Source organism: Cypionkella sp. TWP1-2-1b2 (genome assembly GCF_049896245.1).
Taxonomy (GTDB): Bacteria; Pseudomonadota; Alphaproteobacteria; order Rhodobacterales; family Rhodobacteraceae; genus Cypionkella.
The window spans coordinates 1-54,177 of sequence record NZ_JAFCTX010000020.1 but is presented as its reverse complement, the minus strand read 5'-3'; the positions used below and the strand labels follow the sequence as shown (position 1 = coordinate 54,177).

Sequence of the window (54,177 nt, the reverse complement as noted above, 5' to 3'; positions counted from 1 at the left end):
AAGACCTTGCGATTGAAGTCGTCGAGCTTCTCGTCGAGGATGCCGACAAACCAGACGTTCTTGGCCCGCGTGTGCTGCAGATGCGTGAGCCAGGCGATCATCTCGCGACCGTGCAGCCCGTAAGCGCCGCGCACATCCGGCTTGCCGGTCTTTTCCGACAGCGCCTCAGGCTGGCCCTTGCACCATTGAAAGCACAGCCGCCCGGCGACGGTGATCGAGTCGACGAAGATGGTGTCGTACCGGTCGAGGGCGGCCTGATCTCCGAACTTCTGGCAGACGGCGGCGTGGTGCGCCGGGCTGTAGGGTTGCTCGTCCCGCAGGCTGGGGTTCGCCCCGCCGATGAACACCGCGAAGTCCCGGCATTCTGCCCATGTGCGCGGCCGGATGCTGTCGCCGGGCCAGCCTTCGATGGCGAGATCGCCCGCTTCCAGATCCATGAACAGCGTGCGGGCGGGGTCGAGCGTCCACAGAAGGCTGGTTTTGCCGATGCCGGACTTGCCGAAGATGCAGCCCTTGATACCGCGCGGTTCGGCCAGCCGCTGGTCGGCGGTGATGATGGGCAGGGTCACTGCGCACCCCCTTGCGGGAGGATCTCGACCTTCAGAGTCCCGGTCCGCACCGTGCGCGCGGGCTCGAAGCCCTGACGGATGGCATCGGGCCAAGCGACATAGTTGCGCTCTGGCACCTTGAAGCTGATCTCGACATACTCAGCAGGATCATCCCCGGCGGCGCGAATACGCTCGACCATGGCGGCCAGGCGGTCTTGATCCCAATCCACCCTCTTCGGCAGATCGGCGACGATGGTAAAATCACCCTCATCAAAGCGCACCGTGCCGGTGTCCTTGCCAGAGGCGCTGCGCACCTCGGCGGCGCGGGTGGCAAACCGGACTTCCAGCGCGGTGCTGAAGCGGGCCGTCACGGCCTTCATCTGCTTCGCAGCCACGTCGATTTCGCGCTGCATGGCGGCCAGCAGGTCCACCGGAAGCAGGGCGATCTCACCCACGGGCAGATTGATCAGCTCATCGATACTGGGCGTGTTGTCGGGGAATGGCATCTTGGTCTCCGTATTGGGGGATGGGGATCAGGCGGCCTCGAGCAGGCGCACCGAGAGAGACGCACCGGCCTGGCGGGGCTTGCGCCGGGCGACGGCGATGTAGGCGAACTGGTCCGGCCCGATCCGGGCCTGCACGAGATGGACGAGGTCCTGTTCGGCAGCGCGCAGGGCGGCATCGGCGGTCCGACGCAGGGCTGAGCGGCGTTCGGGCGAAAGAGGCGAGGCCGAGCCAAAGGTATCGACGGCAAGAAAGCCGCGATGGTAGACCAGCATCTCACCGGGTTCGGCCTGCGCGATCCAGGCCGAAAGCCCGATCTCATCGAGCGCCGGACCGGCTGCACCGAAGATCGACACGACGCCGGTTGCGCGGAGGACGGAATGACGGGCCATCATGCGGCGCCCCGCTCGGCGGTGCTGCGGCGCTGGCGGGCCTGCTCATAGGCCAGCACATCCTCGAGGCGGTAGACCACGCGACCGCCGATTTTCAGAAAGGCCGGGCCATCGCCGGTCCAGCGCCAGCGTTCAAGGGTGCGCGCCGAAATCGTCCAGCGCGCGGCAAGTTCAGTCTGGTTCAGGCAGGTTCTCGTCTGCATCGTTCCTCTCCCGGTGTTCTGTTGGGAGGAAGATGCACGGTCCCATGCGGGGATGTCGTCGGGATCAGAGTGGGATACGGCGGGGGATTGACCGAGGGATTGCAATCATGGGGTGAATCACGCGGCGGGGGATCGCCATCCTCCCCCATCCCCCTGCGCATCCCACGGCGAGGATCTTACGGGGCCGCCTGGGAAGTCTGGACTCAGAGTCCGGCGAGTCGATAGGCCCCGCGACCGTTCGACTCGATCAGCAGTGGCCAGTCCTTCTTCGACTTGAAGATGTCGGACATCTTGAGGCTGCGCGACCCCGCCTCCCCCAACACAGCCTTGCCGCTCTGCCACGGCTCACCCCGCCGTGCTGCCGCGTGCAGGATGCGCACCACCTGCGCCTGGATCGGCCCAAGCTGGAACTCATGGCCGTTACAGCGGACGTGATGGTAATCGGCGGAGGCGTGAAAAGCGTTGGCCTGCTTCACGCCAGCCGCACCACGGAATCCGGATTTCGCTTCGAAACGGTCGCGTTCCTCGCGGCTTAGCACGAGATCAGGCTTGCGGATCGTGAGGGTCTCGCGCGATCCAAAGAAGCAGGCATAGTCCGCCTTCGTGGTACGGAACCGGGTGACGCTGGCCTCGCCGATACGGAAAAGCTGGAAAACATCCTGGACATGCAGATCGAGGAGCCCATTGAACGAGGAGCGCTCAGAGGGGATCGAGTAGCATCGACCGTCGTCAGTTTCTTCAAAGTCACCGAACTCGATCGGCAGGTTGAGGATCCGGATCGACAGTCGCAACTGGTCATTCTCGGCCAGATAGGCGACGTCGGCCTCTGGCAGTGACCACCGGCCAAGCACCTCCGCCAGGGTAAAATATGCCTTTTCGATCTCCATCCTGGCCCCCGATTCCGATGCAAAGTGTTTGGCTTTTGTTCTAGCCGCTTGACGATCCCAATTCAATCCTGTCTTATCCTATCTTATCCACATGGCGCTGGGGACAACATGAGAGAGAACCACACCTTGGCCGACCGTCTGCGGGCCCGCTCCGATCAGCTTGGCCTGGCACCGGCCCATGTCGCAGAAATGGCGGGGGTCAACCGCTCCTTCGTCTATGACATCCTGCGCGGGCGATCTTCGCGCCCCGGTATCGACCGGCTTGCTGATATCGCCCGGGTGCTGAAGGTCGACCGCGACTGGCTGATCCACGGCATCGGCGAGGTCGAGGGCCCCTCCCCCTTCCACGAGAACCCCGACGATGCCTTCGTGGCGATTGCCCATGCCACGCCTCGCCCCTCGATGGGCGGCGGCGCGGTGGTGACCGAAGATGGCGACACGCCCGGCCGCGCCTACCACTTCCGCCAGTCGTGGATCCGCCACAAGCTGAAGGCCAGCCCCGCGCAGCTCAGGATCATGCATGTGGAAGGCGATAGTATGGCCCCGACCCTGCTCGGCGGCGACGCGGTGCTGGTCGACATGACGCGCCAACTGCCCAACCCGCCCGGCATCTTCGTGCTGGACGACGGCATGGGCCTCGTGGCCAAGCGGCTCGAGCATATCCCAAACAGCGACCCGCCCGCCGTCCGGGTGATCTCGGACAACAAGCTCTATCCCGAGTATGAACGCACCGCTGAAGAGATCCGCATCATTGGCCGCATCCGCTGGTTCGCCAGAGAGATCTGACGATGGGCGTTGTCAGGATCGGCGCCGCTTCGACCGAAGGACAGCAGCCCTTCCTGCCTGGCTTCCTACGCTCCGATCCAACCGCGGAAATGAAAAAACGCCCGCGAGATTTCTCTCCGGGCGCAACTCTGCGATGATTTGACCATGCGTCAAGAGGGGCAGGGTTGTCAATCGACAACACGGCGAGGGACATGCGCGCCTTGGATCGGAAAACTGGCTGAAGATCAGCACATCACAACCACCGATAGTTCCGTCCACGAGCCGCTTCGCATGATCAAACAGAAATCAGATCGCCCAGAGAACGCCAAACCACTCCTTCTCCAGCGTTGAAAGATGACAACGGTGACGGATGGCTTTCACGCTCCGCTGCTCTATCTGGGGGATATGGAAAACAGCCCCAAAACCTCGGTCCTCTTCAACGCAAACTGCCCGGTCTGTAACTTCGAGATACAGCACTACGCGCAATACGCAGTTGCCAATGACTTGCCGATCCGGTTCGACGATCTGAACTCGGGCGCGCGGGACCAATGGGGCCTGGATGCCGATACCGCCGCTCGGCGCCTTTATGTGCTGCATGAGGGCAGGCTGACATCAGGGATTCCGGCGTTTCTGGTGCTATGGGCACAAATGCCGAGGTATCGCTTGTTGGCACGGGTCGTAGGGTTGCCGGGTATCCGGCAGGTCGCATCGGCCGCCTATGACTATGTCCTTGCCCCGGTGATTTATCGGTGGCACCTGCGTCGGCTGCGTCAGCAAACCGCCCGGGTTCCGCACTGACAGGAGAGGCACCTTGCCCCAGGATGATGATGGCGCTGCGGTGCCCACAGGGCGCGCGGCGCGGTTTTTGCGGTTCGGGGGCATGGCTACAGGCATTGCAGGCAGTGTTGCGGCAGGAGGTCTGCGCGCGCTGGCCAGCGGCAAACGGCCCGATATGGCACAACTGCTGCTGACACCGGCCAATACCTTGCGCCTCACCGACGGGCTGTCGCACCTGCGGGGAGCGGCGCTGAAGCTGGGGCAGATGCTGTCGATGGATACCGGGCTGGTGCTGCCGGGCGAGTTGACGGCAATTCTGGGCCGAATGCGCGATGACGCCCGCCACATGCCGCCGAAACAGCTGCAGACCGTGCTGAACGGGGAATGGGGCACCGGCTGGTATGGCCGCTTTTCGCGGTTCGACGTGCGCCCCTTTGCCGCCGCATCGATCGGGCAGGTGCACCGGGCGGTGACGCGCGACGGTCAGGACCTTGCGATCAAGGTGCAGTATCCCGGCGTGCGGGCCAGCATCGACAGCGATGTCGACAACGTGGCCACGCTGATGCGTCTGCCCGGCCTGTTGCCGCGCGGCATGGATATCAGCCCCCTTTTGGCCGAGGCGAAGCGCCAGTTGCACGCCGAGGCCGATTATATGGCCGAGGCACAACACCTGGCGCGGTTCGCATCCTTGCTAAACGGGTCTGACATCTTTGCCCTGCCCGCGCTGCATCCGGAACTTTGCACGCTGCAGGTAATTGCGATGGGCTTCATGGACAGCACCCCGCTGGACACTTTGGTCGATGCACCGCAGGGCCTGCGCGACCGGGTTGCCACAGCCCTGATCGGCCTTGTCTTGCGGGAGCTGTTCCAGTTCGGCGCCATGCAGACCGACCCCAACCTTGCCAACTACCGCTATGAGCCTGCGACTGGGCGTATCGTGCTGTTGGATTTCGGTGCCGTGCAACCCATCGCCCCGGACCTTGCCGACGATTTCCGCGCGCTGGCACGGGTGGCGCTGGACGGTGGAGATGTCCAGACGCGCGAGGCCATGCTGCGCACCGGCTATTTCGGCCCATCTACTGCGCCGCACCATCAAGACCTGATCCAGGCAATGTTCACCACCGCGATGGCGCCGCTGCGGCAAGACGGCCCGTTTGACTTTGGCAGCAGTGATCTGTTGGAACGCCTCCGCGACATGGGCCTTGCCATCGGCAACGACCGCGAGCTTGCACATGTCCCCCCCGCCGCCACGCTGTTCTTGCACCGCAAGATCGGCGGCATGTATCTGATGGCCGCAAAGCTGCGGGCGCGCATCGCCTTGCGCCCGATGGTTGAGGCTTATTGCGGCAATACCGCAACGCACTCTTGAAACGCCAATGGCAGACATCAGCTTTTTTCTTTCGCAAAACAAGATGAGCCCAATGACAGACTGGACCGCGACCCGCGCCGAGGGTGACAAGATCCTCGTAGCCTTTACCCCCCGGATGGGGCGGCGCTATGCCAATGGCCGCAATACCGATCATGGGTCTGGGACGCACAAAGCAGTGTCGGTGCTGTCACCCTATATCCGGCGCAGGCTGGTGCTGGAATCCGATGCCGTGGCGGCGGCCATCGCCGCCCATGGTCTGAAAGATGCCGAGAAATTCGTGCAAGAGGTGATCTGGCGCGGCTACTTCAAAGGCTGGCTCGAGCGCCGCCCGCAGGTCTGGGACAGTTACCGTACCGGGCTGAACGCAGACCTCGCAGGTCTTGACCGTGACCGCCGTCTGCGCCGCGACGTGGATCGCGCCATGAATGGGCAAACGGGACTGGCCTGTTTCGATGCATGGGCGACCGAACTGGTCGAAACCGGCTATCTGCACAACCACGCGCGAATGTGGTTCGCCTCGATCTGGATCTTTACGCTGGGGCTGCCCTGGCGGCTGGGCGCGGATTTCTTTTTCCGCCACCTGCTTGATGGCGATGCCGCGTCGAACACGCTGGGTTGGCGCTGGGTGGCGGGGCTGCACACGCGGGGCAAACCCTATCCGGCCGACGCGCAAAACATCGCCACCTTCACCGCAGGGCGTTTCACCCCGCGCCAAAGCGATCTGGCCGAGGTGACACAAGGGCTTGAGGCATCAGAGCCTGATGGCCTGCCGACCGTGATGCCGCTGCGCGCGATCACCATGCCGCAACCCGGTCGCCCGACCGCCCTGCTGATCACCGATGAAGATTGCCGGGTCGAAGATTTCAATCTGGCTGCTTACGACATCCGCACGGCGGGCACGCTGTCAGCAAGCCACCTGCGCTCCCCCTTGCCGGTGTCCAATCGGGTCCGGCAGTTTGAGGCAGGCGCGTTGGCCGATGCCGCCAATCGGTCCGGCTTTGCCACGACTGCAATGCGTGCAGACGATCCGGCAAGTCTGGCCAAATGGGCCACGAGCGCGGGGGCCACGCAAATTGCCACGCCCTACATCACGCGCGGCCCGTTGCGCGACTGGCTGGGTGAGGCAGCCCCGACCTTGGCCAAGGCGGGTATCACCCTGTGCGAATGGCGGCGTGATTGGGACACGGCGATCTGGCCCCACGCCACCGCCGGGTTCTTCAAGGTCAGGCAGAATATCCCCCACATTCTCGAAAAAGCATTGTCCGCATGACCCTGCCCCGCATTATCTTGGCCGACCCCCGCATTGCCCGGCTGATTACCCTGATCCGCGCCGCCCTGCGCCCTCCTGCCGGTGCCGGTCGGATCGCTCTCGCGCTTGGCCTTGGGGTGCTGTGCCATACGCTGTTTGCAGCGGGTGTGCTGGCAATGATCGTGGCGATGTTCTTTGGCCTGAGCGAAAGTCTGGGCGCCGTGCCATGGCCATGGGCGGCGCTGGCCAATGCCGCCCTGATCGTGCAGTTTCCGCTGGCCCATTCGCTGCTTTTGACCGGCCCCGGCGGGCGCTTGCTGGCCCGGCTGATCCCCGGACTGCATGGCCAGACGCTCGCCACAACCACCTATGCCATCATCGCTTCGGCCCAGCTTCTGGCGCTGTTCGCACTATGGACGCCGTCGGGCATCGTCTGGTGGCGCGCCGAGGGGGCGGTGTTCTGGGCAATCACCGCTGCCTACGGCGCAAGCTGGCTGATCCTGTTGAAAGCCAGCTTTGACGCTGGAGCCGAGGTTCAGTCCGGTGCGCTTGGCTGGATGTCGCTTATGGGGCGCATCCGGCCTGTGTTTCCCGATATGCCGACCCAAGGGCTGTTCCGCGTGATCCGCCAGCCGATCTATGTAGCCTTCGCCCTGACGCTTTGGACAGTACCGGTCTGGACCCCGGATCAGTTGGTTCTGGCCGTCAGCTTCACCGCCTATTGCCTGCTTGCACCGCGCCTGAAGGAACGCCGCTTTGCCCAGCGCTACGGTGACCGCTTCGCGCGGTATCGCGCTGACGTGCCTTATGCCCTGCCCCGCTTGCCGAAGGACCGCCCCGATGCGCAATGACCTGACGATCTACGACCGTGTCGCCGACCGCTGGTGGTCGGACGACATTCGCTGGGTTCGCACGTTGAAGAACCTGGTGCCGGGGCGGCTGGCCTGGTTCAACCGCCAGATCGACTGGGCCGGCAAAACCGTTCTAGACCTTGGCTGCGCCGGGGGCTTCATGGCCGAGGCCCTTGCGCTACGGGGCGCTGACGTCACCGGCATCGACCCCGCCGCCGAAGCGATCGACGCCGCCCGCGCCCATGCCCGCCAAGGTGGCCTGCGCATCGGGTATGATGTGGGTGTGGGTGAAGCTCTGCCCTACGACGGCGCATGCTTTGACGCTGTAGTGTGCGTCGATGTGCTGGAGCATGTGGCCGATCTGAACAAGGTGCTGGCCGAGGTCGCACGCATCCTGCGTCCCGGCGGGTTGTTCCTGTTCGACACCATCAACCGCAACCCGCTTGCCCGGCTGGCCACCATTACCGTAGCCGAGGATGTGTTGCGCCTGCTGCCGCGCGGCACGCATGACCCGGCGATGTTCATCAAGCCCGCCGAACTTCGCGCAGCGATGCAGGGTGCGGGGCTGCTGCCGGGCCCTATTACCGGCCTTGGCCCGCGTGGCATCAATCGCCGGTTTGATCTGACCTTTGGCCCACTGCCCCTGACCGCCATCCTTTACATGGGCATTGCGCGAAAACCCCTTGACACTGGAGCCGCCAAATGACCGACCTGCTCCGCGAAAACGTCCAGTCCTACCCGCGCCCCCCGGCGCTGGAACCGGTGCAGCAGCGCATCATCCTTCGGCTTGGCGGCGCGCTTGTCGCGGACACCACGCGCGCCCTGCGGGTGCTGGAGACGCACCACGCGCCAACCTATTACCTGCCCCTGCCGGATATCCACGCCACCCTGCGCCCGGTGCAGGGCAGCAGCTTTTGCGAATGGAAGGGGGTTGCCCGGTATTTCGACGTGGTAGCGGGGTCGCAAACAGCGCCGCGCGCCGCCTGGGCCTATGACCAACCCACCGCCAGTTTCGCAGCCATCGCTGGCTATATCGCTTTTTATGCAGCCCTGATGGATGAAGTTTGGGTGGGTGATCTGCGCGTTATCCCGCAACCGGGCAACTTTTATGGTGGCTGGGTCACGCCAAATCTGGACGGGCAGATCAAGGGTGCGCCCGGAACGCAGCACTGGTAACATGCGCAGTGAAAGATCGGCCTGGAGGCCATGATGTCATCACGCGGTTTGATCCCACTCTTGATGGCGGCAGCCTTGATATGTGCGGCCCTGCCGCCCGTTATGGCCCAAACGCCGCCCGCGCAAAGCGAGATGATCGAGGATTTCAAGATGCAGCCTGAAACCCGCTGGCGGTTCTTCACCGATCAGGTGATGGGGGGCGTGTCTACCGGAGGCGTCGACTTTGCCAAAGAGGACGGCCACGCCTTTGCGCGGATGACGGGTCGCGTCAGCACGGCCAACAGGGGTGGGTTCATCCAGATGCGGCTGGACCTTGCCAACCCGCCGCCCGAAGGGACAACCGGGGTGCGGCTGATGGTGCGCGGCAACGACCAGCGCTATTTCGTGCACCTGCGTACTGGTGGGACGCTGTTGCCGTGGCAATACTATCAGGCCGGGTTCGACGTGACCGAAAGGTGGGCCGAAGTGCGCCTGCCATTGGAATCCTTCGGCGCTTCTGGCGCGTTGTTGCGCAGCGTGCCCCGGCCCGGCAATCTAGCATCTGTCGCCATTGTGGCCTATGGCCGCGACCACGATGCCCGGATCGATGTCCGCGAGGTGAGGTTTTACTGATCCGGACGAAGAAGGCACCGTTTCATCCCCACATGGCGCCAACCCCCATGCAGACGTTCCAATGCACGGGTTCCCTTACGTCAGACTCATTGTAAGGAACCGTGTCATCGCCAAACCTGCCAAGCCGATATGGACCAACGTAATGGCAACCGACAGTCCGTGCAGCCACTTGAAACGGGCTTTTGCGCCCTCGTCTGTCGCCCGGTTGATGACGGGCATCAACATCTGTCGGGCGGGAAGCGTTGTCACCGCGATCAGCGCCAGAAGCCCGGCGGCGGCCGCGTCGTGGGCCCAGACGAGCCCCGCCGCTGCGGCGGCGCTTAGCATCACAAACATGTAGAAATGAGGGAAGGCCCGACGGATCGTTGGGCCCGCGACATTGGCGGGTAGCGCCGTGAACAAGAAGGCGGCAAAACCGAAGGAGTACAGAACCATGCCGCCGAAGAGGAGCGAGGTCGCAAGAAGAGCGGGTACAAGCATCACGAGGTCTCAATGTTATGGGCGCAGCCCGGGTTAAGAGTTGTCACCAACTGCGGATTGCGGAAAGAAACGTCGTACCTCGGTCCATTTGGCACACACGTCAGTCTGCAACCGCATGGCAGGGCGCGGTCCGACTGGGCCGAGACACTGTCTGATGGGAGAGGCTGCCGGACACCACGTGCCCAACGAACATGCCCTTCTTACACAGGACTTCGTTTCGCCAGGATCCGCTGCAGAGTCCGCCGATGCATCGTCAACCTGCGTGCCGTTTCCGAAACGTTGCGATCACACAACTCATAGATGCGTTGAATATGTTCCCACCGAACCCTGTCGGCAGACATTGGATTTTCGGGGGCCGGGGGCCGCGTATTTGTCCGGGACAAGAGGGCGTTTGTCACGTCGTCGGCATCTGCGGGCTTCGCAAGATAGTCGGTGGCACCGATCTTTACGGCCGCCACCGCCGTTGCAATTGCTCCATACCCGGTCAACATCACGATGCGACAGTCCGGGCGACGCTCTCGCAGAGCCTCGACGACATCGAGGCCGCTCCCATCCTCAAGCCGAAGGTCGACAACCGCATAGGCGGGCGGGCGGGACAGGGCGATATCACGCCCAGCTGCCACGGACTGCGCGGTCTCAGGCAAAAACCCACGCTTTTCCATTGCCCGTGCAAGACGCTTCACGAATGCCTCATCGTCATCGACCAGAAGCAACGTCCGATCGGCTTGACTTTCTATCGTGGGCAAATCCAACATTTTCATTCATCCTCTTACTGACCTTAGAGGTAGCGTGAGACGCGATGCGGTCAAACATCACCGGGTCGACCCAAGGGAGAAGGCCGGACACTGTGCAAGTTCGTGAGAGCTTACCCAAACGGGAAGAACGCTGCGCGGGGAGCTTCCAAGAATCTGGTTTTGAGAGATGGCTTCCGACCGTTGGATGGTGCCTTCATTATCGCCCCAATCTGTGCCTAACTTGATCCATCCGGCTGGAACCGCGGCGCTTCAACGCTATCTCCTCACATGAGTACAAAATAAGCGTGGCCTGCGGTTATGCCTTGTCAGCCAGAGAAGGAACCAATTCCATGATTACAAACGTAAAAACCTTCATCATCCACGCGTGGAACTTTGTGTTTGACCACAACGTAAGCCCGCTGCGGCATATTCCTGATGTCAGCGTCCGGCACTATGTGCTGCAGGTGTTGGGCTTGATGTGGGCAGTCAGTTTTTCAGTCGCGATCGGAAGTTATACGTTTCTCGCTGCAAGCATCCTTGGACACTCCGTTCTCATAGCAGCAGCGGCCGTCACCGTGGCAACTTTTACAGTTGCTGCAAAGCGACCTAAATTATTCATGCGCGGTGCAGGGCGTCGCTCTGATGGCGAACATGATTGATTTTTACTACTTAGCGATCACAAGTTGAAATTGAAGATGGTTAGCGCAGGCCCTTTAGAAAAGAGCTTTGGGCAAGGTATTTCAACAATACCCGATGGAGAACTCTTCGAAATTCTGGCGAAAGATTCGATTGCCACACGGAAGCGGGGTAATACAACATGCGGATATTGATCATTGGTGCCAGCAAAGGCATTGGTCTGGAAACAACACGTCAAGCGCTCGCCGCAGGATATGACGTGCGCGCTTTGGCACGATCCGCAACATCAATAAACCTGTCTGATGCGAAATTGGAAAAGGTGCAGGGTGACGCCTTGAATCAGCAAGATGTAGAGGCTGCACTTGCCGGAGTTGATGCGGTCATCGTAACGCTCGGCGTCGGTTTGGGCGATTTGTTCAAGCCGGTGCATCTGTTCTCTGAGGCGACGCGTGTTCTGATAGCGGCCATGAAAGACAAGGGCGTCAATCGCCTGATTTGCATCACAGGCTTTGGAGCCGGGGATAGCCAAGCAAGTATTGCCCCGTTGCAAAGAATTCCCTTCAAGATTGTGTTTGGTCGCGCCTATGACGACAAGAGCCGTCAGGAGAAGCTCATCAACGAAAGCGGTCTTGATTGGACGATTGCGCGGCCGGGCGTGCTTTTGAATGGTCCACGAACAGGGCGCTACAAGGTCCTTCGCGAACCATCTGAATGGCGGAACGGGATCATCGCCCGCGCGAATGTCGCGGATTTCCTCGTCAAGCAAATCGAGGATCGCAGCTTCATCGGCGCAGCACCTGTTCTGGTCAACTGATCAGGGTCGTTCGACGGCGGTCAGGCAAACAAGTCATGCGCCAGCTCCAGCGCATCTATCAACACGTCAACCTCGGCACTTGTGTTGTACACGGCGAACGAGGCGCGGCAGGTGGCATTCAACCCCAAGTGCGCCATCAACGGCCCGGCGCAGTGCTGGCCTGCACGCACCGCGACCCCCTTCTTGTCGAGGATGGTCGATATGTCATGCGGATGCGCCGCGCACTGCATCGAGAAAGAGAAAATCGGGGCTTTGTCGGGCGTGGTGCCTTGCACCGTGATCCAGTTCAATCCGTCAAGCCGCGTGCGGGCATAGTCGCGCAGCCGGTTCTCGCGCGCGGCGATGTTGGCCATCCCGAGCCCCATCATATACTCCAAAGCCACGCCCAGACCGATGGTCTGCACGATGCCGGGGGTGCCAGCCTCGAATTTCATCGGCGCATCGTTGTAGACAACGCTGTCGCGCGTGACCTCGCGGATCATGTCGCCGCCGCCCATAAAGGGGCGCATCTCGGCCATCCGGTCTTTGCGGACATAGATCGCGCCGGAACCCGAAGGGCCGTACAATTTGTGGCCAGTCACCGCGTAAAAATCGCAGCCGATTTCCTGGACGTTGATCGGCAGGTGGACAGCCGCCTGGCTGCCATCAATCAGAACCGGCACGCCGCGCGACCGTGCACCCGCACAAATCGCCGCCACGTCCACGACGGTGCCCAGAACATTGGAGCAGTGCGTGACGGCGATCAGCCTGGTCCGCGGCGTGATCGCCTCCAACACCTTTACCGGGTCCAACGCGCCCGTCCTGTCGACCTCGATCCATTTGATCACCACACCGTGGCGTTCGCGCAGGAAATGCCACGGTACGATATTGGCATGGTGTTCCATGATGCTGAGAATGATCTCATCGCCTGCCTGCATGCGGGGCATAGCCCAGCCATAGGCGACCATGTTGATGCCTTCGGTCGCACCCGAGTTGAAGACGATCTCATCCTCGCTGGCCGCGCCCAGAAAGCGCGCAACGATGGCGCGCACGCGTTCGTAATTGTCGGTCGCCAGATTGGAAAGGTAATGCAGACCGCGATGCACATTGGCGTATTCCTGCGAATAGGCGGTGCAGATGGCATCAATAACGACTTGCGGCTTCTGGGCCGAAGCGCCGTTGTCCAGATAAACCAATGGCTTGCCATTGACCTGCCGAGACAGAATAGGAAAGTCGCGGCGGATCATTTCCACATCAAGCATTGCTGCAATTCCTTTGAATTTCTGTGATCAGCGACTCCGCCTTGATCGCTGGGGTCGCCCGATCGCATTCAGACAACCCCACCTGCGCACTCAGCTCAGGAATGTGCGCCTTTGGCGATCTGGTTGGCGAAGTGATGGTTGGTGTCGCGGTGATGTGCCTCATCTGCGCGCACGACGATCACCACATCGCGCAGCCGCGCAGTTGACGGCAAGTTCCAGTACTTGAGCGCAATCTGCGGTGCCGGTACGTTTTCAACCCGACCGGAGTCGATCTCTTCGAGGTAATGGGTGTAGCTGATCACCGCCTCTTCATAGAGGTAACCGACCACCCGATGAGCCGTCTTGGGGGCCAGCAGGTACAGGAAGAAATACAGGTTATAGAACACGGCCTGCGCCACCATGATGAGCGTCCGCTCCAACCGACTTGGCTGCGCAATCTGGATGAACGTCATCAGGTGCATGCGCTCGTTGTCCGCCTCTTCGATCAATTCCTTGATCCAGCCCTGATCGTCGCGAATGTGCCGGATCGCGCGAAGGTGCTGCAGTAGGCCGCCAACCATCCCCGGAACTGCGGCGACGGTTTCAAGCACCACGGCGCGGTGCCCATAGCGTTTTGCGAAGAACCGATCCGCGAAAACTCGCATCGTCTTGACCACACCGAGTGCAATTCGATCATTCATGCCGACCGGCGCGTGGTGGATGTTCAGGGTGTCAGGTGTGAAGTCGTGACTGTGTTTCATGGCGTTTCATTTCATTTCTGCGTAACATTAATATAGGCGGTCTCACCTCGGTTTCATCTTCAAAGGATGTGGCAAAACAGCCCTTGGTTCGGTGTGGCGATCGAACACGACGGCTTTCGCCATCTCTGATATCGGGTGCGCCGTGCTTGCCGCATGGCAGCGGGCTTCTATAGTTTTGTGATGTCCAAGCGAACGTCACCAGCTGATGCAGGAAAGATAACGGTTGCCGCCGATCTAGAAGAGCTTGTGCAGGACAAGCGGGAGGGTTGGCGCGCGTCCGGTGCGAAGGCCCGAAGACGCCAGAGGCGCTACAAAGCCCTGCTGACACAGCAGCTTCTGAAGCTGGGCCCAACCGCTGCGGGCGAGGCAGCACTGGATGATGACGCGTAAGTATGATTTCCGTGTGAGTGACGCGGCCTTGTCCGGCCGTTCCTGCACCCCGAACAGAAAACGGAGGCTTGGCCTTGCCATCACAGAGTTACGTCGAACTGAAAGACCTGCAGATCGCCGTGCGGATCGGGACTTACGGTCCGGATGATGTTGTACCAGATGCGCATCTGCTGGATCTGACCCTGACGATTGCGCCGCATCTGGTGATGGTTCCGCGGGATGAGATGGCGCTCGTTTTCGACTATGATCCGCTGATCCGGCACATCGACACGCTGGCGCGTGCCCACCACTATGAGACGCAAGAGCGGCTGGTGACATGCATCGTCGAAGCCTGCGCCGGGTATCCCCAGATCGAGGCGTTGGACATCTGCCTGCGCAAGCGGCCGGTTCTGTCCGGGACCGGCACGCTTGGAGTGCGTTTGATCGTTGATGGCGAAGCGATGGCCGCGCTGCGCAACGCCATAGCCTGAAGCGTGCAGTCGCTGTGAAAGCCGCCGTTTCAAGCGTTGCGAATCTTAGGGTGCAAGCCACATCCCCGCCCAATCATCGTCGCGATCAAACCGGGCGCGGCGATGGTGCGGGCCAAGATGCAAGGCGTCTACAGTTGCCACCGCGAGCCGCAAGATGACAAAGAACGCCGGGTCGGCGGCTTTCGTGTAATCCAGCGCCTGTGCGATGGGCTGGCCGGGTGCCGGGGTGCTGCCGTAAGACAATCGCGAACCTGCGGGCATGCTCGCCCAGATCGCCGCCACATCCGGACCGGTCAGAAGTGTGACGTGAGCCTCCAGCCGCAGTTGCAGATGTGCCGAGGCGTCCCAGACATGGAGGGCTGTAAAAGGTGTGGCGCGCAGATCTCCGACCTTGGCTGACCGCAGATCGGTATGAATATCCAGCGTGCCTGCCGCCTTGTCGGCCGCGCGCAGAACGACCGTTCTGGCCTGCGGCCTGCCTTCCGGGCTGACAGTTGCCAGTGTCGGGTGCCGGGCCAGGGCATGCCGGTCGTGAACACCGCGGGTCAGGCGTCCCCAGACCTCGGCATATAGTTGCGACAGATCGCAGGCCCAGGGATGGGGGTCAGCCTTCATTTGTAAACCTCGCGCCGGTCGGAAAAGGCGCGCACACGTCTGCGCCAGGCGCGGTAGCTGCCGGATTTCAGGCTTTGTCGCATCAATGCCTTTACCTCGTCTGGCCCCAGCCCGTGCAAAGTGCGGATCTGATCGAAGCTGGCATGATCGCTAAGCGCCATCTCGATGATTTCGCCAAGTGTCGCAGGGTCGAGGATTCTGCTTTTCATAGGCCTGGAGGTGTCTTTGCCGCATCAAGAAGTCAAGCACCCGTGCTATCGGGGCCGTTCATGCAGCATGAGACATCGGCCTTGTTGCGCGGCCGAGTAGCGCTGTGCAGTTTTGTCACCGTTGAACACCTGCTGGAGGGACAGTTGGATTTCACAGCCAAGAAGCCATATCTCGAGTGCGGTCGTAAGCTCGTGTCCCGTCTTTATGGTCCTTGGCATGCGACGCGAAGTGGATTTGGTTCTGCCAACAATACCCGATCGGCCGAAGCCCATCCCATCACCGGAAGACAAGATGCAGCGCAGTTTCGATTTGCCGCCACCGATCCACCTCACACGCGTCGAGCAGTATCTGCATCTGACCCGCACGGTCATGCCCGCACTCGCGCAAACCAGCAAACGGCACTGGCCGGTTCGAAACGATCACTGCTTTCAGCGGATCGTACTCGACACAATTTGCAGCGGGGTGTGGTACGACCACATCGCCCGCCCAGCGTACAAGCACCTTAGCCAAGCGCAGGCCGCGGAGGCAGTGCAGCTTTGCGATCAGATAATCGCGGAAAGGACCGACCTGAACGTGCTGAACCAGCAGTCGCTGGCATGGCGGGGCAAAGGCAGGACGGCTGGTGGCTCCTGAAACATGACGCTGCGACTTGCGTCGACAAGCACTTGTTCGGCTGCTTCACCCTCCTTGTTCGCGACGATTACCTATCTTGCGGCAGGCAGCAAAAAGTCTTTCCGCCGCCCGACAGATCAACCAGTTGCATTGATCCAATGCAGCGCTACCTTCTGATCGAGGAAGGGCGCTTTGTAAAGTTTGAGCCCGGCTTCGTCTCTTCGCACTCGGACCATTGCATGCGCGGATCTCATCGATTGTGAGCCCATCGACAATTGTCTTTTTGCGTTTTCTTCAAAATAGGAAGCCATTCTAATGTCAAACACCCTTCACGACATCGTCGACACCGCCGTCGCCGCAGGCACGTTCAAAACTTTGGTTGCGGCTGTGACCGCTGCTGACCTTGGTGCCACACTGAAAGGCGAAGGCCCCTTCACTGTCTTCGCGCCCAACGACGATGCTTTCGCCAAACTGCCAGCCGGCACGGTCGAAGAACTGGTAAAGCCTGAGAATAAAGCCAAGCTGACCGCGATCCTGACCTACCACGTGATGGCAGGCAAAGTCATGGCGGCGGATATCGCAGGCAAAAAGCTCGAGCCCGCCACCGTCAACGGTCAGGCACTTCACGTCGACGCAACCACGGGCGTGACCGTCAACGGTGCCACAGTCGTTGCGGCAGACATCGACTGCACCAACGGCGTGATCCACGTCATCGATGCCGTACTGATGCCAACTGATTGATTGTGCGAAAAACAAGTTGATCGTTGCCCGGCGCTCGCGCCGGGCATCTTTCGTCGCAGTGTCAGACCGACTGTCGGTGAATCAGTTTCATAACCTTCTGAAAACAAGCCCCGTTTTGAAAAAGAGTGAATGTCTGGAACATTACGCATAACGTTATCGCGGTTCAGCTTATGTGTTTCCAACTCAAAACAAACCGACCATTAGTCAGGCATAGTGCGCAAACTTGGGCGTGTCCTCAATCAAACCGGGTTCTGTGCGCCAGCAAAGAACATCAAACGTCCATCGCTATCATAAATCGGACGGATGCGCAGCCGGTTAAGAAATTCCGATCCATCTTTGCGGTAATTAAGGATATCGATGGTGAAACGCGTCTCCGCCTTCAGGCCCTGCCGGATCGCTTCGATGGCATGGGGATTGGTATCTGGGCCCTGAAGGAAACGACAGTTTCGCCCAAGGGCTTCATCAAGTCTATAACCGGTCTGTTCCTCGAACTCGTCGCTCACGAAGATCATCGGGTTGTCCGGAAGAGATGGGTCCGAAAAAACCACGCTCATTTCCACCTCGTCTCCCTCCAAGAGGGACCTGAGGAAAGTCTCATCAAGATCTTGTTTGGACACCGAATACTTCTCCTCGTGGGGCAAAACTGCGGTAAACCAGCCTTCGTTGGCCTCCGCAATGTTGGTGCTTTGAAGTATAGCTTAGTGCATGACAGATTGAGGGGCCACGGTCATCGCTGGATGCCGCGTCCTCCTTGGGCTGGAGAGGTGCCTAAGCCGGTGAGCGTTCGCACAGAAGAACCTTTTTCGAGGCACTCCGTAAGCCGCCGACTGTCGCGGTCGGAAAAGGAATTCGAAGTAATATGAGGGACTTCGCGCCCTCTTGCTTCCACAGTGCTTCCACGGGTTTTGCAAACGCAAACGCCGTCTCGAAGGACGGCTCTTAAGCGTTTGATAACGCGTAATTTTTTGGTTGCGGGAACAGGATTTGAACCTGTGACCTTCAGGTTATGAGCCGTAATTCGCCAAAACTTGAGAAATGAGCGAATTCAGACTCTTACCTGATAAGCCTCTGATGTCAGGGCCTTTGTTGGACTGGATTGGCATAGTTTCACCGGGTTCCGACGGAACAAGACAGGCACAGAACTGCATTCAGGTGTTGACCAGGCGTTGACAAGAGCTGCGCACAGGATCCTTGAATGATCATCAGTTCGGTCGCAAAACACTGTGGTCGCCGTCCTAGCGCATCGACGTAGAGGGCGAAGAGCGGACATTCTCAGTTGCGGCGGTGCTGACGCTCGGGCCCGCGAAAGCTGCCTATGGCTCGACACTTCACCTGTCTGCTGCACTCAGATCCCCAGCGCGCGTTTTCGGGCCACCGACCAACGCGTGATAAGGTGGTCGGTCATCAACCCCATAAAGGCGACGGCGAAACCCAGCACCAAGCCTTTGCCCACATCTGTCGAGGACAAAGCGCGCTGCATTTCCTGCCCCAAATCCTGCGTGCCGATGAAGGCAGCGATGATCACCATGAACAGCGAAAACATTACCGATTGGTTGGCGCCCACCAGCATGGTTGGCAGCGCCATCGGCAGACGCACGTGCCACAGCACTTGGGCCCGCGTCGCCCCACTCATATCTGCGGCCTCAATCATTTCCGGCGGCACGTTGCGCAAGCCTTCAATGGTGTAGCGCACCAATGGAACGGCGGCAAAGACAACCACAGCGGCGACCACCGCCACGTCATTGACACCAAACAGCATGATCACCGGAATCAAGTAAATGAAGCTGGGGAAGGTTTGGGCGGTATCGCAGACCAACAGGATGCGCCCGGCGCGGGTTGGGGTGCGTGCGCCCCAAATCGCCAAAGGAATGCCTAAAATCCCCGCAATCACCACTGAGATACAGACCATGTACACCGTAATCATCGCGCGGTCCCACCAGCCCGATGCGGCGATCAGGCCAAAATAGGCGACGCAGATCAGCGCGGATCGAAGGCCTCCGATTGCCCAACCCACGGCGGAGAGCAGCAGCAGAACGGCTGTGAATGGCAGCCAAAGGTAAGCATCGCGCATCGGGATCAACACCCAAGTGATCAAGAACCAGCGCAGCCAAAGCGTGACCGGGGTGATCAGCCGGATCACCTGATCCATCAACGCATCTATCGGCCCTGCGACCGACAGCGCCTGCTTGCGCTCGACTTCCAGAAAATATGGGGAAAAATGCGCTAGCCCAAAGCCCAAGGCGCAGAGTGCCAGCCAGATCACCAACAGCCGATTGCGTATGAGCCAAGATGGGCTTGCTGCCTCATGCACGGGCAGACGCAGCGCCCAAGCCTTGGTCAACCGATCCAGCGTCACCGCCAGCAAAACGATGGTCACACCGATTTCGACCGACAGGCCGATTTTCAGCGATTGCAGCAGTTGCAACAATTTCTGCCCCAACCCCGGCATGCCGATGAAACTGGCAAGCACCACCATCGCCAGACATTGCATGATGACCTGATTGACCCCGATCAAAATCTCGGACCGTGCGGTGGGGATGCGCGCCCGCGTCAACAACTGCCAACGGGTGGCGCCCGACATTTTGCCAGCCTCGATCACCTCTTCCGGGACTTTCTTCAGCCCCAATAGCGTCATGCGGATCATCGGTGGCACCGAGAAGATGATCGTGACAATCGCGCCCGCTTTTGGGCCCACCCCGATGAACACCACGACCGGGATCATATAAGCAAAGTGCGGCATGGATTGCGCGATGCTGAGGATCGGGTTCAGCACCCGCTCGAACCGAGGCGAGCGCCAAGCCATCACGCCCAGCACAAGACCCAACGTCACCGAAAACGGGGCGGCCACAACGATGACCGACAGGGTTTCCATCGCCCATTTCCATTGCCCCATCAGCGCGATCCAGACAAACGTGCCGCCGCTGATCATCCCCAAGCGCCAACCTTTCAGCGCAAAGCCTGCCATAAAGGCCGAGACAGCAATGACGCTCCACGGGATCGGGCCAAGGTTCGGCCATCGGCTTTTGCCGTAAAGCAGGTTGGCAGTGACGTTCAGCAACCATTCCACCACATCCGAAAAAGCCCGCGTCACCGCCATCAGGCCCAGATCGTTTTGCAGGAAAGCGAAGACCGCGTTGATCCAATCGGCGAAGGGCAACACCAGCCATTCGGGGGGGCGGATCATGCCTTGCGGCAGAACAGTCTTGAACAGCATCAGCCCTACGGCCAGCGCCAACAGCAGTTTGGCGGTGCCTGCATAGCGCGCAGACCGCTCCATCAATGTGCATCCCCGAGCAGCACATCCAGCGCCGTTTGCCGCAAGACTGATCCGATCACTGCGCCCTTATCGTTGATCACGGGAATCTCGACGCGTGGGTCAGAAATCAGTTGCCGGGCCAGATCGCGAATGGTGCGATGTGCGGCCACGGGTTCGCCTGTGGCGGGTGCGGTCAGCGGGGCGACAAGACTGCCGATATGCACCACGCGGGCGCGGTCAATCTCGGAGGTGAATTTTGCCACGTATTCGGTGGCCGGATGCAGCACGATCTGGTCGGGGGTGTCGCATTGCTCGACGCGGCCATCTTTCATGATCGCAATACGGTCTGCCAGACGCAAAGCTTCGTCAAAATCATGGGTGATGAAGATGATCGTCTTATTCATCATGCCCTTCAATCGCAGAAATTCATCCTGCATCTCGCGTCGGATCAACGGGTCAAGTGCCGAAAACGGCTCGTCCAGAAACCAGATATCCGGCTCGACCGCCAAGGACCGCGCGATGCCAACGCGCTGCTGTTGACCGCCAGAAAGCTCGCGCGGGAAGTAATCTTCGCGGCCTTTCAGGCCAACCAGCTCCAGCATTTCACGGGCACGGGCGTAGCGGGTGCTGCGATCCTGTCCGCGCATTTCCAAGGGGAAGGCGACGTTTTCCAGAACGGAGCGATGCGGCAGCAGACCAAAGCTTTGAAACACCATCCCCATCTTACGGCGGCGCAGGTCGATCAACTCGGGTTCAGACAGGGTTGCAATGTCGCGGCCTTCCACCGTCACCGAACCGCTGGTAATCTCGATCAACCGCGACAGACAGCGCACCAGCGTGGATTTTCCCGAGCCCGACAGGCCCATCACGACCAGCATTTCCCCGCGCCGGAACTCCAGATTAACATCGCGCACCGCATGGACGTAGCCTGCCGATGACAAACCGGGATCGGCCTTCAGTTGCGCCAGATGCTGCGCCGGGTTTGGCCCGAAAATCTTTGAGACATTGCGACAGGTGATAACGCTTTCCGTCATGCGGTAACCTCGATCTTAAGCAAAGGATCGGCCCATCCCGCAGTCGCTGGATGGGCCAAGAAATACGACTGTTCGGCTTAGTTCAGCCAAGCTTTCCAAACGTCCGGATTTGCATCCATCCAAGCCTCCGCCGCGTCTTCAGGCTCCATGCCGTCAATATCAACCAGTTTGGCCATCTCGGCGATCTGCGGGTTGGTCAGGCTGACTTTGGCCAGTGTGGCATAGGCTGCTGGCCACTTATCTTTCATGCCATCCCAAGCGGCGATCTTCATATAGCCGTTGGCAGGGTTGCCGCAGTCGAAGGTCTTGTCGGGGAAAAGCCCGACCGAGGGGTCTTCGTTGCAGCCCGGCACCCATTCGGGGAAGTTCACGAATTCGCCCGGCCAGACGGCTTCGGCGAAGTTCGGGGTCCAGTTGAACACCACGATCGGCGTTTTGGTCTTTTCGGCAGCACCAATTTCCGCCCAAATCGCGGCGGCAGAGCCTGCGTTGACCACGGCGAAATTCATTGCCAAAGCATCAACCTTTTCCTGGTCATGCTTCAACCAATCCACCGGGCCGCCCAGAAAACGGCCCTTCTCGCCGGTTTCCGGGGTTTTGAACAAGGCCGCACATTCGTTCAGGGCCTTCCAATCGGGCAGACCGGGGCACGCTTCTTTGGTCCAAGCAGGATACCACCAATCCTCGCGCGTGACGGCATTGTGGGCCCCCGCCGCATGAATGCCGCCCTTGGCCACAGCGGCATCAAAAGACGCGCCAAACGCGCCTTCCCAGACTTCCATTTCCAGCGACGCGTCGCCCAGACGGATGGATTCGTAAACCGCCTGACTGTCGGTTGTGACATATTCCACGCTGTTGCCCATTGAGGTGAAGACATCACCGACGACGTGGCTCATCACAATCTGGCTAGACCAGTTGTGCAGCGGAATCATGATCGGATCAGTCGAATCTGCGGCCCAAACGGCAGGTGCCAGCAAAACCAGTGCCGTTGCTCCGGCAAGCAGTGTTTTCATAGATTTCATGGTGCAATCCCTGTTGGATATCCGCGCCTGCGCGCAGTGTTTAGCGGGAAGTTTACGGCCTTCCCTGCGACTCAAGGCTAGGGATGGGTTGTGAACGCGTCAGACCTTCACGATGAACGGACTCGCATTGTTTGTAAAAAATTGTTAACAGAGGGAAACACACGAGACGGAAAAACCGATGGCGTCCAGACCAGCGCATATTGTCATTGTCGAAGACGAGCCGGTGACTCGCAGCACGTTGGCCAGCTATCTGGGATCATTCGGCTATCGCATCTCGGAATGTGACACGGCGGAGAAGGCCGAGAAAATCCTCGCGCAGAACACTGCTGATCTGCTGATTGCCGATATCAATTTGCAGGGCAAAGACGGGTTAGAGATCACCCGCGAACTGCGGGCGCGTTCGGAAATCGGCATCATCCTGTTGTCAGGCCGCACCGATGATGTGGACCGCATCGTTGGCCTGGAGCTTGGTGCGGATGATTATGTCTGCAAACCCTTTAATCGACGCGAATTGCTGGCGCGGGTGAAAAACCTGTTGCGGCGCACCACAGCTACGCGGGCGATGACGCGGCGGGTGTTTCAGTTCAACGGCTTTACCTTTGACGTCGCCTCCCGGCAGGTGACGGATGGCACTGGCCAGTCGATTGTGCTGACGCGGGCGGAATACGAGTTGCTGCGGGTCTTCGTGACCAATCCGGGCGCAGTGATGGACCGGGATCGTCTGATTATGGCGATCACCCATAGGCAAGATGGCACCAACACCCGGACGATCGATGTGCTGGTGCAACGCTTGCGGGCGAAATTCGGCGATGATCCGAAAGCCCCGCGCATCTTTACCACTTCGCATGGCGAAGGCTACGTGTTCACTGCGCAGCTTGGTTGAGACTGCGGTCAAGCACCGCAAGGGCTGTTTCGATAGCCAGACGGCTTTCCTCGGCCACCTTAGTCAACTGTTGAAGGTAGGTCTCAAGCTGAGCGGATGGGCCAAGCCTGGCCGAACCCTCGATCTGATCCAAATGCGCAGCCAAAGCGGGCAGGTCAAAATTGCCCGTAGCCCCTTTCAGATGATGCGCCGCCTGCGCCAAAGCCGTCCAATCGCTGAACCTTGCGGCGGCGGCGATAGCCGCCAGCCTCTTCGGCAAGCTTTCCAGGAACATCCGCGCCAGCCCGCAGGCGCGTTCAGTCCCCATATCGGATGCCAGATCGAACAGAACATGCCTTTGTGAAATGACATCAAGCAGTGCCGCTGACAGCGCGTAGAACGACAAAGGTTTCGGCAAGATCACCGACATTCCGGCCCGCAGATTCTCCAGCCGATCCGCCTCCTGCACATGCGCCGAGACGCCGATGATCGGCAGCGCTGCAATGCGCCGATCCGCGATTGCCCGGATCATCCGCGTCGCTTCGGTGCCAGACAGACCCGGCAAGTTTACATCCATTAAGATCACATCGAACTGAGCACCATGCAGCACCGATAGCGCCGCTTCGGCAGTTCCAACCACGTGCACCTGATGGCCCTTATCCTCCAGATAGGTCTGAATAACCATCTGGTTGATATCGTTATCCTCTACCACCAAAGCGTGCAGTCTTCGGGTATCAGGTTGAACCGACACCTCCACGATATCAACCGGCAAATCCGCAACCTTACCGGGGCGAAAGCCTGCTGCCAGAGTGAACACAGTGCCCGCACCGGGGACGCTTTGCACCGTCAGCGTTGCCCCCATCGCATCGGCAAACCGCCGACAGATCGCAAGCCCCAGCCCCTTGCCGCCATATTGCCGCGCGGTCTGCGCGTCCTCTTGCTCGAACACGCCAAAAATTCGCTCTTGAGAAGCTGCGGCAATGCCTTTCCCCGTGTCACTGACGGCAAAGATCAAGGTAGAGCCGCCCGCATGTTGCTGCGACGTAACGCTCAACTCGACCTCGCCCTGCTCAGTAAACTTCACTGCGTTGGAAACCAAGTTGAACAGGATCTGCCGCAGTTTACCCATATCGCCCAACACCGCTGCTGGCAAAGCGGCGGGCACGTCCATCGTCAGCACCAGCCCTTTTTCCTGCGCGCTCGGCGTCATCAATCCCACAATATCGCGCAACAGATCAGCCGGTGCAAACGTCACTTCAGCCAAGGTCGCGGCCCCGGCTTCTATCTTGGAATAATCGAGGATGTCGTTCAAAATCACCATCAACCCTTCGCCCGAGGCATGTGCCGCCCGCAACTGCCCCTGTTGTCTCGGCGATAACCCGTCGCGCCCCAGACTGCGCAACATCCCCAACACGCCATTCATCGGCGTGCGGATCTCATGGCTCATCATGGCAAGGAATTCTGACTTGGCGCGGTCGGCGGCCTCAGCACGGTTGCGCGCCTCGGCATGGGCGCTGACCTCGCCGCGCAGTTGCTTGGTTTGCTCGGCGACCAGCAGTTGCAGCTCAAGTCGATGGCGGCGTAATTCGGCCAGGTTCTGATCGCGTTCAGCCTCCAGCGCGTGGTTCTCGATGCCTTGCAGGCGGAACACCTCGACGGCGGCTTCCATGTCCGCAATTTCATCCGTGCCCTGCGGGGTGATGCGCCCCACCTCTTCGCCTTCGGCAAGCCGCGTCATCGTTGCAGACAGCGCATCCAGACGGCGGGTGATATTGCCGCGAACATAAATCCAGACGACAGCCAAGGAAATCAACAAAGCCGCAACCGAGCCCCAGACATAAAGCTGCTGCGTGGTGCGGATCGCCGCGCTGGCCTCCGCCCCCGCCAAAACCGCCCGCCCTGTGATCTGATCGGCAAGCGCCTGCGCCTCGCGCTCCAACCGCACCGCCGCCTCACGCACCTCAATTTGCGCCCCCGCGATCAGGCGATTCAGATCAAGGATGCCCTTGGTCAAGCTGAACATGTCCGCCGCATCCGGTGGCGGCGCGGCGCTGGGTCGGATCATCTGCAACAGCGCCAAAGCCCGCTCGGCCCGGATAGGATCATTCACCGCCAGAATACGGCGTGTCACAATGTCGATGCGGGACTGCACCTCTGCCTGAACCTGCGCAAGCTCTGCTGGATCTTGAACCGTTGCAATCCGGTTTAGCAACAACCCAACCTCACCGATATGCGAGCGCATTTCAGACATCTGACCTTGGCGGAACAGATCGACCTCGATCAGCTTATCCAACGTATCCAATCGTTTATCGGTGTCTGGTCCCGCACCTTCCAGATCATAAAGACTAGAGATAACCGCCGAGGTGCCCATTTGCGCATTCGCCACCAGCGTATCGGCAATTTCCAACAACTCGGTCGTGGCGGCCAGACCGGCGTGCAGCCGCGCGCCCTGTGCCGCAATGGCAATGATGCGATCCTGCACCAGACGATCAAGCCCCTCGATACCGCTGCGCACATCGGCCTCGGACTGCTGCAGCCTTGCCGGGATCACATCGCCCGTGCCTTCATAGCGCGCAACCCGCTGTTTCAGCGCATCGGCTTGGGCAAACAAATAGCCCGCACGTTCCAGCCGCGCCGCTTCAGTGGTGACCGCCGCAAGTTCGGGTGCGACCAGGACGATGCGGCTGATTTCTTCCGTAAACCCGCGCACTTCGGAAATCGCTGGGATGGTTTCCTTGATGACATTGGTTTGGTTGCGCGCGACCTTCTGCAACTCGATCCAGCCCAGAACCCCAATCAGAGTCGGCAAGCCCGCGATGACCAAAAAGGCCATCAGCAGCATACGCCCCAGACTGACGCGCGATGGGCTGGACTTGTGCGACATCTTCCGTAACCTTAACCCTGATCTGGCATCAGATTACAGAGGATGGAAGCAAAGGCATGAGATTTTTGCGACATGTCCTGTTTGCGGGGATCGCGGCCCTCGCCAGCCAACCCGCGCGCGCCGAATCTTGGCAACTGCAAGTGCCAACCGTGCCGTTTGAGGACGAGAGCCAAACGCAGCCTCTGCTTTACCATCCGATCGACCGCGCTGCCAAACCGTGGCGGCTTTGCGTGCTCTATCCGCATCTGAAAGACGCCTATTGGCTGAGCGTCAACTACGGCATGGTTGAAGAAGCCAACCGGCTCGGCGTGTCCTTCGATCTTTATGAGGCGGGGGGCTATCCAAACCTCGAGCGCCAGATCGAACAGGTGAAAGCTTGTGGCAAGCGCAATATGGATGCGCTGATCCTTGGGCCAGTGTCTTACAATGGCCTGTCCCCGGCGGTTCTGGACATTGCGCAACAGATGCCCGTTATCGCTGCGGTGAACGACATGGACGATGCAGGCATCTCTGCCAAATCCAGCGTGCCATGGCGGGAAATGGGCGCCGCGGCGGGGCGCGCCATCGCCCAGCGGCATCCAAAGGGCAGCGCGCCGGTCAAGTTGGCATGGTTTCCCGGCCCGAGAGGGGCGGGCTGGGTGCATTTCGTCGAACAAGGCTTTCTCAAAGCTCTTGGTGACAGTTCCGCCCAGATCGTCGCCACCCGCTACGGCGATACTGGCATCGAACAGCAGGTGCTCTTGGTTGAAGACGTGCTCGACCGCGTGCCTGAGGTGAACTACCTCGTCGGCAGTGGACCGATGGCCGAAGCCGCCGTTTCGATCCTGCGCGCCCGCAATTTGACAGACCGGATCGGCGTAGTGTCAACCTATGTCAGCCACGGCGTCTATCGCGGGATCAAGCGGGGGCGCATTCTGGCGGCCCCAACGGATTTCGCCGTGCTGCAAGGCCGCTTGGCGGTCGAACTTGCCGTGCGGGCCATCGAAGGCAATCTGACAATCCGCCATGCCGGACCACGCATCGTCACCCTGACGCCCGAAAACATCGACGCGATCGGCACGCAAGAATCTCTCGCACCAGCCTCGTTCGTCCCGGTGTTCAAAGTAACGAACTGACCCAGCCCTGCCGCATGCCAAGTTGATTAGTTACAACCGTTATCCCAATCGCGAAAGTCGGGCTATGAACTAACATGGCGCCGCCATTACAGCGGATATCGGTGAACCGTCGCTGACTTCGGGCCGACAATCTTCTTCAGGTGTAGCAAGTTCATCGCCTTACCACGAAGATGCTGCGCCTCGCACGAACGTCTTCTTTAGAGAACCTGCGCTGCGGTAGCGAAGTGCCTGTCGAAGGGCCGGTAAGGGCCGCTCGCGTCGTTGCCTTCATCCCTTCGGCGTCACATCCCGCACGCCTGACCGCAACAGTAGCGCCACCTGGTCCGCGGTGAACTTGAACGCCTGCCCGTCGGGGATGCGCTCTGCTGATATCGGGTACTTCGGGCGACGGGGGTCGATGCCCACCACGCGGAAAGACTCACGATCGGTGCTGAATTGGCGCCCGTAGTCTGTTGACGACAGTCCGAAGGCTTCGGCCAGCGCTTCGAACCGCAGCCGCTCTGGATCGAGAGCGGTCCCGTCAGGGAGCGGGATCGACACGCGGAACGTAAGATCGAACCCCCACCGCAGATCGACGCCTGCGATCTCCTTGGCTTCGGCAACCAAGCCATGGCGCGCGGCAACATCCTGGCAAGCCTTCAGCATTTCCTGCGACACTTGTTGGCAGAGTGGGGGTGTCAAGTTTCTGGGTGGCTTGGCAGTGGGCACAATTTTGATCTCTAGGCGTTGGGGACGGGCTGGGCTCTTCAGAAACCGTATTACATGTTCCGACCGGCATCAAATCGCATGCAGAGCCTGAAGACGGATTTTCAGCAGAGCCCGCGGTCAACACGATTCAGACGATGTCCGTTCGCCATTGCGTTTCCTCTGGCACATCGATTGGCGATCCGGAATGGCCACGCCACTTCAATTCCGGTCTCTGCCTGTATTCCGCCCCTCCGACTGTGCTCTGACTTGATAACCGCGCGGGTCTACGCCTGTGTCGGGGGACAAGGAGTCCGGACACATGGTCAACCGACTGAAACTGAATGAGAAAGCCCTGCGCGATGCTGAACCAAAGCCGGGGATCAGCTATCAGGTTTTCGACACCGAGGTGATCGGCTTCGCGGCCCGGATTCAGGCCTCGGGCGCACGAACCTTCACCATCGACTACCGCCATGCGGGGCGGCAGCGGCGCATGAACATCGGGCGCTGGCCGGAGTGGAGCGTGACCGCAGCGCGAGAGCGGGCCAAGGAACTGCGCCGCGCCATCGATGAGGGGCTTGACCCACTGTCGACACGCGAGGAGTTTCGTGGGGCCCCGCGCATCAAAGACATGATCGACCGTTACATCGCCGAGCATCTGCCCAAACTCGCGAAAAACAATGCCGCCGACCAGACCTCGATGCTGAAAAAGATGGTTGAACCGGCCTGGGGCAACAAGTTGGTGACCGAGATCACCAAGTCTGATGTCGCAAAGTTCCTCGATTTTGTGGCCGAGGGCCGCCCGCGCCCCAGCAAGGACAAGCCCAACAACCGCGCGCGCAAACTCCAAGGGCTCAAGCCTACCCCGATCCGGGCCAACCGCACGGGAGAGGTGCTGCGCAAGATGTTCACGCTGGCAATCGAATGGGAATGGCGTGCCGACAATCCCGCACATGGCTTCCACCGGTGCATCGAAGAGGCGCGCGAACGCTTTCTTGGGCCCGACGAGCTGGCCCGGATCGCAGCCGTTCTCGATAGCGCTGAGGATCAGCGCGCAGCGGCAATCATCCGGATGTGCATGCTGACCGGCGCTCGTGTGGGCGAGGTGCGGACGGCGCGGTTTGAGCAGTTCAATCTCGATTATGTCATCTGGTCGAAACCCGCAGCGACTACCAAGCAGCGCAAGATCCACCGAGTCCCGATCTCGCAGGAGGTGGTGACCATCGTCCGTCAGCGCCAACTGGTCGTCCCGAGGGGCAATCCATGGCTGTTTCCCGGTGAGACTATCGGCCAGCCGGTGCGGGAAATTCGCCGGTTCTGGATGAAAGTTCAGAAGGATGCCAAGCTGCCCGATCTGCGCATCCACGACCTGCGCCACACCTTCGCTTCCCTGCTGGTCAGCGGTGGTGCCTCGCTGGAAATGATCGGCAAGCTTCTGGGCCACAGCCAGATGCAGACCACGCAGCGCTACGCCCACCTGATGGATTCGCCTTTGCGGGCGGGGGTCGACACGGTGGCCAACCTCCTGCGCCCACGGCCGCGCCTTGTGCATGACGCGGCGCAGGATAGCGCCGACTTGCCAAAATCGGCCTGATCATCCAACCGGTTCCTCGCCCTTCAGTTTGCGCCAAAGGCCGGTGAGCCGTTTGCGGATCGTACTTTCATCGGGCACTTCCCCCGACCGCGAGTTCTGAACGAACCACTCCTGCACCAAGGCGATCATCGCCGTTTGGGAATCGGGCACTCCCTTGTCAAAGATGTACTTGGTCAACCAGGCATACATTGCATCCCAATCATAACGCGGGTTCGCACCGGTGTTCGACGCTGGTCGGCGTAAAAGGTCGCGGTCTTCTTCAAACTGCTGCAACGGACCTGCCGCCAGCAGCAGATCAGATGATCGGATCGGCAGGCCATCGGGCGGGTCGGTCACCTTCAGCCAGGTTTTGCTACCGGGTGGCTTGACCCGTTTCAACCGGCATTGTTCATCGCTCGGCCCATACCTGCGGAACATCAGCATCAGTTCCGCAATCGGAACCTCGACCAATCCCGCGACGGTCTCGTCGCCGCAGCTGACCGGCGCAATCCCCGCCACCACCTAGAGATGCCCCTCCACAGCCCAGCCAGCGACATCGGCCGGGTGGCAGCCCCATCGCGCAGAAATCTCGTAAATCGAATAGAAAGCGATAGGCGGCAAAGGCATCAACGAACTCCAATCTGACATGCGAAATCTCACGGCCAAAGCCGTCAGACGCGGGTTAAAAAGCCCGCTGTGCCATGCAGGCGGGCGCGACTCAGTACAGAGCATGTCGTCGAGTAAAACTGCCTGTAAGCCAGCGCTTCACCTCGTTGGGTGAAGACACCTGGCGCCTCTTCATTTTTTTGATTCTCGTTGACTGCTCACGGCAAGCTTACGCAGCCGCAGGGCGAGTCTGCAACATCAATTTCATGTGGTTCCGCTTCCACAAGAGGGGTTCCGGCGAGCACAGTCGAACGTCGGCGGAACGCTACCGAAACCGGTCATTCCGGCAATTCCACCCCCCAGAAAACCGGCGAACACCCCCGAACGCCAGTCGATGCGACCTGCCGGGTAGGATAGCGCATTGCCGCCCCGTGACCGGCGCTTTTGCACGCGATTACGAGGCTCCCGGTGGCGGCGGGCCCGGCCTCTTCTTTGGTGCCGCTTGCCTGAAACATCAATGAAACAAGGGGTGGAATTGACTTGTGGGTTTCAATTCCGGTCTCTGCCTGTATTCCGCCCCTCGCGATCTGCTTTCCTGACCCTGCCCCAGAAAGAGGGCGGGAAGAAATCGGAGCAGTTCATGACACACCCCCAACCCGAGGCGGCATTTGAGCCGCTGAACCTTTTGGCCGGCTGGATCAGCCGGGAGCAGCTCGCAGGCGAGCTGGGACTCACGTCCGACACGCTCGCCAGATGGGAAGCACGGCGGGTCGGGCCGCCTTGCACACGCATAGGGCGAAAGGCTCTGTACCGGCGCGCATCGGTGCAGGATTGGATCAGGGCGCAGGAACAGGTGCATCCCGTGCGCAAAGTGCGGGGGCGGCCATGATCGCGCAATCCCGCATTTCTAGCTGGCCCGCTGACCGTGTCGCCGAGGCCCGCGCCGTCATCGCTGATGTCGCCCATCATAGCGATCACCTGATCGGTTTGGCCTGCAATGTCCTCGTTACCCATGGCGAAACCGAAGCCGAGCGCAAGGATGCCCGGGTGTTGCTGTTGGTGATCGACGCGCGGCGGCCGGTGCGCCGCGCCCAGCGCGAGGACGCCGACCGGAGGGCCAGGCTATGACCCGGTGCCGCACACCCGAGGCCGACCTGCAACGCGCCGTGGTTCAGGCGCTGCGCTTCGCCCTGCCCCGCACGGCCATCATCCATCACTGCGCCAATGAGGTGACCGAAGCCGGGCCCCGCGGTGCCAAGCGTCAGGCGATCCTGGTCGGCATGGGCGTGCATGCGGGCTTCGCCGATCTGATGGTGCTTCACGACGGGCGCGTCCTGTTCCTTGAACTGAAGGCACCGAAAGGCCGCCTGCGCCCGGATCAGGAAGCGTTTCGCGATGCCGTGCTGGCACAAGGTTTCGGCTGGGCGCTGGTCCGCAGCCTTGACGATGCGCTGGGTGCACTGGCGGATCATGGCTTCTCCAGCCGTGCGCGCCCAGCGCAGAGGGTGGCACCATGAGCCACAAGGCAACCGTCTGGGCAATCCAGCAGCGTGGGCTTAAGCCTGCCACCAAAATCGTGCTGTGGTTTCTGTGCGACCGGCACAACCCCGACTTCGGCTGCTTCCCGACGCAGGCGCGGCTGGCAGACGATGCGGAAATGTCGATCTCAGCCCTGAACGAACACCTCTTCAGGCTGCAGGAACTGCGCCTGATCCACCGCGTTCGGGCACAGAGCATCCCCACACCCACAAGCGCTTGGCGACACGTTACATCCTGGGGTTTGAGGATGGTTTCCCACCAGAACCATCTCCGGAAACCGGAGACGGCTTTGCGGGAACGGACGAGGAACAAGGCGACAAGCCATCTCCGGAATCCGGACATGGAGCCATCTCCGGATTTTCAGCAAAGCCATCTCCGGATTTTGCCCAAAGCCATCTCCGGAATCCGGAGATTAACCTTGTAAGAGAACCCCTAAGTAAACCTGTAAAGGAGGAGGAGGATGCGCAAGCGCGCGATGCTGATTTTGATCGGTTTTTCGCAGAGCTGTTGGGCGCGCTGGGCTTCGCTGCAAACGCCAGCCTCCCAGCCTGGTGGCAGGGCTGGCCAGCGCGGCTCCATGTGCAGCGCTGGCGGGATGACCTTGGGTTGAGCGAAGTCCGGATCATCGAGACCGCCACCGAGAGCCGGGCAGATCATCCCATTCCGCCCGATGGGCCCAAAGCGCTCGACCGGTTCATGGAACGCGCCGCCCAGCGCGATGCGCAGAAGGCAGTCACGGCCGCCAGTGCCGGAAAGGCCAAGCGGCGGCGCAAGGTCGACGTGACGCCGCCCCTCAGCTGCGCCGAAAAGGCGGTGATTTACGCCAAGATGGTCAACTCCGATGGCTATGTGCCCGTCAGCTCGATCACCAACAGCATCCGGGACGTCATGCTGGCCCATGGCCTCGTCACGCCCGAACGGCTCCGGATGCGGGGAGTGCGGTGAATGGCATGGTGTCACGTCCCCGGCACGGATTATCCCTCTGCGCAGGCGGCGGAGGCTTGGATCTGGGCGTCATGCTCGCCGAACCAGGCTTCCACACCCGCGTCTTCGTCGAGTGGGAAGATTGGCCTCGCGGCGTCCTCATCGCTGCCCAGCGCGCGGAATACTTCGCCCCAGCGCCAATCTGGGATGATCTCCGGAGCTTGGATGCTCGGAACTGAAGCGCGCTCGGGCGGCGGTGAAGGCGGCAGGTGCGCGTGCCGTCGAACTGAACGACAAGGTCGAAGTCGAGAATGGCGCTGTCGCCATCAGCACGATGCATTTCGCCAAGGGTCTGGAATTCCGGTCGGTCGTAGTCATGGCCTGCGACGACGATGTCATTCCCCAATCGGATCGCATTGAATCGGTGGCTGATGATGCTGACCTTGAAGAGGTCTATAACACGGAACGGCACTTGCTCTATGTGGCATGCACCCGTGCGCGCAAGCATCTTCTTGTCACGGGCACCGCGCCGGTCTCCGAGTTTGTCGACGATTTCCTGAAAGGGTCTTGATCAGACCTATTGGTCAGGCCAAGCCGCAACCCGTCGGCAACTGAGACCCTCCCCCCTGGCATGGTTCCTCCCCGGCCCGGTTTGTATGCGGGGGGGCGCAGCGCGGCATTTCGCTAGCGACAGGCATTTTCACCGGGCAATCCACCCAAATCCACCTAGCAGAGGTATCGGCCAGTAAATCTATAAATATCAATATCTTATATAATCACGACTTTGGACTGCTGGATTCTTTTGTCAAATCCACCAAATCCAGTTTGCCAAATCCACTTGGTCAAATCCACTTGGTCAAATCCACCCCGCCAAATCCAAGCTTCCAGACGGCCTCAAAACCGGGAAATGTCTCCACATTGGCTAGGTTTTCGTGCCGAGCTGGATCGGGGCTTGGACCCTCGAGCGGCTGACCTGACGTGCTTGCAAATTCTTGCGGCATGGGGTCGAGCCTGCCCAAAAAAATCGCCGCCAGCCTGATCAGGTTCGGCTATTCAAATCTGCAGTGATCGCCGTGCTTGCGGTATGCGGACAAGGCGGACCTATGCGTTCATGCATTTGCATTTCTTGAGCTAGGCATTGTGATCTATAGTTTGGTCCGCCAGACCGAAATCGAAGGGGATGGCCTATCTGGGTTTTCAATTTGGTGCGAAGGCCGTTCCGTGCTAGTCTCGCAAGCGAAATGACCGGGAGGCAGCCATGGACTTCGACGGTTCCGCAGACACTGAGTTCGTGAAATTCTGGAACTCCGTTCTTGAGCCAAAGTTTACAAAATACCGTCATATCCTTCAAGGCGGCCTGTCTCGGCACTCCGCTGCAGTGTTGCCGAACTTGCCAATCAAAAAGGGGATGTCAGTGCTGGATGTCGGCTGTGGCTGGGGAGACATGACGCTCCAAGTGGCAGAGGTTGTCGGACCCGATGGGCGCGTCGTCGGCATTGATTGCGTCGAAGCATTCCTGCAAGAGGCCAGGAAGGACGCTGCCGCAAAAGGACTTTCAAACGTCCAGTTCTCGCGGGGTGATGCCGAAGTCGCTCTGCCCGAGAATGAGTTCGACTATGTGGTTGCGCGTTTTGGCACGATGTTCTTCACAAACCCTGTGGCTGCCCTGCGACGGATGCGTAAGGCGCTCAAGCCGAGAGGGCAGATTACCCATATCGTCTGGCGTCGGCGCGAAGACAATCCGGCATGGCAGAAAGCAAAGGACATCACCCTTCGGCATCTTCCGCCGCCGGGCGCAGACGCCGACACCTGCGGGCCCGGCCCGTTCTCGATGGGCAATCAAGAGACGTCGGACCTGATGATGAAGAGTGCTGGTTACGAGGATTTCACTTTCACCCGTGTGGACGAAAAGATCATGGTCGGCACAACCCCGGAAGAATGCATCGCATTCGCGTTGGCCATCGGTCCAAGGGGCGAGGTCTTCCGCGAAGCCGGTAGCGAGTTGGCCGAGGCCAAGCGTCCAGAGATCGAGAGCGAGATGCGCACCTTCTTCGAGAGCCAGGAACGGGACGGGCATGGCATTTGGGCACCCACCTCGTCGTGGGTGATATCCGCACGCAATCCAAGTTGATCGCAATTTCGTACCGGCACCGCACTGGTAGCCCTGTCAGAGGTCCAAGAAGGACAAAATGAAGTCCGCTTTGGGCTCAGAGCGATCATGGGGCAATTCTAGCCGGGTTCGCTGATCCGATACACCCGCCCCCGGCCCCCTTCCTTCGCCGAAGTCACGATAATCCCCAGCTTCTTGCCCAACGCCCCCGACATGGCCCCGCGCAAGGTATGAGGCTTCCAGTTAGTGGCTGTAATCATCGCGTCCATTGTGGCACCTTCGGGCGCCTGAAGCAGCGCGATCAGCATCGCCTGCTTTGTGCCTGCGCGCTGGGTCGGCAGCTTTGCTTCCGGCATCGCATCTGCGTGTTTGCGGATGGCCGCCATCGCCTGCGCCATAATCGGCTCGATCCCGATGGCGAACAGGCCTGCGTCTGTGACCACCAGCGTGGTGCCATGGCCGTCGCCGGTTTCGCGCCAAAGCGGTTCGCCCCGGCGCAGGTTGGCATCAACTTCTTGCAGCCAGCCGCGTTCGAGCATTTTCGTGATTGCCATCTTCGCCGCCGCACCAGCCAGCCCCTTCGGCAGCGGCATGGCGATATTTTCAGGCCGCTTGGCCCCAGCGGTCAGGATATTAGTCTGGGTTTCAGTGAGTTTGATCATGGAGGGTTCCTTTCACTGGTAATGTTCGGCAAGGAAGGTGGCGATGCGCGACGAGAGATCGTTGTGGCCGTCGGCATCGGCACCAATGATCACGCCGCCATCGTCGTCGCGTTCCAGATTGTTGATCTCGCGCAAGAGCGCGACGGCCTCGTCGCAGGCGGCGCGGCGTTCTGCCTCCCATGCGGAGGTAAGGCCGTACTGTTCGATCTGATGGCGCTGGGCCGGGTCAAGCGGCATGGCTCAGGCCTCCCACTTGGCGAAGTCGTCCGCCATGCCCATGCTCTCCGCGATCTTGCGCAGGATCCCGGGCGACTGGACCTCCAGATCGGCGGCAAGCTTGGCCTCCGCCACAAAGGTTTTGCGCGGAAGATGGTTCAGGGTGCCGTAGTGCAGGCGCATCGATGCCTCGATCCCAGCGGGATTCAGGCTGGGCGCCAGTTCGCGTAGCAAGGTCTGATAGGACATTGGTATTCCTTGGTTCGGGCGCGCAGATTGCGGTCCTTCTATGCAAGCAAGCCCCGCCATCGCGGGGCTTGGCCGGGGTGGGCCTGCATCACTTTGCGAATTCGCCCTCTCTGAAGGCGCTGTCAGTGATCTGGCGCAGCAGGCTGGAATAATGGTTCAGCGTGCCAACATCGCCCCAGTTGATCGCGTCGGGGTGGGTCTCGAAATGGTCATCGCTGAGGGTCTTGATGCGTGCCAACATGTGGTCGATCTCGCGTTTGGCGGCGAGGAAGGCATTCAGGGTTTTGGTGTTGTCAGTGGCGCGGCGGCTCGTCATGGCGGTCATCGTCTTGTCCATGTGGCTTTTCGCGGTGCGGGCTGCCTCGCGTCTGTATGCAAGTTCGCTCTAACGCCGACCTTGATCAACGAAAAAACAATCAATATCATTGGCTTAATTGAACCAAGGAGCAGCTATGAACGGCATGAGCGAACGCGAATATTCCTCCCATTCCGGCCTGTCACGGGGTGCGGTCCAGAACGCCAAACGCGGCGGCAGACTGGTGTTCTATGCCGATGGCTCGATCAATGCGGCCGCATCTGATGTGCGCCGGACGGAAATGACCGATCCCGATCAACAGCGCCGCTCGCTTGGTGGCGATGCTGCCTTGCCAACCGGTAGCAGTGGCGGGACGGACAGCTATCTCAAAGCCCGCACCGCACTGACGGTCTATCAAGCGCAGGAACGCCAACTGGCGATCCAGAAGAAGAAGGGCATGTTGGTCGACCGGGCGCGGGCCGAGGCATTGGTGTTCCGCCTGGCGCGGCAGGAACGCGATGTCTGGGTCACCTGGCCTGCCCGGGTGGCGGCGCTGATGGCCGCGCAATTGGCAGCGGAGGTGGAAAAGACATCAGGCAAACCGGTGATGATCGAAGCCGCCATCATGCAACGCGTGCTGGATGCCCATGTTCGCGCACAGTTGGAAGCACTGGCCGACCTCCGTGTCTCGCTGGGATAAAGAAGATAAAGATTACTGGGCAAACTTGAACTCGCTCAATAGGGTTGCCCGAAGGACAGACAAATCCCCCGTCGGCAAACTCGGGTCGGTTCACTCGTTCGCCGACGTAATCGTCAGGCCCAGCTTCCTACCAAGTTGCTCGACGCTGTCGAGTCTGCGGTGTGGTACTGCCAGCCGGTGGCGGTGATTATCGCCGCCATCACGGCACTTTCGCAGCGGTCCCGCCCGTCCAAGGAGATCTATTCCGCTGCCTGTGCCACAGCCGCCAGTAGATTATGGTTCGCACGGAATAGGTTGGCTGGATCGTATTTTGCTTTGATCCGGCCCAGCCGGTCCATGTTACCACCATACGCGGCACCAATCCTGTCGCCTTCATCCTCGGGCATGAAGTTTACATAGACGGATCCAGCCGCATGCGGTGCAATCCGGGCGAAGAAATCCCTAGCCCAAGCGATGCAGGCCGTGTCCTTTCCGGCATCCGACCAACGCGTATGCACGTTCATCGTGAAATGCGCAGCACGTTGCGGAAAGGCGGTCGCGTCGGGAGCGACACGAGCCATCGCACCGCCGACATGGGCGATAAAAATCTCGGACTGCGGGTCTGGCAAAGTACCGATGGCCTCTAGGATCAGCGATATGGCCGCGTCCGGCAGATCAATGAAGTCATGGCTTTTCCAGTAGTTGCGCGCGCCGGGCGTCAGCAGGGGATCAAAAGCGGCCTGCCAGCCGGTAAAGGGATGCGGCGAGATCACATCGGCAATGGGATTGCCCAGAGCGCGCAATCTCGCCATGGCCATTTCACCCTCGGCCATGTCGCCCGCATAGCAAGCAGCAAAGACCAGCACCTCGCGACCGTGCCATTCTGTAGGCAAAAAAGGCAGGGGTGGTGCCTTGCGCATCACGCTCCAAACGATCAGTGCCTCTGGCACGTCGGCGCAGCCGCAGTTTTCATTGTCTCGTGACGATCTACCGTCGCATTGTGCCGGGAAAGGCTGCACGTGCCGGACGCTGGCGGGTTTCGCCATCGCACAGTGAAAGCCCAACGTTTGTTGACACTAAGATCGTTTGGCGTATGCTTTGGAGCATAATTTCAAGCTGGTTGCTGTCAGACGGGGTTTGACCGCCGCATCCAAGCCTGCATCGGTAGTCTTTGTGACGGCAGTTTGTCGGGACCGCAATAGCTGTCGCGATACCGTTAGTGCTGTGCGCAATGCATTTTTCATAATGGTTATCATGGGAGGTTTGCATGCCAATTCTCGCACATAATGAAAAGGCCGGGTCCACTTGGGGATCGGGCGGTGCTGCTTATGACAAGATCAGTGACTCGATCGCAGATGCGATCAGTCATACGGTCAACCGGGTTTGGCCGGTCGTGGGCGAGAGGTATCTTGATGTGGCCACTGGCACCGGATGGACTGCGCGGCAAATCGCCAAACGCGGTGCAACGGTCACTGGTATTGATTTTGGGGCCGGTGTGATCTCGGCGGCCAAACAACTGGCCCCCGAGATCGACTTTCGGGTGGGTGATGCCGAGGCGCTGGAATTCGGCGATGCCGCCTTCGATGCAGTCACCTCGACCTTTGGGGTGATGTTCGTTGCCAGACCCGAAGTTGCGGCGGCCGAACTGGCGCGGGTGGTGCGCCCCGGCGGACGTCTGGCGCTGGCGACCTGGCGCCCTGACAGCACGATCTTCGATCTGTTCAAGACGATGAAACCCTATATGCCGCCACCGCCGTCGACCCCGCCGCCTTCGCCCTTTGCCTGGGGCAGTGAAGATCGTCTCACCGAACTGTTGGGCGGGGCGTTCGATCTGAGCTTTGAATCTGGCACCTCGATGTTGCGCATGCCTTCCGGCGAGGCGGTCTGGGATGTGTTCGTCGGCGGCTATGGGCCAACGAAGGCGTTGGCCAACAGTCTCGATCCGGAGCGTGCCGCCGGTCTGAAGCGGGACTTCATCGCAATGCATGAGCAATATCGCGCCCCTAATGGCCTGGCCATGCCGCGCGAATATGTGGTGACGCTCGGGGTCCGGCGGTAACGCCGCCTCACCCCGGCCAGGCAAAGCTTTTGGCGGCCCGCACAAAGGCCGCGACGGCGGGGGAATGGGGGCGCCCCCGTACAGTGATCAGGGCGATGCTGCGCTGCACCACCGGATCGACCAGCGGGCGCTGCAACAGGCCGGGCAGCGACACCGAATATTCCGGCATGAAGGCAAAGCCGATCCGCGCCAGCACCATCGCCTGCACCCAATCCTCGCGGTCCGAGCGGAACCGGGCGTACAGGGCGACCTGCTTTTCCGCGCAGACCGCCATCACGGTTTCGCGCAATTCGCAGGCCAGCCGGTCAACATAAGGCTCGCCCGACAGATCGGTCAGCTTGACCGCGTTCAGATGGCCCAGTCGATGCTCGGGCGGGAAGATCACGATGTAGCGTTCGGTATAAAGCGGGTGGGCGTGGAACGCTTCGCCCAGACCATCCATCGGGTTCAGCACGGCCGCATCCAGTGTGCCATTCTCCAGCTGTGCCCTGAGGTCGGCAACCGGGGCTTCGGTCACGCTCAGCTCAATCCCCTCATAGCTGTTTTCGAACTGGCCCAGAAACCGCGCGAGATGGATGTGTCCAACGGTGGACATGACCCCCAGCCGGATTGGCACCTTGTGCAAAAGGCGCATATTCTGCGCCAGCAACTGCGGCGCCTCGGTTTCATCGACGATATGTTGCAGATGCGGCAGCATCGAACGACCGAAATCGCTGAGCAATATCCGCTTGCCTTCGCGGTGAAACACCGGCGCACCCAGCGCCAGCTCCAGCGTTTTGATGCCTTTGGTCAACGCCGGTTGCGAGATGTTGCACTGGAGCGCCGCCTTGGTGAAATTGAGCGTCTGCGCGGCGGCCAGAACATATCGGATCTGCGACATTTCCATGCTGACCGCCCTCTAAATTCCAGTCATTGCACCCCAAACCCTTCGCCGCCATCATACACGGTTCTGGCAAACTTGCGGTTATGGATAGATAACCAATCCTCATTTTCTTTTTGCGGCGACAGGGCGCTTGATATGGGCACCGTCACAAGCAGGGAGTCGGAAAATGACAGTCTATATGGTGGAACGTGATCTTAAAGGGATCAGCATGGCTGATCTGGGCGGTGCGCAGCAGGCCGCGATCAAGACTGCGCAGGATATGACCGCGCAGGGAACTAAGATCAGCTACATCCGCTCGACCTTTGCGCCAGAGGATGGGCGCTGCATGTGCCTGTTCGATGCTGCCTCGGACACCGATGTCAGGCGGCTGAACGACACGGCTGGACTGCCTTACCACAGTATTGTCGCCGCACTTGATCTGACCCCGTGAGCCGGAGGGCCGCACGCAGGCCGATGAACCAAGGCATGCGGGTCTGGCCAAAATAGCAAAGGAAATCGGGCGATGGGCCAAGGACAACATATTCTGGATGCGATCGGCAACACGCCGCTGGTCGAATTGCGCCGGATCGTGCCCGACGGCAGCGCCCGGATCGTGGCCAAACTGGAATCGGCAAATCCGACCGGCAGCATGAAGGATCGGCTGGCGCGGATGATCGTGCAGCGGGCGGCGGCGGGCCGCTTGCCGCCCGGCGGCACGGTGGTGGAATATACCGCCGGAACCACCGGGATTTCCTTGGCACTGGTGGCCAGTGCCTTGGGCTACAAGACCCATTTCGCGTTTTCCGATGCGTTCAGCGACGAGAAACGCTTTGCGATGCTGGCTTAGGGGGCCACGATCAACGCTTGGCCCCGCTCGCGCATCCGCAAACCAACGGCATGGTCGAACGGTTCAACCGCCGCATCGAGGAGGTGCTGCAGTCGCACCACATCCGCTCGGGCGACGCGTTAGAAACCACGCTGGACCGATATGTGTTACTCTACAACCAGAAGTTGCCGCAGTCAGCCTTGGGCAGCAAGACGCCCTTGCAGGCGATGAAGGACTGGCACAAACTCAAGCTGGACCTGTTCAGAAAACAGCCCTGCCACCTTCCGGGATGTGACAGCTATCCTTCCGACTCTGACCCATTCGTGAGCCGTTATAACGGGCTGACGCAGGTCATGATCGCCCTCGTCAAACTTGTCGTGTTGATCGGCTCTGTTGCACAAATCCCGTGAAGGATTCATCTTGTGAATCCAGCGTGATAGCTGGAGAGCATGAGCAGACCGAACACACCGACTTACAAGACCCTGAACTGGCCATCCTACAACGAGGCGCTCAAGCGCCGGGGATCCCTGACGATCTGGTTCGATCCAGACATGGCGTGGACTGCGAAGCCGACAGGCAAGCGTGGGCGACAGCCCGTCTACAGCGATGCGGCCGTCCAGACCTGCCTGACGATGAAGGTCCTTTTCGGCATGGCGCTGCGGCAAACGACCGGCTTCGTCGAGAGCCTGCTTGGCCTGATCGGCCTCGACTGGGATGTGCCTGATTTCAGCACGCTCAGCCGTCGTCAGAAGGCCCTTGCCGTGAACATCCCACATCGGGGGTCGCAGGGTCCGCTGCATCTGCTGATCGACAGCACAGGTATCAAGGTCGAGGGCGAAGGGGAGTGGAATGCCCGCAAGCACGGCGGTGCAAAACGCCGCGTCTGGCGCAAGGTCCATCTCGGGATCGACGAGGAAACACTGGAAATCAGGGCGGTCGAGGTCACCAGCAGCGATATAGGCGATGCTCCAATGCTACCCGAACTGCTCAGCCAAATCTCTCCAGATCAGGAGATTGCCACAGTCACCGCCGACGGCGCCTACGACACGCGCAAGTGTCATGATGCCATCGCCGAACGGGGTGCTGACGCCGTCATTCCGCCCCGCAAAAATGCAAAACCCTGGAAGGCGATCACGGCAGGTGCTGTCGCCCGCAACGAGGCGCTGCGGGCGACGAAATATCTCGGCCGCGCGCTCTGGCGACGATGGAGCGGCTACCACCGCCGGAGCCGCGTCGAAACCAAGATGCACTGCGTGAAACTGTTGGGCCAGCGCCTCATGGCGCGGGACTTCGACCGTCAGGTGGCGGAGTTCCAGGTTCGTGTTGCCGTGCTGAACGGCTACACCGCGCTCGGCATCCCAGTCACAAAGGTCGTGGGATAGGTCTGTCTGGGGATAGGGGAAGTCCGGCCGTCAACCGATTTGTGCAACAGAGCCCTCCGAAATGTCCGTCTCAACCGCCATAAATCCAGTCAAGTTGCCAATCTCGTCGCGCAAGGGTTCAATGCTGATATCCAGCCAATATTCAACACCATGCTTGGAGCAGTTCAGAATTTCAACCTGGACAGGTTCGCCCCTGTTCAACGCATCGCGCATTTTGGCTGAGGCTTCGGGGTCTGTATTCTTGCTCTTCAAGAATGAACCGGGGCGCTTACCTTTGGCTTCGGCTAAAGTGTACCCCGTCAACCGTTCGAAAGCATCATTCACATATTCGATACGCTGCTCGGTGTCAGTTACGATTACCAAGTTGATTGTTCGGCGAGCCACCTCACTCAGTCTGTCGAGGGTATTTAGTTGCAATATTTCTGAAGTCACATCGCGGCTTACGAACAGGTATGATGGCCTTGCGTCCGCGCCGTCGCGTCGGGCAGCACGCACGCTGTACCAACGTTGCCCTGTGATAGTGTCAATCTTGTATGTCCGGTCCTCGGGGCTGATGCCGCGATCCAATTCCGCCATCATCGCGCGGCGCTGCAAAGCCACTTCTGGCGGCAACACGTCTTCCAGCCGGTGCCCCAACATTTCCTCACGCGGCCTGACCAAATCTTCCGGATTTCTGGCATGCACGTAGATGAACGTTCCATCAGCATCTACTTCAAGGACGATATCCGGCATCGCTTCTAACAAAGTCTGAAAGCTTCGATCCTCACGGTCATCGGAACTATCCGTTTGCCCTGACCCGGCATTTGGCCATCCCATAGTGGCAAGAATCCCCTCCGTGACAGGTGTGATTGCGCCGAGTTCAGTCACAGAAAGGCGATTTCCGCCTTGCGGGGCGTGCAACACTAAAATCGTAGCACCAGCTTTCCCATCTCCCAAGGGCAGGATCGCCAGATTTCCACCAGCCCAGTCCACACAGGCCGGAAGATCAGCAACATGGTCCCGCAGAAGCAAGTTGGAGCCAAGAAGGATTGGGGCTGGTTTAGAAAGCGGTCTGGTCGCAGCGTCTTGCAGATCCCGCACAAGCCCCGCAAGATCAGGCATGTCCGTAGACCGCTCGGCCGCCGCCCAGGAACTCGACAGCACGGGTGCGCCGGTGGCTTTCAGTCCTAAAATTTGGACGGAACTAGCGTTGAAGTATCGTCCCAGCAAACCCAGAGCTGACGCCACGGCAGGTCCGGATCCTGTTGTTGGAGCTTTCAGGAGCATGCTAAGAACATCTATTGTCAGCGATTGAACAGAGAGATTTCGCTTCATGGCAATCCAAACCTTGACCAGTCCGCGCTTGTTGGCGGTCTCTTTGATCCTAAGATTTATTGAACGCTTTCCGCAAGATGTACTGCACACTTAGGGGATGCCACTGGCATTCACCTAGCTTTGTGAACAGCGGGTTGGCTTTCTTGCTGGCTGAGACGCGTCCGACATCGAATAGCGCAGATGGCGAACAGCTATGCCGACGGTTCAGACCCGCTTCCTTTCTCCAGATACCATGTCTTCTCGACTAAGATGTTGGTTTTGCGGTCGGTTTGGGGGCTTAACCGCGTCCACGGTAGGACGGCACGCCTTGATCCGGAATCCACAGGGTCTGTGGCGCAGGTCCGGTCTGGTAGAACACGTCAATTGGGATGCCGCCGCGCGGATACCAATAGCCGCCGATGCGCAGCCACGCGGGGTCAAGCAGTTCGACCAGCCGCTTGCCGATCGAAACCGTACAATCCTCGTGAAACGCGCCGTGATTTCGAAAAGAGCCAAGATAAAGCTTCAGCGATTTGCTTTCGACCAGCCAGTGCTGCGGCACATAGTCGATTACCAGATGCGCGAAATCCGGCTGGCCCGTCATCGGGCAAAGCGAGGTGAACTCCGGCGCGGTGAAGCGCACGCAATAGGCGGTGCCCGCTTGTGGGTTCGCCACCTTTTCCAGCACCGCCTCTTCAGGGCTTTGCGGCAGCGGGCTGGCAGTGCCAAGCTGTTTCAGATCCTTGTAGATATCAGTCATGTCGATCTCCATCGCGGTCAGACCCCGCGTTTGTTGCCCCAAAGCAGAACGTGAAGTTGCGGCAGCACATGGGCGGCAAACCAGCGGTCGGCAATCACGCGGTCCACCAGCCAACCCATCCGCTGCATGATCCCGTCGATGTCGATCAAGGCGTCGTCATCCTGTGGCCCCGGCGGGGTGTGATTGCCCGGTTGCAGATAGACCGGCAGGCCGGGAAACCGTGCGGCGGCGTCACGGGCATAGGTATAATCTGCCTCGTCGAAGACCACGAATTTCAGCACGATGCGCGGCCCGGACGCGGCGGCGTCCACACAAGCCCTCAGCGCATCCCAGTCGGTTGTCATCGCACTGGAGGGCGGCTTCGGGCTAAGAACCAGCACATCCAGATCGGCAAACCAGTCGCGGCTGACCGAGCCCTGGGTTTCCAGCGCAAAGCGGTAGCCTTCGGCGTGGCCCTGCCGGATCAGCGGCCCCAACGGCTGTATGGCCGGGTTGCCTCCTGACAGCGACACCATCAAGGGCTGGCCCGCCGACAAAGCCCGCACGTCATTCAGCACCCCGTCAGTGGTCATCGCGCGCCAATCGGCGCGAAAACGGGTGTCCACCGCATGCAGACTGTCGCACCACGCACAGCGATAATCGCAGCCCCCTGTGCGCACGAACACGGTGGGCTGACCGATCAGCGCGCCTTCTCCCTGAATGGTTGGCCCGAAAATCTCGGATATGCGGATGACGCTGCTGTCATCGGTCATGGCCGGTATTCCGCCCATGTCTTGGGCGTCTCGCTGACCCGCACCGCGACTGTTTCGGGCAAAAGCGCCTTGCACCAGTCATGGAAATGCTGCGCCAGAACTTCTGACGTCACCCCATCATGGCCCAGCACGTCATTCAGGTGGCGGTGATCAAAGTGATCGTCGAGGTAGCGCTTCAGCGGGGCCAGATCGTGGTAATCGCGCACGAAGCCGAACGCGTTCAGCGTGGCCGCAGCAAGTTCCACCACCACGATATAGTTATGCCCATGCAGCCGGGCGCATTGATGATTGGCAGGCAGTTGGCACAGCTGATGCGAGGCGGAAAAGTGGAATTCCTTAGTGATGCGGAACATCAGACCGCCCCCCGCTTGACCGCTTCGCGCCAGAAATCGGCATCGGTATATTCGGTGGGATCGGCAACCCCCGCCAGATCAAAGGCCTCGCGCCGTTCGACACAGGTGCCGCAACGCCCGCAATGGGCATCACCGCCCTTGTAGCAAGACCAGGTTTGCGCAAAGGGCGTGTCGCGCCGCGCCCCATCGGTGACAATGGCCGATTTCGGCAGGTTCACATAGGGGGCGTAAAGCGCGATGTTGGCATAGCCCTCAAGGGCATGGCGCTGCATGGTCTGGAAGGCGTCGATAAAGCCGGGACGGCAATCGGGATAGATGAAGTGATCGCCGCCATGCACGGCGGTGGCGACGGCATCGGCACCCCGGGCGGCGGCCACGCCAAAGGCAATGGCCAGCATGATGGCGTTGCGGTTCGGCACCACAGTGATGCGCATGGTTTCTTCGGCATAATGCCCGTCCGGCACCGCCAGATCATCGGTCAGCGCCGAGCCAGACAGGCTGCGGCCGATATCGCGGATGTCGATGGTCTGATGCGGCACCTGCAACCGTTCGGCGCAGGCCGCCGCAAAAGTGACTTCCTTGCGGTGACGCTGGCCGTAATCAAACGATAACAGGCCCAGCAACGCATGCTCGACGGCGACCTTGTGGGCCAATGAAACAGAGTCCAGTCCGCCGGAGCAGATGACGATGGTTTTCATGCGGTGTCCTTGTTTTGACCGGGTAGGCTGCGACCGGTATTCTGAATGCAGGCCTATACTGCGCAGATGGCAGAATGTGAAGCCGAAAGCGGCGCGTCGGGTTTCGGATCACCACCAGCCATTCAGATAGTGTTTTGCCTCTGCGCAGGCCGTGGCCAGATCGTCCCCCCGCGCCAGGCGGGCGGCGATGGCGCTGGCCAGCGTGCAGCCCGTGCCGCGCCGGGTGCCGGGTTTGCGCAATGCGGCGAGCCGCAGGGGGTCGCCGCCGGGGCGCAGCAGCCAATCGACTGCCTCCGGCCCGCTGGCATGACCGCCCTTCAGCAGCACCGCTTTCGCGCCCAAGGCGAAAAAGGCGGCTGCGATGCTGTCCAGTCCGGTATCGGGCGCAAGGCCGGTCAGAATAACCGCCTCGGGCAGGTTCGGGGTGATCAGGGCCGCACGGGGGATCAGGCGGGTGATCATCGCGGCACGTCCGGCGGCATCCATCAGCGGCACCCCGGCGCTGGTGGCCAGAACCGGGTCCAGCACGAAGGGCACGTTGGGCAGGGCCGCTGCAATGGCCTCGACGATGCTGGCGTTGGTCAGCATCCCCAGTTTGGCCGCGCGCACTGGACCTGCGGCGCGGATCTGGGCGGCCACCATCGCCGCGGGCACCGGATGAATGATGCAGCCGCCCGTCGCATCCTGTGCTGTCACCGCCGTGGCCGCCACCCGCGCCGTGATGCCATGATCGGCCATCACCGCCAGATCGCGCGCAAGGCCAGCCCCGGTGGAACTGTCCAGGCCCGCGATGATCAGCACGCTCATTGCCCGTCCGCCAGCAAGGCCAAAGCCGTGGCCCCGCGCCCCCCCAGAACCTGCGCGCCGCGCCACGCCCGCAGGCCGGTAGAGCAGCACAGCACCACCCGGCCCATGGGGATCGGCCAATCGGCCAGATCGCCCGGTGCCACCACTTGCGCGCCGGGCAAGAGTTGCACGGTGCCCGCCGGGCGCAGGTCGATCACCGTATCGGTGGCGGCAAGCTGGGTGGCGGCGACAAAGCCGAAACCGGGCACATCCATCGCCCCGGCAAATCCAAACCCGCCAAAGCGCCAACTTGCCATGTCCAGCGTGACGATCCGGCCCAAAGGCGACGGCTCCAGCCCGATCAGCACCGAAAGCGCCATCTGCCCCTGCACCGCGCCAAGGGCGGCCACGGCTGGCCCCATCACCCCGGCGCTGGCACAACTGGCCGCCTGCGCGGGCAAATCGGGGAACACGGCGCGATAGCCGGGGGCCGTTCCACAGAACCCGCCCGCATAGCCCGCCCGCCCGATGACTGAAGCCGAAATTAATGGCCTGCCCGCCGCAAGGCACAGATCGGACAGGGTATAGGTCACGGCAAAGCTGTCGGCGGCGTCCACGACCAGATCGGCGGCGGCAATCAGACCGGGGGCATTAGCCGGATCGAGCCGGTCAACAATCGCCGTGGATTTACAATCCGGGTTCAGCGCCGTGGCACGGGCCGCCGCAGCCACGGCCTTTGGCTCGCCAATGTCGGCAGCGCTGTAAAGCGTCTGGCGGTGCAGGTTGGACATCTCCACCTGATCCAGGTCCATGATCGTCAGCCGCTTCACCCCTGCCGCCGCCAGCGCCGGGATCACCGTGCAGCCAAGGCCACCCGCGCCGATGATCAGCACATGCGCCGCCGTCAGCCGCGCCTGCCCATGGCCCCGACACCCGGCACCTGCATCTGGCGCGCGTATCGGCTCATACGATGGCTCCGGTCGCCTGCACCCACAGGCGCGTCTGCGCCTCGGGGTCGGGGGCGGTCACCAGATCAGTGACCACAGCCGCCACATTCGCTCCCGCCGCGAACACCTCGGGCAGCCGCGCAGGTGTCAGCCCGCCGATGGCCACCAACGGTACCGCCCCGATCCGCGATTTCCAGCGCGTCAGCTTGCCCAGCCCCTGCGGATGCCACGGCATCTGCTTCAAAAGCGTCGGCCAGATCGGACCCAGCGCGATATAGGCGGGGTTAAGGGCAAGGGCCCGGTCCAGTTCCGCCCGGTCATGGGTCGACACCCCCAGCCGCACCCCGGCACGGGCGATGGCGTTTGTGTCGGCGCTGTCCAAATCCTCTTGCCCCAGATGGATAAAGTCCGCACCGTGATCCAGCGCCGCCTGCCAGTGGTCATTGACCACAAGCTGCGCGCCGTGCCGGGCACAGACGGCAAGCGCCGCCGCGATCTGCGCGGGGATCTCGGCCACATCGCCCTTGAACCGCAACTGCACGAGCCGCACGCCCAAAGGCACCAGCCGCGCGATCATCGCGGCATCTGGCAGCACCGGGTAAAAACGAGGCAGGATCATCGCAGCCCCCCCAGGCCCAGATCGGCCATACCCAGAACCGGGGTCGAAGGCACCGCCATGTCGCGCGGCGGCATCAGCCCCGCCTCAAACGCCAGCCGCCCCGCCGCAACCGCCTGCCCGAAGGCGCGCGCCATGGCCACAGGGTCGCCCGCCTTGGCAACGGCGGTGTTCAGTAGAACCGCATCAAACCCCATTTCCATCGCCTGCGCTGCCTGACTGGGCGCGCCGATCCCGGCATCAATGATCAACGGCACGCTGGGGAAATGCCCCCGCATCGCGGTCAGCGCATCCACGTGGCGCAGCCCCCGGCCAGACCCGATGGGCGCGCCCCATGGCATCAGCACCCGGCAGCCCGCATCGAGCAGGCGTTCGGCCACGATCAAGTCTTCGGTAGTGTAGGGAAACACCGCAAACCCATCGGCGCAAAGTATTCGAGCCGCCTCGACCAGCGCAAAGGGGTCAGGTTGCAGCGTGTCGGCGTTGCCGATCACCTCCAGCTTGATCCAGTTGGTGCCGAACACCTCGCGCGCCATCTGCGCCGTGGTGATCGCCTCTTGCGCCGAATGGCAACCGGCGGTGTTTGGCAGAATGCGCGCGCCGGTGGCCTGCAAGAGCGGCCAAAAGCCGTTTGCGCCGCCGCCATTTGCGGTTTCCCGGCGCAGGGATACCGTGATCACCCCGCAGCCAGAGGCCGCAATGGCATCGGTCAGTACCAGAGGTGAGGGGTATTGCGCCGTTCCGAGCAGCAGGCGCGACGATATTTCTACATCATAAAGCCGCATCTCAGCCCCCTTGCATCGGGGCCAGAACCTCGACCCGGTCGCCATCATGCAGCGTGGTCGTGGCACGGGCCGAGGCGGGGATGAAACCGCCGTTCAGCGCGGTGGCCAGCGCCGCGCCGCCAAAGCCAAGCGCCATCAGCGCATCGGCCAGATTTGCGGCGGCGACTTCGGCCGGGATGCCGTTCAGATCAATGCGCAAGGGCGGGCTCCTGTCGTGACTGGGTGAGGATATCGGCCAGTTGCCCGGCCAGCGCCGGGGCGGTTAGAAAGCCGTGGCGATACAGGCCATTCACATGCCAGCGCCCGCCCGCCTGTGTCAGGCGCGGCACATTATCGTCAAAGGCGGGGCGCAGGCCGCTGCCCATCTCGACAATCGCCGCCTCGGCAAAGCTAGGATGCAGGGCGAAGACTGCCGACATCAGCTCACTGGCGCTGCGCAGGGTGATCGGGCCGGGGTCATCGCTTTCCAGCATCGTCGCACCGACCATGAACTGCCCGCCTTCGCGCGGCACGACATAGACCGGAAAGCGCGGATGCAGCAGTCGGATCGGACGCGACAGCGCCACCTCCGGGCAATGCAGCAGCAGCATTTCGCCCCGCACGGCGCGCAAGCCGGGCAAGCCGTCACGCGCCGCGATGCCCCGGCAGTCGATATCGGCCTGATCGGGCGCAAGATGCGTGTCATACCGGATGGCCACCCCGCGATGGCACAAACCATCCACCAACGCCCGCAAGGCCTGGCGCGGGTCAAGATGCGCCTCGTCCGCATAGTAAAGCGCGCTGGCAAAGCGCCCCGCCAGAGCGGGTTCAAGCTCTGCAATCTGGTCGGGACCGATGCGCGCGTGGCCGATTGTACGGGCGGCGAACCGGTCGAGTTCTGCCCGGTCGCGGGCCGGGGCCACGACCAGCGTGCCATGCCGCACGACGCCGGGCACCCGTGCGGCCCACCAGTCGGCGGCAACGGCTCCCAGCCGCGCCACCTCGGGCGGGGCACTTTCGCCCTCGACAAAGGGGGCCAGCATCCCCCCCGCCCGCCAGCTTGCGCCCGCACCCTCCGGGCCGCTGTCCACCACCTGCACGGACAGACCGCGTTCGGCCAACACGGTCGCGGCGCACAGCCCCGCGACCCCCGCCCCAAGAATGGTGATCATTCCGCGACCTCTGCGGCAGGCAGATAAACCTCGCCCTTCTCGCGGAACTTGGCCGCCATCGCCGCCATGCCGTCCTTCTGCGCCTCGGCGCGGATATCATGGCTGATCCGCATCGAGCAGAATTTCGGCCCGCACATCGAACAGAAATGCGCGGTCTTGTGCGCCTCTTTCGGCAGGGTTTCGTCATGCATGCTGCGCGCGGTTTCGGGGTCAAGCGACAGGTTGAACTGATCTTCCCAGCGAAACTCGAACCGCGCACGCGACAGCGCATCATCACGCGCCTGCGCCCCCGGCAGGCCCTTGGCCAGATCGGCGGCATGGGCGGCGATCTTGTAGGTGATCACGCCCACCTTCACATCGGCGCGGTCGGGCAGGCCCAGATGTTCCTTGGGCGTCACATAGCACAGCATCGCGGTGCCGAACCAACCGATCATCGCCGCCCCGATGGCGCTGGTGATATGGTCATATCCCGGCGCGATATCGGTGGTCAGCGGCCCAAGCGTGTAGAACGGCGCCTCGCCACAGGTGGCCAGTTGCTTGTCCATATTGGCCTTGATCTTGTGCATCGCCACATGACCCGGCCCTTCGATCATCACTTGACAGTCCTTGGCCCAGGCGATTTTCGTCAGCTCGCCCAGCGTCTCCAGCTCGGCAAACTGCGCCGCGTCATTGGCATCTGCGATGGAGCCGGGGCGCAGGCCGTCGCCAAGGCTGAACGACACGTCATAGGCCCGCATAATGTCACAGATTTCATCGAAATGGGTGTAGAGAAAGCTTTCGCGGTGGTGATGCAGGCACCACTTCGCCATGATCGAGCCGCCGCGCGAAACGATGCCCGTCACCCGGTTTACCGTTAGCGGGATATAGTGTAGCCGCACACCGGCATGGATGGTGAAGTAATCCACCCCCTGTTCAGCCTGCTCGATCAGGGTGTCGCGGTAAATCTCCCATGTCAGGTTTTCGGCGATGCCATCGACCTTTTCCAGCGCCTGATACAGCGGCACCGTTCCGATCGGCACCGGGGCGTTGCGCAATATCCATTCGCGGGTGTTGTGGATGTTGCGCCCGGTCGACAGGTCCATCACCGTATCGGCACCCCAGCGGATCGACCACACCATCTTGTCCACTTCCTCGGCCATCGACGAGGTCACGGCACTGGTGCCCATGTTAGCGTTGATCTTGACCGCGAAGTTGCGGCCGATGATCATCGGTTCCAGTTCGGGATGGTTGATGTTGGCCGGGATGATCGCGCGCCCGGCGGCGATTTCCTGACGGACGAATTCCGCAGTGACGTAGTCCGGGATCGACGCCCCGAAATCCTCGCCGTCGCGCGGGGTGGGCAGGGCGGCGGCGCGGCCCAAATTCTCGCGGATCGCCACATATTCCATCTCGGCGGTGATGATGCCCGCGCGGGCATAGGCCAGTTGCGTAACCGCGTTGCCGTCGCGCGCACGCAGCGGGTTGGTCTGCACCGCAAACCCCGGCACCAGCCGCGCGCCGGTGGCAAAACCGTTATCGGCGGGCTGAACACTACGCGCCGCATAGGCCTCGCAGTCGCCCCGCGCTGCGACCCATGCGCTGCGAACCGGGGCCAGACCTCGGGCAATATCCGTTTGCACTGCTGGGTCGGTATAGGGGCCGGAGGCGTCATAGACAGTGACTGGCGGCTCTCCCGCCGAAGGATGCACGGCAATCTGGCGCATTGGCACAAGGATGTCGGGATGGATCACCCCCGCCACGTGCCGCTTTGACGAAGCGGGCAAGGGGCCCGTGGTGACGGCGGGCAACGCAGTTGCGGTTGCGGGCGCGGTGGTCAGATCAATCTGGTTCATCAAAGCCTCTTCGCGTTGATGACCCGTCGGTAAGGGAAAGAAGCCGGGATTGCCCCGCATGGTGCCGATCCGAAAGACCACGGAGACGGCGACCGCTTGTGCTTCCTACGCCAGTATCAACTGGGTCAGGTTCAAAGGGTCGCTTCACCGCAGGCCAGACTTTGACGTCTAACCTGCTATCAGCCTCTCAGTCCCTTGGGCGGGACTCCCCTGACAGTACGGTGTAACTAGACGCTTGATTGGTGTGCGTCAACCGGCGGCAGAAGATGTCCGCCCACCAAAGTAATGATGCAGTTGGGTGTTTGCTGGCGTGTGTGGTTTGAACCCGGACCCGTTTCAATGCGGAATATCCCGAATTGTTTGATGTGGCGCGTCAAACAGGAAACGAAACATCAGTTTAATGACTTTCGGTTGCGTCGATTTGGCGGAGCAGGTTTTTTTCAGAGCCACAGCGCAGCAACGGGCGGCCGATCGTGATCCTCAAGGGGTTTGGATTCGAATCGCTCTCAAGTTCATGCAGGCTGGAGCCATAAACCGGCAGCTTGACAGGCATGATCAGAGCCAGTTCAGCCCCGCGCTACGTCATGCGTCAAGCAGCACCCTCGCTTCGTAGCCCTTCAGCGACAGCCGCGCGGCCTGGAAATTGAGAGCGCCCATCGTCAACTCTGGGAACAATGCTTCGATCTCGTCGCGTTGCTCACTGTCCATGTTCGACAGGGTGCGATCCGCTGGCTGGAAGCTTTCGGTCCATGCCCCATCGGCACAAATGATTTCGTGGCGGTCGAACAGCAGATGGACATAAGTTACCCCATAGGTCTGCACCTGTTCGATGCCGGGCAATGTGGTCAGATGGGTTGCCGCGACCAGCACTTCCGGCTCGCCAAACAGCATCTCGGCCCGTGCCCCTTCGATCAGCATGCGGTGCTGCGGCGAAACCATCATATCGCGCTCTGGCAGACCGCGATCAAGCGAGCCCGCGGCAATCCGGATCGGTTGCAGCTTCGGCTGCACGATCAAATCCGCAATACTAAGGTCGCGCTTGCCGATCCAACGCAGGGGTTGCAGCCCATTGTCCAGCGTTTCCACCAAGTAGCCGGGTTGCATGTCCTCGACCGCGATCACACCGTGATCCGTCAGGATCATCGTGCCGGGGGTGAAGCAGGGCAACACCTTCTCAATGTTCGTGAAACCCATCGAACCGATGACATGCCCCGACGCGTCGAGGAACTGGACAGTCCCATTCTCGTGGTTCAGCGGGTCATAGATGATGTTGGTTCGCGACCAGCCCCAGGCGCTCAGGTCCAGCAGATCGTTGTCGGTCGACCCTTCGCCGCCATCTATAGTATCACCGATGCCACCGAAGAAGGTGTCGTTGCCATCGCCGCCATAAAGCGCGTCGTGCCCTGTCTCGGCAGCGAAGTAGTCGTTGCCATTGCCGCCGCTCAGCGTGTCATCGCCCGCGCCGCCGTCCAGCAGGTCGCCGCCGTCGCCGCCGATCAAAAGGTTGTTGCCGTCGTTGCCGGTCAAGGTGTCATTGAGGGCCGAGCCGGTCAGGTTCTCAATGCCGCTCAGCGTATCCCCGGCGGCGTCGCCGCCCGCGCCAAGGCCGGTGGTCAGATTGACCGTCACACCCGAGGCCGAAGCCGAATAATCCGCCGTATCGGTGCCCGCCCCGCCGACCAGGCTGTCCGCCCCGGCACCGCCGACCAGCGTGTCATTGCCCGCGCCGCCATCCAGCACATTGGCATTGCTGTCGCCGGTCAGGCTGTCCGCCAGACCGGAACCAATCAGATTCTCAATGCCGGTGAGTATGTCGCCCGCCGCATCGCCGCCCGCGCCAAGCCCGGTGGTCAGATTGACAGTGACCCCCGCCGCAGAGGCCGAGTAATCCGCCGTATCGGTGCCCGCCCCGCCGACCAGGCTGTCCGCCCCGGCACCGCCGACCAGCGTGTCATTGCCCGCGCCGCCATCGAGGAGGTTGGCATTGCTGTCGCCGGTCAGGCTGTCCGCCAGACCGGAACCAATCAGATTCTCAATGCCGGTGAGTATGTCGCCCGCCGCATCGCCGCCCGCGCCAAGCCCGGTGGTCAGATTGACAGTGACCCCCGCCGCAGAGGCCGAGTAATCCGCCGTATCGGTGCCCGCCCCGCCGACCAGGCTGTCCGCCCCGCCGCCGCCGACCAGCGTGTCATTGCCCGCGCCGCCATCGAGGAGGTTGGCATTGCTGTCGCCGGTCAGGCTGTCGTTGAAGGCCGAACCAGTCAGGTTCTCGATCCCGCTCAGCGTATCCCCGGCGGCGTCGCCGCCCGCGCCAAGCCCGGTGGTCAGGTTCACCGTCACGCCCGACGC

Annotated in this window: 64 protein-coding genes and 1 pseudogene (1 of these 65 only partly in view); 28 read left to right on the top strand and 37 right to left on the bottom strand. The window is 61.1% G+C overall.

All coding sequences use genetic code 11. From position 1 onward, the window contains the following. The 5 genes from ACP7AP_RS14250 to ACP7AP_RS14230 form a co-directional block, all read right to left on the bottom strand. Window positions 1-569, bottom strand: partial view of an ATP-binding protein gene (locus tag ACP7AP_RS14250; RefSeq protein WP_426034867.1) — the 5' portion only. 298 nt of this gene lie to the left of the window's left edge; only the first 569 of its 867 coding nucleotides appear in the window; its start codon is at window positions 567-569; its stop codon lies off the left edge, out of view. Further along, entirely contained in the window at window positions 566-1,054 is a 489-nt protein-coding gene (locus ACP7AP_RS14245; protein ID WP_426034866.1) for a hypothetical protein, read from the bottom strand. Before ACP7AP_RS14245 ends, ACP7AP_RS14250 begins: the two co-directional genes overlap by 4 nt. Window positions 1,055-1,081: 27 nt before the next feature. After that, complete coding sequence (locus ACP7AP_RS14240) at window positions 1,082-1,447, bottom strand: hypothetical protein (RefSeq protein ID WP_426034865.1); 366 nt, start codon at window positions 1,445-1,447, stop codon at window positions 1,082-1,084. After that, the gene (locus ACP7AP_RS14235) at window positions 1,444-1,647 is read right to left on the bottom strand and encodes a helix-turn-helix transcriptional regulator (RefSeq protein ID WP_349039190.1); all 204 of its coding nucleotides are present in this window, start codon (window positions 1,645-1,647) and stop codon (window positions 1,444-1,446) included. The genes ACP7AP_RS14240 and ACP7AP_RS14235 overlap by 4 nt, the downstream gene beginning before the upstream one ends. A gap of 203 nt (window positions 1,648-1,850) precedes the next feature. After that, window positions 1,851-2,534, bottom strand: a complete 684-nt coding sequence (locus tag ACP7AP_RS14230) for a hypothetical protein (protein ID WP_426034864.1) — start codon at window positions 2,532-2,534, stop codon at window positions 1,851-1,853. Between the two features lie 126 nt (window positions 2,535-2,660). Between ACP7AP_RS14230 and ACP7AP_RS14225 the strand changes: the two genes are divergently transcribed. From ACP7AP_RS14225 to ACP7AP_RS14190, 8 genes are all read left to right on the top strand, one after another. Then, window positions 2,661-3,320: an XRE family transcriptional regulator gene (locus ACP7AP_RS14225; protein WP_426034863.1), complete on the top strand. Its 660-nt coding sequence runs from the start codon at window positions 2,661-2,663 to the stop codon at window positions 3,318-3,320. Window positions 3,321-3,704: 384 nt separating this feature from the next. Continuing rightward, window positions 3,705-4,097, top strand: coding sequence for a thiol-disulfide oxidoreductase DCC family protein (locus tag ACP7AP_RS14220; protein ID WP_426034938.1), 393 nt, complete (start codon window positions 3,705-3,707; stop codon window positions 4,095-4,097). 82 nt (window positions 4,098-4,179) lie between these two features. Continuing rightward, entirely contained in the window at window positions 4,180-5,445 is a 1,266-nt protein-coding gene (locus ACP7AP_RS14215) for an ABC1 kinase family protein (protein ID WP_426034936.1), read from the top strand. Window positions 5,446-5,497: 52 nt separating this feature from the next. After that, entirely contained in the window at window positions 5,498-6,715 is a 1,218-nt protein-coding gene (locus ACP7AP_RS14210) for an FAD-binding domain-containing protein (RefSeq protein WP_426034862.1), read from the top strand. Continuing rightward, window positions 6,712-7,545, top strand: coding sequence for a methyltransferase family protein (locus tag ACP7AP_RS14205; RefSeq protein WP_426034861.1), 834 nt, complete (start codon window positions 6,712-6,714; stop codon window positions 7,543-7,545). Before ACP7AP_RS14210 ends, ACP7AP_RS14205 begins: the two co-directional genes overlap by 4 nt. Beyond that, window positions 7,535-8,251 carry a bifunctional 2-polyprenyl-6-hydroxyphenol methylase/3-demethylubiquinol 3-O-methyltransferase UbiG gene (gene ubiG / locus ACP7AP_RS14200; protein ID WP_426034860.1) on the top strand — a complete coding sequence of 239 codons (717 nt, stop codon included), beginning with the start codon at window positions 7,535-7,537 and terminating at the stop codon, window positions 8,249-8,251. Before ACP7AP_RS14205 ends, ubiG begins: the two co-directional genes overlap by 11 nt. Continuing rightward, window positions 8,248-8,721 carry a DUF427 domain-containing protein gene (locus tag ACP7AP_RS14195; protein WP_426034859.1) on the top strand — a complete coding sequence of 158 codons (474 nt, stop codon included), beginning with the start codon at window positions 8,248-8,250 and terminating at the stop codon, window positions 8,719-8,721. Before ubiG ends, ACP7AP_RS14195 begins: the two co-directional genes overlap by 4 nt. 33 nt (window positions 8,722-8,754) lie before the next feature. Further along, a complete protein-coding gene (locus tag ACP7AP_RS14190; RefSeq protein ID WP_426034858.1) occupies window positions 8,755-9,333 on the top strand; it encodes a CIA30 family protein in 579 nt (192 codons plus the stop codon). Between the two features lie 75 nt (window positions 9,334-9,408). On the opposite strand, the gene ACP7AP_RS14185 is transcribed toward ACP7AP_RS14190, so the two are convergent. Then, window positions 9,409-9,813 (bottom strand): DUF4149 domain-containing protein, encoded by a 405-nt coding sequence (locus ACP7AP_RS14185; protein WP_426034857.1) that lies wholly within the window; start codon window positions 9,811-9,813, stop codon window positions 9,409-9,411. A gap of 200 nt (window positions 9,814-10,013) precedes the next feature. Next, window positions 10,014-10,568: an ActR/PrrA/RegA family redox response regulator transcription factor gene (locus tag ACP7AP_RS14180; RefSeq protein WP_426034934.1), complete on the bottom strand. Its 555-nt coding sequence runs from the start codon at window positions 10,566-10,568 to the stop codon at window positions 10,014-10,016. Window positions 10,569-10,897: 329 nt separating this feature from the next. On the opposite strand from ACP7AP_RS14180, the gene ACP7AP_RS14175 reads away from it, so the two are divergent. Both ACP7AP_RS14175 and ACP7AP_RS14170 read left to right on the top strand, forming a co-directional pair. After that, window positions 10,898-11,206: a hypothetical protein gene (locus tag ACP7AP_RS14175; protein WP_167852812.1), complete on the top strand. Its 309-nt coding sequence runs from the start codon at window positions 10,898-10,900 to the stop codon at window positions 11,204-11,206. Between the two features lie 158 nt (window positions 11,207-11,364). Then, window positions 11,365-11,997, top strand: coding sequence for an NAD(P)-dependent oxidoreductase (locus ACP7AP_RS14170; protein ID WP_426034856.1), 633 nt, complete (start codon window positions 11,365-11,367; stop codon window positions 11,995-11,997). Window positions 11,998-12,017: 20 nt separating this feature from the next. On the opposite strand, the gene ACP7AP_RS14165 is transcribed toward ACP7AP_RS14170, so the two are convergent. Together ACP7AP_RS14165 and ACP7AP_RS14160 are read right to left on the bottom strand one after the other, a co-directional pair. After that, entirely contained in the window at window positions 12,018-13,238 is a 1,221-nt protein-coding gene (locus ACP7AP_RS14165) for a cysteine desulfurase (protein ID WP_426034855.1), read from the bottom strand. A 95-nt stretch (window positions 13,239-13,333) separates the two neighbouring features. Beyond that, on the bottom strand, window positions 13,334-13,978 hold the full coding sequence (locus tag ACP7AP_RS14160; protein WP_426034854.1) for an alternative oxidase: 645 nt from the start codon (window positions 13,976-13,978) through the stop codon (window positions 13,334-13,336). Window positions 13,979-14,442: 464 nt separating this feature from the next. On the opposite strand from ACP7AP_RS14160, the gene ACP7AP_RS14155 reads away from it, so the two are divergent. Next, the gene (locus ACP7AP_RS14155; protein WP_135433923.1) at window positions 14,443-14,838 is read left to right on the top strand and encodes a dihydroneopterin aldolase; all 396 of its coding nucleotides are present in this window, start codon (window positions 14,443-14,445) and stop codon (window positions 14,836-14,838) included. Between the two features lie 45 nt (window positions 14,839-14,883). Here ACP7AP_RS14155 and ACP7AP_RS14150 read toward each other — a convergent pair whose 3' ends face one another. Both ACP7AP_RS14150 and ACP7AP_RS14145 read right to left on the bottom strand, forming a co-directional pair. Beyond that, the gene (locus ACP7AP_RS14150; protein ID WP_426034853.1) at window positions 14,884-15,453 is read right to left on the bottom strand and encodes a pyridoxamine 5'-phosphate oxidase family protein; all 570 of its coding nucleotides are present in this window, start codon (window positions 15,451-15,453) and stop codon (window positions 14,884-14,886) included. Beyond that, entirely contained in the window at window positions 15,450-15,662 is a 213-nt protein-coding gene (locus ACP7AP_RS14145) for a DUF2805 domain-containing protein (RefSeq protein WP_426034852.1), read from the bottom strand. The genes ACP7AP_RS14150 and ACP7AP_RS14145 overlap by 4 nt, the downstream gene beginning before the upstream one ends. 292 nt (window positions 15,663-15,954) lie before the next feature. Between ACP7AP_RS14145 and ACP7AP_RS14140 the strand changes: the two genes are divergently transcribed. Then, complete coding sequence (locus ACP7AP_RS14140; RefSeq protein ID WP_426034851.1) at window positions 15,955-16,296, top strand: hypothetical protein; 342 nt, start codon at window positions 15,955-15,957, stop codon at window positions 16,294-16,296. Window positions 16,297-16,590: 294 nt separating this feature from the next. Continuing rightward, the gene (locus tag ACP7AP_RS14135) at window positions 16,591-17,016 is read left to right on the top strand and encodes a fasciclin domain-containing protein (RefSeq protein ID WP_426034850.1); all 426 of its coding nucleotides are present in this window, start codon (window positions 16,591-16,593) and stop codon (window positions 17,014-17,016) included. Window positions 17,017-17,255: 239 nt separating this feature from the next. Here the strand turns inward: ACP7AP_RS14135 and ACP7AP_RS14130 are convergent, their stop codons facing one another. From ACP7AP_RS14130 to ACP7AP_RS14115, 4 genes are all read right to left on the bottom strand, one after another. Next, window positions 17,256-17,633 carry a PAS domain-containing protein gene (locus ACP7AP_RS14130; protein WP_426034849.1) on the bottom strand — a complete coding sequence of 126 codons (378 nt, stop codon included), beginning with the start codon at window positions 17,631-17,633 and terminating at the stop codon, window positions 17,256-17,258. A gap of 728 nt (window positions 17,634-18,361) precedes the next feature. Beyond that, entirely contained in the window at window positions 18,362-20,293 is a 1,932-nt protein-coding gene (locus ACP7AP_RS14125) for an ABC transporter permease (protein ID WP_426034848.1), read from the bottom strand. Beyond that, complete coding sequence (locus ACP7AP_RS14120) at window positions 20,293-21,306, bottom strand: quaternary amine ABC transporter ATP-binding protein (RefSeq protein ID WP_426034847.1); 1,014 nt, start codon at window positions 21,304-21,306, stop codon at window positions 20,293-20,295. The genes ACP7AP_RS14125 and ACP7AP_RS14120 overlap by 1 nt, the downstream gene beginning before the upstream one ends. A gap of 77 nt (window positions 21,307-21,383) precedes the next feature. Next, window positions 21,384-22,328 (bottom strand): ABC transporter substrate-binding protein, encoded by a 945-nt coding sequence (locus ACP7AP_RS14115; RefSeq protein WP_426034846.1) that lies wholly within the window; start codon window positions 22,326-22,328, stop codon window positions 21,384-21,386. A gap of 178 nt (window positions 22,329-22,506) precedes the next feature. Here ACP7AP_RS14115 and ACP7AP_RS14110 point away from each other — a divergent pair, with 178 nt between their 5' ends. Next, the gene (locus tag ACP7AP_RS14110; RefSeq protein ID WP_426034845.1) at window positions 22,507-23,211 is read left to right on the top strand and encodes a response regulator; all 705 of its coding nucleotides are present in this window, start codon (window positions 22,507-22,509) and stop codon (window positions 23,209-23,211) included. On the opposite strand, the gene ACP7AP_RS14105 is transcribed toward ACP7AP_RS14110, so the two are convergent. Beyond that, window positions 23,192-26,074, bottom strand: coding sequence for an ATP-binding protein (locus tag ACP7AP_RS14105; RefSeq protein WP_426034844.1), 2,883 nt, complete (start codon window positions 26,072-26,074; stop codon window positions 23,192-23,194). The two genes, ACP7AP_RS14110 and ACP7AP_RS14105, sit on opposite strands and share 20 nt — an antisense overlap. Before the next feature lie 56 nt (window positions 26,075-26,130). Here ACP7AP_RS14105 and torT point away from each other — a divergent pair, with 56 nt between their 5' ends. Then, entirely contained in the window at window positions 26,131-27,189 is a 1,059-nt protein-coding gene (gene torT / locus ACP7AP_RS14100; RefSeq protein WP_426034843.1) for a TMAO reductase system periplasmic protein TorT, read from the top strand. Window positions 27,190-27,456: 267 nt separating this feature from the next. Here torT and ACP7AP_RS14095 read toward each other — a convergent pair whose 3' ends face one another. Next, on the bottom strand, window positions 27,457-27,834 hold the full coding sequence (locus ACP7AP_RS14095; RefSeq protein WP_426034842.1) for a hypothetical protein: 378 nt from the start codon (window positions 27,832-27,834) through the stop codon (window positions 27,457-27,459). A gap of 361 nt (window positions 27,835-28,195) precedes the next feature. On the opposite strand from ACP7AP_RS14095, the gene ACP7AP_RS14090 reads away from it, so the two are divergent. Next, complete coding sequence (locus tag ACP7AP_RS14090) at window positions 28,196-29,467, top strand: tyrosine-type recombinase/integrase (protein WP_426034841.1); 1,272 nt, start codon at window positions 28,196-28,198, stop codon at window positions 29,465-29,467. On the opposite strand, the gene ACP7AP_RS14085 is transcribed toward ACP7AP_RS14090, so the two are convergent. Next, on the bottom strand, window positions 29,468-29,965 hold the full coding sequence (locus tag ACP7AP_RS14085) for a hypothetical protein (protein ID WP_426034840.1): 498 nt from the start codon (window positions 29,963-29,965) through the stop codon (window positions 29,468-29,470). It abuts the gene before it with no gap. Window positions 29,966-30,937: 972 nt separating this feature from the next. Here ACP7AP_RS14085 and ACP7AP_RS14080 point away from each other — a divergent pair. From ACP7AP_RS14080 to ACP7AP_RS14055, 6 genes and pseudogenes are all read left to right on the top strand, one after another. After that, window positions 30,938-31,180: a hypothetical protein gene (locus ACP7AP_RS14080; protein WP_426034839.1), complete on the top strand. Its 243-nt coding sequence runs from the start codon at window positions 30,938-30,940 to the stop codon at window positions 31,178-31,180. Beyond that, a complete protein-coding gene (locus ACP7AP_RS14075; protein WP_426034838.1) occupies window positions 31,177-31,569 on the top strand; it encodes a VRR-NUC domain-containing protein in 393 nt (130 codons plus the stop codon). Before ACP7AP_RS14080 ends, ACP7AP_RS14075 begins: the two co-directional genes overlap by 4 nt. After that, a pseudogene (locus ACP7AP_RS14070) lies at window positions 31,566-31,706 on the top strand (helix-turn-helix domain-containing protein); the annotation flags it as partial. The gene ACP7AP_RS14075 and the pseudogene ACP7AP_RS14070, both read left to right, overlap by 4 nt. 101 nt (window positions 31,707-31,807) lie before the next feature. Further along, window positions 31,808-32,536, top strand: coding sequence for a helix-turn-helix domain-containing protein (locus tag ACP7AP_RS14065; protein WP_426034940.1), 729 nt, complete (start codon window positions 31,808-31,810; stop codon window positions 32,534-32,536). Window positions 32,537-32,771: 235 nt separating this feature from the next. Beyond that, window positions 32,772-33,086, top strand: a complete 315-nt coding sequence (locus ACP7AP_RS14060; RefSeq protein WP_426034837.1) for a 3'-5' exonuclease — start codon at window positions 32,772-32,774, stop codon at window positions 33,084-33,086. A gap of 687 nt (window positions 33,087-33,773) precedes the next feature. Beyond that, the gene (locus ACP7AP_RS14055; RefSeq protein WP_426034836.1) at window positions 33,774-34,646 is read left to right on the top strand and encodes a class I SAM-dependent methyltransferase; all 873 of its coding nucleotides are present in this window, start codon (window positions 33,774-33,776) and stop codon (window positions 34,644-34,646) included. A 98-nt stretch (window positions 34,647-34,744) separates the two neighbouring features. On the opposite strand, the gene ACP7AP_RS14050 is transcribed toward ACP7AP_RS14055, so the two are convergent. The 4 genes from ACP7AP_RS14050 to ACP7AP_RS14035 form a co-directional block, all read right to left on the bottom strand. Further along, window positions 34,745-35,287 carry a DUF3489 domain-containing protein gene (locus ACP7AP_RS14050; protein WP_426034835.1) on the bottom strand — a complete coding sequence of 181 codons (543 nt, stop codon included), beginning with the start codon at window positions 35,285-35,287 and terminating at the stop codon, window positions 34,745-34,747. Between the two features lie 12 nt (window positions 35,288-35,299). Further along, the gene (locus tag ACP7AP_RS14045; RefSeq protein ID WP_426034834.1) at window positions 35,300-35,524 is read right to left on the bottom strand and encodes a hypothetical protein; all 225 of its coding nucleotides are present in this window, start codon (window positions 35,522-35,524) and stop codon (window positions 35,300-35,302) included. A gap of 3 nt (window positions 35,525-35,527) precedes the next feature. Beyond that, the gene (locus ACP7AP_RS14040) at window positions 35,528-35,752 is read right to left on the bottom strand and encodes a hypothetical protein (protein WP_426034833.1); all 225 of its coding nucleotides are present in this window, start codon (window positions 35,750-35,752) and stop codon (window positions 35,528-35,530) included. An 88-nt stretch (window positions 35,753-35,840) separates the two neighbouring features. Continuing rightward, window positions 35,841-36,068 (bottom strand): hypothetical protein, encoded by a 228-nt coding sequence (locus ACP7AP_RS14035; RefSeq protein WP_426034932.1) that lies wholly within the window; start codon window positions 36,066-36,068, stop codon window positions 35,841-35,843. Between the two features lie 136 nt (window positions 36,069-36,204). Between ACP7AP_RS14035 and ACP7AP_RS14030 the strand changes: the two genes are divergently transcribed. Beyond that, window positions 36,205-36,747 (top strand): hypothetical protein, encoded by a 543-nt coding sequence (locus ACP7AP_RS14030; protein ID WP_426034832.1) that lies wholly within the window; start codon window positions 36,205-36,207, stop codon window positions 36,745-36,747. Window positions 36,748-36,986: 239 nt separating this feature from the next. On the opposite strand, the gene ACP7AP_RS14025 is transcribed toward ACP7AP_RS14030, so the two are convergent. Then, window positions 36,987-37,772, bottom strand: a complete 786-nt coding sequence (locus ACP7AP_RS14025; protein WP_426034831.1) for a BBE domain-containing protein — start codon at window positions 37,770-37,772, stop codon at window positions 36,987-36,989. 221 nt (window positions 37,773-37,993) lie between these two features. Between ACP7AP_RS14025 and ACP7AP_RS14020 the strand changes: the two genes are divergently transcribed. Further along, the gene (locus tag ACP7AP_RS14020; protein WP_426034830.1) at window positions 37,994-38,785 is read left to right on the top strand and encodes a class I SAM-dependent methyltransferase; all 792 of its coding nucleotides are present in this window, start codon (window positions 37,994-37,996) and stop codon (window positions 38,783-38,785) included. Between the two features lie 7 nt (window positions 38,786-38,792). On the opposite strand, the gene ACP7AP_RS14015 is transcribed toward ACP7AP_RS14020, so the two are convergent. Beyond that, window positions 38,793-39,671 (bottom strand): LysR family transcriptional regulator, encoded by an 879-nt coding sequence (locus tag ACP7AP_RS14015; RefSeq protein WP_426034829.1) that lies wholly within the window; start codon window positions 39,669-39,671, stop codon window positions 38,793-38,795. A 163-nt stretch (window positions 39,672-39,834) separates the two neighbouring features. Here ACP7AP_RS14015 and ACP7AP_RS14010 point away from each other — a divergent pair, with 163 nt between their 5' ends. From ACP7AP_RS14010 to ACP7AP_RS13995, 4 genes are all read left to right on the top strand, one after another. Next, the gene (locus ACP7AP_RS14010) at window positions 39,835-40,098 is read left to right on the top strand and encodes a DUF4242 domain-containing protein (RefSeq protein WP_426034828.1); all 264 of its coding nucleotides are present in this window, start codon (window positions 39,835-39,837) and stop codon (window positions 40,096-40,098) included. A 72-nt stretch (window positions 40,099-40,170) separates the two neighbouring features. Then, window positions 40,171-40,494, top strand: coding sequence for a pyridoxal-phosphate dependent enzyme (locus ACP7AP_RS14005; RefSeq protein WP_426034827.1), 324 nt, complete (start codon window positions 40,171-40,173; stop codon window positions 40,492-40,494). A gap of 17 nt (window positions 40,495-40,511) precedes the next feature. Then, window positions 40,512-40,883 (top strand): integrase core domain-containing protein, encoded by a 372-nt coding sequence (locus ACP7AP_RS14000; protein WP_426034826.1) that lies wholly within the window; start codon window positions 40,512-40,514, stop codon window positions 40,881-40,883. 39 nt (window positions 40,884-40,922) lie between these two features. Next, window positions 40,923-41,855, top strand: a complete 933-nt coding sequence (locus ACP7AP_RS13995; protein WP_426034825.1) for an IS5 family transposase — start codon at window positions 40,923-40,925, stop codon at window positions 41,853-41,855. Between the two features lie 30 nt (window positions 41,856-41,885). On the opposite strand, the gene ACP7AP_RS13990 is transcribed toward ACP7AP_RS13995, so the two are convergent. The 13 genes from ACP7AP_RS13990 to ACP7AP_RS13930 all read right to left on the bottom strand — a co-directional run. Beyond that, complete coding sequence (locus tag ACP7AP_RS13990; RefSeq protein WP_426034824.1) at window positions 41,886-43,169, bottom strand: PAS domain-containing protein; 1,284 nt, start codon at window positions 43,167-43,169, stop codon at window positions 41,886-41,888. Between the two features lie 277 nt (window positions 43,170-43,446). Further along, entirely contained in the window at window positions 43,447-43,908 is a 462-nt protein-coding gene (gene queF, locus ACP7AP_RS13985) for a preQ(1) synthase (protein WP_299508739.1), read from the bottom strand. A 17-nt stretch (window positions 43,909-43,925) separates the two neighbouring features. Next, window positions 43,926-44,660 (bottom strand): 7-carboxy-7-deazaguanine synthase QueE, encoded by a 735-nt coding sequence (gene queE, locus ACP7AP_RS13980; protein WP_426034823.1) that lies wholly within the window; start codon window positions 44,658-44,660, stop codon window positions 43,926-43,928. Then, window positions 44,657-45,013, bottom strand: coding sequence for a 6-pyruvoyl trahydropterin synthase family protein (locus ACP7AP_RS13975; protein WP_426034822.1), 357 nt, complete (start codon window positions 45,011-45,013; stop codon window positions 44,657-44,659). The genes queE and ACP7AP_RS13975 overlap by 4 nt, the downstream gene beginning before the upstream one ends. Beyond that, on the bottom strand, window positions 45,013-45,711 hold the full coding sequence (queC, locus tag ACP7AP_RS13970; RefSeq protein ID WP_426034821.1) for a 7-cyano-7-deazaguanine synthase QueC: 699 nt from the start codon (window positions 45,709-45,711) through the stop codon (window positions 45,013-45,015). Before queC ends, ACP7AP_RS13975 begins: the two co-directional genes overlap by 1 nt. Window positions 45,712-45,819: 108 nt before the next feature. Further along, the gene (locus tag ACP7AP_RS13965; RefSeq protein ID WP_426034820.1) at window positions 45,820-46,518 is read right to left on the bottom strand and encodes a hydroxymethylpyrimidine/phosphomethylpyrimidine kinase; all 699 of its coding nucleotides are present in this window, start codon (window positions 46,516-46,518) and stop codon (window positions 45,820-45,822) included. Beyond that, on the bottom strand, window positions 46,515-47,390 hold the full coding sequence (locus ACP7AP_RS13960) for a ThiF family adenylyltransferase (RefSeq protein WP_426034819.1): 876 nt from the start codon (window positions 47,388-47,390) through the stop codon (window positions 46,515-46,517). Before ACP7AP_RS13960 ends, ACP7AP_RS13965 begins: the two co-directional genes overlap by 4 nt. 70 nt (window positions 47,391-47,460) lie before the next feature. Beyond that, window positions 47,461-48,063 carry a thiamine phosphate synthase gene (locus tag ACP7AP_RS13955; protein WP_426034818.1) on the bottom strand — a complete coding sequence of 201 codons (603 nt, stop codon included), beginning with the start codon at window positions 48,061-48,063 and terminating at the stop codon, window positions 47,461-47,463. Continuing rightward, entirely contained in the window at window positions 48,060-48,845 is a 786-nt protein-coding gene (locus ACP7AP_RS13950; RefSeq protein WP_426034817.1) for a thiazole synthase, read from the bottom strand. Before ACP7AP_RS13950 ends, ACP7AP_RS13955 begins: the two co-directional genes overlap by 4 nt. Before the next feature lies 1 nt (window position 48,846). Next, on the bottom strand, window positions 48,847-49,044 hold the full coding sequence (thiS, locus tag ACP7AP_RS13945) for a sulfur carrier protein ThiS (RefSeq protein ID WP_426034816.1): 198 nt from the start codon (window positions 49,042-49,044) through the stop codon (window positions 48,847-48,849). Continuing rightward, window positions 49,034-49,996 (bottom strand): FAD-dependent oxidoreductase, encoded by a 963-nt coding sequence (locus ACP7AP_RS13940; RefSeq protein WP_426034815.1) that lies wholly within the window; start codon window positions 49,994-49,996, stop codon window positions 49,034-49,036. The genes thiS and ACP7AP_RS13940 overlap by 11 nt, the downstream gene beginning before the upstream one ends. Next, window positions 49,993-51,828: a phosphomethylpyrimidine synthase ThiC gene (gene thiC / locus ACP7AP_RS13935; protein ID WP_426034814.1), complete on the bottom strand. Its 1,836-nt coding sequence runs from the start codon at window positions 51,826-51,828 to the stop codon at window positions 49,993-49,995. Before thiC ends, ACP7AP_RS13940 begins: the two co-directional genes overlap by 4 nt. 582 nt (window positions 51,829-52,410) lie before the next feature. Continuing rightward, window positions 52,411-54,177 (bottom strand): Hint domain-containing protein (locus ACP7AP_RS13930; protein WP_426034813.1); only part of this gene is annotated, 1,767 nt, incomplete at its 5' end.

Coding starts and splice junctions, on each gene's coding strand:
- ACP7AP_RS14020 (WP_426034830.1), top strand. CDS start 37,994: ATGCCAATTCTCGCACATAATGAAAAGGCCGGGTCCACTTGGGGATCG.
- ACP7AP_RS14240 (WP_426034865.1), bottom strand. CDS start 1,447: ATGATGGCCCGTCATTCCGTCCTCCGCGCAACCGGCGTCGTGTCGATC.
- ACP7AP_RS13955 (WP_426034818.1), bottom strand. CDS start 48,063: ATGATCCTGCCTCGTTTTTACCCGGTGCTGCCAGATGCCGCGATGATC.
- ACP7AP_RS14150 (WP_426034853.1), bottom strand. CDS start 15,453: ATGAAGGCTGACCCCCATCCCTGGGCCTGCGATCTGTCGCAACTATAT.
- ACP7AP_RS14105 (WP_426034844.1), bottom strand. CDS start 26,074: ATGTCGCACAAGTCCAGCCCATCGCGCGTCAGTCTGGGGCGTATGCTG.
- ACP7AP_RS14010 (WP_426034828.1), top strand. CDS start 39,835: ATGACAGTCTATATGGTGGAACGTGATCTTAAAGGGATCAGCATGGCT.
- ACP7AP_RS14165 (WP_426034855.1), bottom strand. CDS start 13,238: ATGCTTGATGTGGAAATGATCCGCCGCGACTTTCCTATTCTGTCTCGG.
- ACP7AP_RS14140 (WP_426034851.1), top strand. CDS start 15,955: ATGCAGCGCAGTTTCGATTTGCCGCCACCGATCCACCTCACACGCGTC.
- ACP7AP_RS14050 (WP_426034835.1), bottom strand. CDS start 35,287: ATGATCAAACTCACTGAAACCCAGACTAATATCCTGACCGCTGGGGCC.
- ACP7AP_RS14095 (WP_426034842.1), bottom strand. CDS start 27,834: ATGCTGAAGGCTTGCCAGGATGTTGCCGCGCGCCATGGCTTGGTTGCC.
- ACP7AP_RS14005 (WP_426034827.1), top strand. CDS start 40,171: ATGGGCCAAGGACAACATATTCTGGATGCGATCGGCAACACGCCGCTG.
- ACP7AP_RS14245 (WP_426034866.1), bottom strand. CDS start 1,054: ATGCCATTCCCCGACAACACGCCCAGTATCGATGAGCTGATCAATCTG.
- ACP7AP_RS14230 (WP_426034864.1), bottom strand. CDS start 2,534: ATGGAGATCGAAAAGGCATATTTTACCCTGGCGGAGGTGCTTGGCCGG.
- ACP7AP_RS14055 (WP_426034836.1), top strand. CDS start 33,774: ATGGACTTCGACGGTTCCGCAGACACTGAGTTCGTGAAATTCTGGAAC.
- ACP7AP_RS14115 (WP_426034846.1), bottom strand. CDS start 22,328: ATGAAATCTATGAAAACACTGCTTGCCGGAGCAACGGCACTGGTTTTG.
- ACP7AP_RS14210 (WP_426034862.1), top strand. CDS start 5,498: ATGACAGACTGGACCGCGACCCGCGCCGAGGGTGACAAGATCCTCGTA.
- thiC (WP_426034814.1), bottom strand. CDS start 51,828: ATGAACCAGATTGATCTGACCACCGCGCCCGCAACCGCAACTGCGTTG.
- ACP7AP_RS14125 (WP_426034848.1), bottom strand. CDS start 20,293: ATGGAGCGGTCTGCGCGCTATGCAGGCACCGCCAAACTGCTGTTGGCG.
- ubiG (WP_426034860.1), top strand. CDS start 7,535: ATGCGCAATGACCTGACGATCTACGACCGTGTCGCCGACCGCTGGTGG.
- ACP7AP_RS14080 (WP_426034839.1), top strand. CDS start 30,938: ATGATCGCGCAATCCCGCATTTCTAGCTGGCCCGCTGACCGTGTCGCC.
- ACP7AP_RS13995 (WP_426034825.1), top strand. CDS start 40,923: ATGAGCAGACCGAACACACCGACTTACAAGACCCTGAACTGGCCATCC.
- ACP7AP_RS14175 (WP_167852812.1), top strand. CDS start 10,898: ATGATTACAAACGTAAAAACCTTCATCATCCACGCGTGGAACTTTGTG.
- ACP7AP_RS14035 (WP_426034932.1), bottom strand. CDS start 36,068: ATGACGAGCCGCCGCGCCACTGACAACACCAAAACCCTGAATGCCTTC.
- ACP7AP_RS13965 (WP_426034820.1), bottom strand. CDS start 46,518: ATGAGCGTGCTGATCATCGCGGGCCTGGACAGTTCCACCGGGGCTGGC.
- ACP7AP_RS14145 (WP_426034852.1), bottom strand. CDS start 15,662: ATGAAAAGCAGAATCCTCGACCCTGCGACACTTGGCGAAATCATCGAG.
- ACP7AP_RS13975 (WP_426034822.1), bottom strand. CDS start 45,013: ATGTTCCGCATCACTAAGGAATTCCACTTTTCCGCCTCGCATCAGCTG.
- queC (WP_426034821.1), bottom strand. CDS start 45,711: ATGAAAACCATCGTCATCTGCTCCGGCGGACTGGACTCTGTTTCATTG.
- ACP7AP_RS14220 (WP_426034938.1), top strand. CDS start 3,705: ATGGAAAACAGCCCCAAAACCTCGGTCCTCTTCAACGCAAACTGCCCG.
- ACP7AP_RS14110 (WP_426034845.1), top strand. CDS start 22,507: ATGGCGTCCAGACCAGCGCATATTGTCATTGTCGAAGACGAGCCGGTG.
- queF (WP_299508739.1), bottom strand. CDS start 43,908: ATGACTGATATCTACAAGGATCTGAAACAGCTTGGCACTGCCAGCCCG.
- ACP7AP_RS14190 (WP_426034858.1), top strand. CDS start 8,755: ATGTCATCACGCGGTTTGATCCCACTCTTGATGGCGGCAGCCTTGATA.
- ACP7AP_RS14015 (WP_426034829.1), bottom strand. CDS start 39,671: ATGGAAATGTCGCAGATCCGATATGTTCTGGCCGCCGCGCAGACGCTC.
- torT (WP_426034843.1), top strand. CDS start 26,131: ATGAGATTTTTGCGACATGTCCTGTTTGCGGGGATCGCGGCCCTCGCC.
- ACP7AP_RS14180 (WP_426034934.1), bottom strand. CDS start 10,568: ATGTTGGATTTGCCCACGATAGAAAGTCAAGCCGATCGGACGTTGCTT.
- ACP7AP_RS14205 (WP_426034861.1), top strand. CDS start 6,712: ATGACCCTGCCCCGCATTATCTTGGCCGACCCCCGCATTGCCCGGCTG.
- ACP7AP_RS14090 (WP_426034841.1), top strand. CDS start 28,196: ATGGTCAACCGACTGAAACTGAATGAGAAAGCCCTGCGCGATGCTGAA.
- ACP7AP_RS13950 (WP_426034817.1), bottom strand. CDS start 48,845: ATGCGGCTTTATGATGTAGAAATATCGTCGCGCCTGCTGCTCGGAACG.
- ACP7AP_RS14025 (WP_426034831.1), bottom strand. CDS start 37,772: ATGGCGAAACCCGCCAGCGTCCGGCACGTGCAGCCTTTCCCGGCACAA.
- ACP7AP_RS14185 (WP_426034857.1), bottom strand. CDS start 9,813: ATGCTTGTACCCGCTCTTCTTGCGACCTCGCTCCTCTTCGGCGGCATG.
- ACP7AP_RS14075 (WP_426034838.1), top strand. CDS start 31,177: ATGACCCGGTGCCGCACACCCGAGGCCGACCTGCAACGCGCCGTGGTT.
- ACP7AP_RS14160 (WP_426034854.1), bottom strand. CDS start 13,978: ATGAAACACAGTCACGACTTCACACCTGACACCCTGAACATCCACCAC.
- ACP7AP_RS13940 (WP_426034815.1), bottom strand. CDS start 49,996: ATGATCACCATTCTTGGGGCGGGGGTCGCGGGGCTGTGCGCCGCGACC.
- ACP7AP_RS14030 (WP_426034832.1), top strand. CDS start 36,205: ATGAACGGCATGAGCGAACGCGAATATTCCTCCCATTCCGGCCTGTCA.
- ACP7AP_RS14235 (WP_349039190.1), bottom strand. CDS start 1,647: ATGCAGACGAGAACCTGCCTGAACCAGACTGAACTTGCCGCGCGCTGG.
- ACP7AP_RS14215 (WP_426034936.1), top strand. CDS start 4,180: ATGGCTACAGGCATTGCAGGCAGTGTTGCGGCAGGAGGTCTGCGCGCG.
- ACP7AP_RS14045 (WP_426034834.1), bottom strand. CDS start 35,524: ATGCCGCTTGACCCGGCCCAGCGCCATCAGATCGAACAGTACGGCCTT.
- queE (WP_426034823.1), bottom strand. CDS start 44,660: ATGACCGATGACAGCAGCGTCATCCGCATATCCGAGATTTTCGGGCCA.
- ACP7AP_RS13990 (WP_426034824.1), bottom strand. CDS start 43,169: ATGAAGCGAAATCTCTCTGTTCAATCGCTGACAATAGATGTTCTTAGC.
- ACP7AP_RS14195 (WP_426034859.1), top strand. CDS start 8,248: ATGACCGACCTGCTCCGCGAAAACGTCCAGTCCTACCCGCGCCCCCCG.
- ACP7AP_RS14170 (WP_426034856.1), top strand. CDS start 11,365: ATGCGGATATTGATCATTGGTGCCAGCAAAGGCATTGGTCTGGAAACA.
- ACP7AP_RS14135 (WP_426034850.1), top strand. CDS start 16,591: ATGTCAAACACCCTTCACGACATCGTCGACACCGCCGTCGCCGCAGGC.
- ACP7AP_RS14040 (WP_426034833.1), bottom strand. CDS start 35,752: ATGTCCTATCAGACCTTGCTACGCGAACTGGCGCCCAGCCTGAATCCC.
- ACP7AP_RS14120 (WP_426034847.1), bottom strand. CDS start 21,306: ATGACGGAAAGCGTTATCACCTGTCGCAATGTCTCAAAGATTTTCGGG.